The 57,671-nt window shown below is 36.3% G+C and carries 60 protein-coding genes (1 of these 60 only partly in view); all 60 read left to right on the forward strand.

The features are described from left to right. Positions 1-347, forward strand: the 3' portion of a protein-coding gene (locus MKY26_RS04165) for a YlqD family protein (RefSeq protein ID WP_095369552.1). Its footprint begins 40 nt before the window's first position; 347 of the gene's 387 nt are visible here — the last part of the coding sequence; its start codon lies beyond the left edge, outside the window; the stop codon is at positions 345-347. Positions 348-360: 13 nt separating this feature from the next. After that, positions 361-876 (forward strand): ribosome maturation factor RimM, encoded by a 516-nt coding sequence (gene rimM / locus MKY26_RS04170; RefSeq protein ID WP_095369551.1) that lies wholly within the window; start codon positions 361-363, stop codon positions 874-876. After that, the gene (gene trmD, locus MKY26_RS04175) at positions 876-1,613 is read left to right on the forward strand and encodes a tRNA (guanosine(37)-N1)-methyltransferase TrmD (protein ID WP_095369550.1); all 738 of its coding nucleotides are present in this window, start codon (positions 876-878) and stop codon (positions 1,611-1,613) included. The genes rimM and trmD overlap by 1 nt, the downstream gene beginning before the upstream one ends. 132 nt (positions 1,614-1,745) lie before the next feature. Beyond that, entirely contained in the window at positions 1,746-2,090 is a 345-nt protein-coding gene (gene rplS / locus MKY26_RS04180) for a 50S ribosomal protein L19 (RefSeq protein WP_095369549.1), read from the forward strand. Between the two features lie 320 nt (positions 2,091-2,410). Then, on the forward strand, positions 2,411-2,962 hold the full coding sequence (lepB, locus tag MKY26_RS04185) for a signal peptidase I (protein ID WP_095369548.1): 552 nt from the start codon (positions 2,411-2,413) through the stop codon (positions 2,960-2,962). 194 nt (positions 2,963-3,156) lie between these two features. Next, on the forward strand, positions 3,157-4,020 hold the full coding sequence (gene ylqF / locus MKY26_RS04190; RefSeq protein ID WP_251161464.1) for a ribosome biogenesis GTPase YlqF: 864 nt from the start codon (positions 3,157-3,159) through the stop codon (positions 4,018-4,020). A 143-nt stretch (positions 4,021-4,163) separates the two neighbouring features. Further along, the gene (locus tag MKY26_RS04195; protein WP_341092183.1) at positions 4,164-4,937 is read left to right on the forward strand and encodes a ribonuclease HII; all 774 of its coding nucleotides are present in this window, start codon (positions 4,164-4,166) and stop codon (positions 4,935-4,937) included. 8 nt (positions 4,938-4,945) lie between these two features. After that, positions 4,946-6,709 (forward strand): hypothetical protein, encoded by a 1,764-nt coding sequence (locus MKY26_RS04200; protein ID WP_341092184.1) that lies wholly within the window; start codon positions 4,946-4,948, stop codon positions 6,707-6,709. Beyond that, positions 6,706-7,017 (forward strand): EscU/YscU/HrcU family type III secretion system export apparatus switch protein, encoded by a 312-nt coding sequence (locus MKY26_RS04205; RefSeq protein ID WP_341092186.1) that lies wholly within the window; start codon positions 6,706-6,708, stop codon positions 7,015-7,017. The genes MKY26_RS04200 and MKY26_RS04205 overlap by 4 nt, the downstream gene beginning before the upstream one ends. Before the next feature lie 248 nt (positions 7,018-7,265). Continuing rightward, positions 7,266-8,426 (forward strand): ADP-forming succinate--CoA ligase subunit beta, encoded by a 1,161-nt coding sequence (gene sucC, locus MKY26_RS04210; RefSeq protein WP_095369543.1) that lies wholly within the window; start codon positions 7,266-7,268, stop codon positions 8,424-8,426. A gap of 91 nt (positions 8,427-8,517) precedes the next feature. Beyond that, positions 8,518-9,420 carry a succinate--CoA ligase subunit alpha gene (sucD, locus tag MKY26_RS04215; protein ID WP_095369542.1) on the forward strand — a complete coding sequence of 301 codons (903 nt, stop codon included), beginning with the start codon at positions 8,518-8,520 and terminating at the stop codon, positions 9,418-9,420. 86 nt (positions 9,421-9,506) lie between these two features. Beyond that, the gene (dprA, locus tag MKY26_RS04220) at positions 9,507-10,385 is read left to right on the forward strand and encodes a DNA-processing protein DprA (RefSeq protein ID WP_095369541.1); all 879 of its coding nucleotides are present in this window, start codon (positions 9,507-9,509) and stop codon (positions 10,383-10,385) included. Between the two features lie 297 nt (positions 10,386-10,682). After that, positions 10,683-12,758, forward strand: a complete 2,076-nt coding sequence (gene topA / locus MKY26_RS04225) for a type I DNA topoisomerase (RefSeq protein WP_328199097.1) — start codon at positions 10,683-10,685, stop codon at positions 12,756-12,758. A 640-nt stretch (positions 12,759-13,398) separates the two neighbouring features. Continuing rightward, positions 13,399-14,706 (forward strand): FADH(2)-oxidizing methylenetetrahydrofolate--tRNA-(uracil(54)-C(5))-methyltransferase TrmFO, encoded by a 1,308-nt coding sequence (gene trmFO, locus MKY26_RS04230; RefSeq protein WP_095369540.1) that lies wholly within the window; start codon positions 13,399-13,401, stop codon positions 14,704-14,706. Positions 14,707-14,771: 65 nt separating this feature from the next. After that, positions 14,772-15,668 carry a tyrosine recombinase XerC gene (xerC, locus tag MKY26_RS04235; protein WP_095369539.1) on the forward strand — a complete coding sequence of 299 codons (897 nt, stop codon included), beginning with the start codon at positions 14,772-14,774 and terminating at the stop codon, positions 15,666-15,668. 98 nt (positions 15,669-15,766) lie between these two features. Then, complete coding sequence (hslV, locus tag MKY26_RS04240; protein ID WP_095369538.1) at positions 15,767-16,309, forward strand: ATP-dependent protease subunit HslV; 543 nt, start codon at positions 15,767-15,769, stop codon at positions 16,307-16,309. A 26-nt stretch (positions 16,310-16,335) separates the two neighbouring features. Then, entirely contained in the window at positions 16,336-17,733 is a 1,398-nt protein-coding gene (gene hslU, locus MKY26_RS04245) for an HslU--HslV peptidase ATPase subunit (RefSeq protein WP_445293136.1), read from the forward strand. A 116-nt stretch (positions 17,734-17,849) separates the two neighbouring features. Beyond that, on the forward strand, positions 17,850-18,629 hold the full coding sequence (gene codY, locus MKY26_RS04250; RefSeq protein ID WP_095369536.1) for a GTP-sensing pleiotropic transcriptional regulator CodY: 780 nt from the start codon (positions 17,850-17,852) through the stop codon (positions 18,627-18,629). Between the two features lie 422 nt (positions 18,630-19,051). Then, positions 19,052-19,441, forward strand: a complete 390-nt coding sequence (gene flgB, locus MKY26_RS04255) for a flagellar basal body rod protein FlgB (RefSeq protein WP_095369535.1) — start codon at positions 19,052-19,054, stop codon at positions 19,439-19,441. Between the two features lie 3 nt (positions 19,442-19,444). Then, positions 19,445-19,888 carry a flagellar basal body rod protein FlgC gene (gene flgC / locus MKY26_RS04260; RefSeq protein WP_095373475.1) on the forward strand — a complete coding sequence of 148 codons (444 nt, stop codon included), beginning with the start codon at positions 19,445-19,447 and terminating at the stop codon, positions 19,886-19,888. Between the two features lie 15 nt (positions 19,889-19,903). Next, positions 19,904-20,212, forward strand: coding sequence for a flagellar hook-basal body complex protein FliE (fliE, locus tag MKY26_RS04265; RefSeq protein WP_095369534.1), 309 nt, complete (start codon positions 19,904-19,906; stop codon positions 20,210-20,212). Between the two features lie 51 nt (positions 20,213-20,263). Then, positions 20,264-21,862: a flagellar basal-body MS-ring/collar protein FliF gene (gene fliF / locus MKY26_RS04270; RefSeq protein WP_307314433.1), complete on the forward strand. Its 1,599-nt coding sequence runs from the start codon at positions 20,264-20,266 to the stop codon at positions 21,860-21,862. After that, positions 21,844-22,890 (forward strand): flagellar motor switch protein FliG, encoded by a 1,047-nt coding sequence (gene fliG / locus MKY26_RS04275; protein ID WP_095369532.1) that lies wholly within the window; start codon positions 21,844-21,846, stop codon positions 22,888-22,890. The genes fliF and fliG overlap by 19 nt, the downstream gene beginning before the upstream one ends. Beyond that, complete coding sequence (fliH, locus tag MKY26_RS04280; protein WP_341092193.1) at positions 22,883-23,650, forward strand: flagellar assembly protein FliH; 768 nt, start codon at positions 22,883-22,885, stop codon at positions 23,648-23,650. The genes fliG and fliH overlap by 8 nt, the downstream gene beginning before the upstream one ends. Then, on the forward strand, positions 23,637-24,956 hold the full coding sequence (fliI, locus tag MKY26_RS04285; RefSeq protein WP_095369530.1) for a flagellar protein export ATPase FliI: 1,320 nt from the start codon (positions 23,637-23,639) through the stop codon (positions 24,954-24,956). The genes fliH and fliI overlap by 14 nt, the downstream gene beginning before the upstream one ends. A gap of 3 nt (positions 24,957-24,959) precedes the next feature. Further along, the gene (fliJ, locus tag MKY26_RS04290; RefSeq protein ID WP_095369529.1) at positions 24,960-25,403 is read left to right on the forward strand and encodes a flagellar export protein FliJ; all 444 of its coding nucleotides are present in this window, start codon (positions 24,960-24,962) and stop codon (positions 25,401-25,403) included. 8 nt (positions 25,404-25,411) lie between these two features. After that, complete coding sequence (locus tag MKY26_RS04295) at positions 25,412-26,032, forward strand: MotE family protein (RefSeq protein WP_095369528.1); 621 nt, start codon at positions 25,412-25,414, stop codon at positions 26,030-26,032. A gap of 15 nt (positions 26,033-26,047) precedes the next feature. Further along, positions 26,048-27,361 (forward strand): flagellar hook-length control protein FliK, encoded by a 1,314-nt coding sequence (locus MKY26_RS04300; RefSeq protein WP_341092197.1) that lies wholly within the window; start codon positions 26,048-26,050, stop codon positions 27,359-27,361. 12 nt (positions 27,362-27,373) lie between these two features. Continuing rightward, on the forward strand, positions 27,374-28,003 hold the full coding sequence (gene flgD, locus MKY26_RS04305; protein WP_341092198.1) for a flagellar hook assembly protein FlgD: 630 nt from the start codon (positions 27,374-27,376) through the stop codon (positions 28,001-28,003). Between the two features lie 41 nt (positions 28,004-28,044). Beyond that, positions 28,045-29,532 (forward strand): flagellar hook protein FlgE, encoded by a 1,488-nt coding sequence (locus tag MKY26_RS04310; protein WP_416337081.1) that lies wholly within the window; start codon positions 28,045-28,047, stop codon positions 29,530-29,532. Between the two features lie 43 nt (positions 29,533-29,575). Further along, positions 29,576-29,800: a flagellar FlbD family protein gene (locus MKY26_RS04315; RefSeq protein WP_095369524.1), complete on the forward strand. Its 225-nt coding sequence runs from the start codon at positions 29,576-29,578 to the stop codon at positions 29,798-29,800. Then, positions 29,793-30,206: a flagellar basal body-associated protein FliL gene (gene fliL / locus MKY26_RS04320; protein WP_095369523.1), complete on the forward strand. Its 414-nt coding sequence runs from the start codon at positions 29,793-29,795 to the stop codon at positions 30,204-30,206. Before MKY26_RS04315 ends, fliL begins: the two co-directional genes overlap by 8 nt. 69 nt (positions 30,207-30,275) lie before the next feature. After that, the gene (gene fliM, locus MKY26_RS04325) at positions 30,276-31,271 is read left to right on the forward strand and encodes a flagellar motor switch protein FliM (RefSeq protein ID WP_095369522.1); all 996 of its coding nucleotides are present in this window, start codon (positions 30,276-30,278) and stop codon (positions 31,269-31,271) included. Beyond that, a complete protein-coding gene (gene fliY, locus MKY26_RS04330) occupies positions 31,264-32,478 on the forward strand; it encodes a flagellar motor switch phosphatase FliY (RefSeq protein WP_341092201.1) in 1,215 nt (404 codons plus the stop codon). Before fliM ends, fliY begins: the two co-directional genes overlap by 8 nt. A gap of 17 nt (positions 32,479-32,495) precedes the next feature. Beyond that, the gene (locus MKY26_RS04335) at positions 32,496-32,861 is read left to right on the forward strand and encodes a response regulator (RefSeq protein WP_095369520.1); all 366 of its coding nucleotides are present in this window, start codon (positions 32,496-32,498) and stop codon (positions 32,859-32,861) included. Between the two features lie 20 nt (positions 32,862-32,881). After that, positions 32,882-33,556, forward strand: coding sequence for a flagellar biosynthetic protein FliO (locus MKY26_RS04340; RefSeq protein ID WP_322909233.1), 675 nt, complete (start codon positions 32,882-32,884; stop codon positions 33,554-33,556). Beyond that, positions 33,549-34,214: a flagellar type III secretion system pore protein FliP gene (fliP, locus tag MKY26_RS04345; RefSeq protein ID WP_095369518.1), complete on the forward strand. Its 666-nt coding sequence runs from the start codon at positions 33,549-33,551 to the stop codon at positions 34,212-34,214. The genes MKY26_RS04340 and fliP overlap by 8 nt, the downstream gene beginning before the upstream one ends. Before the next feature lie 19 nt (positions 34,215-34,233). Next, positions 34,234-34,503 carry a flagellar biosynthesis protein FliQ gene (fliQ, locus tag MKY26_RS04350; RefSeq protein WP_095369517.1) on the forward strand — a complete coding sequence of 90 codons (270 nt, stop codon included), beginning with the start codon at positions 34,234-34,236 and terminating at the stop codon, positions 34,501-34,503. 7 nt (positions 34,504-34,510) lie between these two features. Further along, positions 34,511-35,287 carry a flagellar biosynthetic protein FliR gene (gene fliR, locus MKY26_RS04355; RefSeq protein WP_095369516.1) on the forward strand — a complete coding sequence of 259 codons (777 nt, stop codon included), beginning with the start codon at positions 34,511-34,513 and terminating at the stop codon, positions 35,285-35,287. A 4-nt stretch (positions 35,288-35,291) separates the two neighbouring features. Beyond that, positions 35,292-36,377 (forward strand): flagellar biosynthesis protein FlhB, encoded by a 1,086-nt coding sequence (gene flhB, locus MKY26_RS04360; protein WP_095369515.1) that lies wholly within the window; start codon positions 35,292-35,294, stop codon positions 36,375-36,377. Between the two features lie 73 nt (positions 36,378-36,450). Beyond that, the gene (gene flhA / locus MKY26_RS04365; protein ID WP_095369514.1) at positions 36,451-38,484 is read left to right on the forward strand and encodes a flagellar biosynthesis protein FlhA; all 2,034 of its coding nucleotides are present in this window, start codon (positions 36,451-36,453) and stop codon (positions 38,482-38,484) included. After that, positions 38,484-39,614, forward strand: a complete 1,131-nt coding sequence (flhF, locus tag MKY26_RS04370) for a flagellar biosynthesis protein FlhF (protein WP_341092203.1) — start codon at positions 38,484-38,486, stop codon at positions 39,612-39,614. Before flhA ends, flhF begins: the two co-directional genes overlap by 1 nt. After that, positions 39,607-40,479, forward strand: a complete 873-nt coding sequence (locus MKY26_RS04375) for a MinD/ParA family protein (RefSeq protein WP_341092205.1) — start codon at positions 39,607-39,609, stop codon at positions 40,477-40,479. The genes flhF and MKY26_RS04375 overlap by 8 nt, the downstream gene beginning before the upstream one ends. Further along, a complete protein-coding gene (locus tag MKY26_RS04380) occupies positions 40,479-41,564 on the forward strand; it encodes a protein-glutamate methylesterase/protein-glutamine glutaminase (RefSeq protein WP_341092208.1) in 1,086 nt (361 codons plus the stop codon). Before MKY26_RS04375 ends, MKY26_RS04380 begins: the two co-directional genes overlap by 1 nt. A gap of 15 nt (positions 41,565-41,579) precedes the next feature. Continuing rightward, entirely contained in the window at positions 41,580-43,583 is a 2,004-nt protein-coding gene (locus MKY26_RS04385) for a chemotaxis protein CheA (protein WP_095369511.1), read from the forward strand. A 21-nt stretch (positions 43,584-43,604) separates the two neighbouring features. Next, positions 43,605-44,057: a chemotaxis protein CheW gene (locus MKY26_RS04390; RefSeq protein ID WP_095369510.1), complete on the forward strand. Its 453-nt coding sequence runs from the start codon at positions 43,605-43,607 to the stop codon at positions 44,055-44,057. Then, positions 44,057-44,692, forward strand: coding sequence for a chemotaxis protein CheC (locus MKY26_RS04395; RefSeq protein ID WP_095369509.1), 636 nt, complete (start codon positions 44,057-44,059; stop codon positions 44,690-44,692). Before MKY26_RS04390 ends, MKY26_RS04395 begins: the two co-directional genes overlap by 1 nt. A 5-nt stretch (positions 44,693-44,697) precedes the next feature. Then, positions 44,698-45,192, forward strand: a complete 495-nt coding sequence (locus MKY26_RS04400; RefSeq protein ID WP_180316976.1) for a chemotaxis protein CheD — start codon at positions 44,698-44,700, stop codon at positions 45,190-45,192. Positions 45,193-45,251: 59 nt separating this feature from the next. Continuing rightward, a complete protein-coding gene (locus MKY26_RS04405) occupies positions 45,252-46,004 on the forward strand; it encodes a FliA/WhiG family RNA polymerase sigma factor (protein ID WP_289433539.1) in 753 nt (250 codons plus the stop codon). A gap of 24 nt (positions 46,005-46,028) precedes the next feature. Continuing rightward, positions 46,029-47,366: a DUF342 domain-containing protein gene (locus MKY26_RS04410; RefSeq protein ID WP_341092211.1), complete on the forward strand. Its 1,338-nt coding sequence runs from the start codon at positions 46,029-46,031 to the stop codon at positions 47,364-47,366. Between the two features lie 45 nt (positions 47,367-47,411). Beyond that, positions 47,412-47,912 carry a hypothetical protein gene (locus MKY26_RS04415; protein WP_095369505.1) on the forward strand — a complete coding sequence of 167 codons (501 nt, stop codon included), beginning with the start codon at positions 47,412-47,414 and terminating at the stop codon, positions 47,910-47,912. A gap of 154 nt (positions 47,913-48,066) precedes the next feature. Continuing rightward, a complete protein-coding gene (gene rpsB / locus MKY26_RS04420; RefSeq protein WP_095369504.1) occupies positions 48,067-48,768 on the forward strand; it encodes a 30S ribosomal protein S2 in 702 nt (233 codons plus the stop codon). A gap of 204 nt (positions 48,769-48,972) precedes the next feature. Further along, positions 48,973-49,854, forward strand: coding sequence for a translation elongation factor Ts (tsf, locus tag MKY26_RS04425; RefSeq protein ID WP_095369503.1), 882 nt, complete (start codon positions 48,973-48,975; stop codon positions 49,852-49,854). A gap of 122 nt (positions 49,855-49,976) precedes the next feature. Then, on the forward strand, positions 49,977-50,702 hold the full coding sequence (gene pyrH, locus MKY26_RS04430) for a UMP kinase (protein ID WP_095369502.1): 726 nt from the start codon (positions 49,977-49,979) through the stop codon (positions 50,700-50,702). Further along, positions 50,703-51,260 carry a ribosome recycling factor gene (gene frr, locus MKY26_RS04435; protein ID WP_341092213.1) on the forward strand — a complete coding sequence of 186 codons (558 nt, stop codon included), beginning with the start codon at positions 50,703-50,705 and terminating at the stop codon, positions 51,258-51,260. Between the two features lie 464 nt (positions 51,261-51,724). Beyond that, the gene (locus MKY26_RS04440; RefSeq protein ID WP_095369500.1) at positions 51,725-52,501 is read left to right on the forward strand and encodes an isoprenyl transferase; all 777 of its coding nucleotides are present in this window, start codon (positions 51,725-51,727) and stop codon (positions 52,499-52,501) included. 17 nt (positions 52,502-52,518) lie between these two features. Next, on the forward strand, positions 52,519-53,319 hold the full coding sequence (locus MKY26_RS04445) for a phosphatidate cytidylyltransferase (RefSeq protein ID WP_095369499.1): 801 nt from the start codon (positions 52,519-52,521) through the stop codon (positions 53,317-53,319). Between the two features lie 118 nt (positions 53,320-53,437). Beyond that, on the forward strand, positions 53,438-54,583 hold the full coding sequence (gene dxr, locus MKY26_RS04450; RefSeq protein ID WP_095369498.1) for a 1-deoxy-D-xylulose-5-phosphate reductoisomerase: 1,146 nt from the start codon (positions 53,438-53,440) through the stop codon (positions 54,581-54,583). A gap of 35 nt (positions 54,584-54,618) precedes the next feature. Continuing rightward, entirely contained in the window at positions 54,619-55,884 is a 1,266-nt protein-coding gene (gene rseP, locus MKY26_RS04455) for an RIP metalloprotease RseP (protein WP_095369497.1), read from the forward strand. 92 nt (positions 55,885-55,976) lie between these two features. Then, positions 55,977-57,671 (forward strand): proline--tRNA ligase, encoded by a 1,695-nt coding sequence (locus tag MKY26_RS04460; RefSeq protein WP_322909238.1) that lies wholly within the window; start codon positions 55,977-55,979, stop codon positions 57,669-57,671.

The raw sequence follows: 57,671 nt of genomic DNA on the forward strand, positions 1-57,671 counted from the left end.
CTGAAACGAGTAAACAGGAATTATTAAATAACTATGAATGGAAAAAACAGCAACTACAAAAAGAATGTGATCAATTTAAGTTTGAAATGAGAAAGTGGGAGAAGAACCAAAAGGCTCAAAATGGCCATCTTCGCTCCTTTTTTGATAAAGAAATAGAATCAAGAAATGAAAAAATGAAATTACTTGATTTTCAAATAGAGCAATTACATATGCTTCCACTTGGAAGTGAATTAAAAGAAAAAGAAGTTCAATCGTTAATAACCATCGAAAAGGGAGATAATTGGGAAGAGATCGAAAAAGGAAAAACGATTATCATTAAAGATGGATTGGTTGACGATATCCGCTAGAGGTGAGTATGAAATGGAAACATGGTTTAATGTTGGTAAAATTGTAAATACCCATGGTGTTCGTGGTGAAGTTCGCGTCATTTCTCGAACAGATTTTACAGAAGAACGCTATTCACCAGGAAATAAATTGACCTTATTTATGCCTGATAATAAACAAGGGAGAGAATTAACAGTTTCATCCCACCGCAAACATAAGTCTTTTGATTTACTTACTTTTGAAGAGGTTGTCGGTATGCAAGAAGCTGAAAAGCTTAAAGGTGGCATTTTAAAGGTAAATGAATCGCAATTGAGTGCATTAGAAGAAGATGAGTTTTATTATCACGAAATCATTGGGTGTAAAGTCTACACGATGGATGGTGAAGAGCTTGGTGAAATTAAAGAAATTCTTTCACCAGGTGCGAATGATGTTTGGGTGATTAAAGGTAAGCAGAAAAAAGAAATCCTCATTCCTTATATTGCTGATGTCGTTAAGGAAGTAAATATCGCTGATCAGAAGATTATGATCGATTTGTTAGAAGGCCTATTATAATGAAAATAGATGTACTATCTCTATTTCCAGAAATGTTTGCAGGTGTATTCGGTCATTCTATCTTAAAAAAAGCAAGTGAAGCAGGAGCTGCATCTTATAATGTAGTGAACTTTAGGGAATATGCGGATAATAAGCATCAAACAGTCGATGACTATCCCTATGGTGGCGGAGCGGGTATGGTGTTAAAACCACAGCCGATTTTTGATGCTGTCAGTGATATAAAGAGTAAAAGTGATGCAAATCCTCGTGTTATTCTTCTATGTCCTCAAGGAGAAAGGTTTACACAGAAAAAGGCTGAAGAGCTTGCCGAAAGTGAGCATCTAATTTTTATATGTGGACATTATGAAGGTTATGATGAACGGATTCGTGAACATATTGTAACTGATGAAATTTCCATTGGTGATTATGTGTTAACAGGTGGAGAATTAGGAGCTATGGTTGTCATTGACAGTGTGGTGAGATTATTGCCTAATGTTTTAGGAAATCAAGAGTCACATATGAAAGATTCTTTTAGTACTGGGATGCTTGAACACCCTCATTATACGAGACCAGCTGATTTTCGAGGATTGAAAGTCCCGGACGTATTAACCTCAGGAAACCACCTTCATATTGAACAATGGCGACAGAGGGAATCGTTAAAGAGAACGTATCAACGACGTCCTGATTTACTTGAACAAATAGATTTGACTGATGAAGAAAGAAATTGGTTAGAAGAAATTAAAAAAGAACAGATTTAACATTGATGTTCTGCGGATGATATGGTATTATAATCTTTGTGACTTGGGCTTGTTAAAAGTCTTTTGTCTGATAACGATGTTCCGCTGTAACACAAATGGTTTGCATGAGCGTCTTGGGAGGAGTTGAAAACGATGCATAAATTAATTCAAGAAATCACTCAAGAACAACTTCGTTCGGATCTACCTGAATTCCGTCCTGGTGATACTGTACGTGTACACGTTAGTATCGTAGAGGGAACTCGTGAGCGTATCCAAGTATACGAAGGAGTTGTGATTAAGCGTCGTGGTGGTGGAATTAGCGAAACTTTCACAGTTCGTAAGATTTCTTACGGTGTAGGCGTAGAGCGTACATTCCCTGTACACACACCTAAAATTGCGAAGCTTGAAGTAATTCGTCGCGGTAAAGTCCGTCGTGCGAAACTTTACTACCTACGTAACCTACGTGGTAAAAAAGCTCGTATTAAAGAAATTCGATAATCGGTTTAACAAAAGGGATGTAAGTTCAACTTATGTTACCTTAGTTAAAATGAAGAAAGGAGAGCTTGTATTTTTACAAGCTCTTTTTCTATACATATTTCTCATTTCTGATATGATAATAACATACTTATAGGCTGTTTTTTCAGCATTGGTAGTGTTAAGAAGCAGTTTGATTCTACTAAATCAAACAATAGTTCATTGTATAGTTGCATCGTCTACTTCTTTTATGTATAAAATAAGAGTATGTCAATAATTGAGAGAATAAAACGCAGCTGTATAAGTGGCTATGCTTTTAAAAGAGAAAGAATGGTGGGGAAACGATGGCTAAGAAGAAAAGTGAATTATGGGAATGGACAAAGGCATTAGTTGTCGCCGTCTTGCTAGCAGCAATTATTAGATATTTTCTTTTTGCACCGATAGTGGTAGACGGATTATCGATGATGCCAACACTGCATGATCAAGACCGAATGATTGTCAATAAATTCAGTTATAAAATTGGAGAGCCTGATCGGTTCGATATCATTGTTTTTCATGCACCAGAAAATAAAGATTATATTAAAAGGGTCATTGGTTTACCTGGAGACAAAATTGAATATAAGGATGATACATTATACGTAAATGGGGAACCTTATGAGGAGCCATATCTTGACGAGTATAAGCAACAAGTAGCTGACGGTCCATTAACAGAGCCATTTACGCTAGAAGAGAAAATCGGCCAAGAAACAGTGCCTGAGGGCCATTTGTTTGTAATGGGTGATAATCGCCGCTTTAGTAAAGATAGCCGTCATATTGGCCCAGTTCCTATGGAAGATGTATTAGGAACAGCTGGAATTATTTATTGGCCGATTGAGGATATTAGATTAATTAAGTAGATTTGAATGAATGATAACATCTAAAACACAATATGGCGCTTAAGGTGATTGCATGATTTCTCTTAACTTAAAGGATGAGTTTATCCTTTTCCTTAAACAAGCGCCATGATTGTGTTTTTTTAGTACGTAGTAGGTAATTTAAATGTTTAATAAAGCGTAAGTTTGAAATGTGAATTTAAAGGTGATGATACGTAATGACAATACAATGGTTTCCAGGACATATGGCGAAAGCTAGACGAGAAGTAACAGAGAAGTTAAAATTAGTCGATATTATTTTTGAATTGGTTGATGCAAGGATTCCTCTATCTTCACGCAATCCAATGATTGAACAGATTATTCAACAAAAGCCTAGATTAGTATTGCTTAATAAAGCAGATATGGCCGATCCTATCCTAACGAAACAGTGGATTGAATATTTTAAAAGCAAAGGATTAACCGCAATTAGTATTAATTCACAAGATGGTCAGGGTATGAAGGATATTACTCTAGCAGCCAAACAATTACTTCAAGAGAAATTCGACAAGCAAAAAGCAAAGGGAATAAGGCCGCGAGCCATTCGAGCGATGATAGTTGGCATACCTAATGCAGGTAAGTCAACCTTAATTAACCGCCTGGCGAAGAAGAATATCGCTAAAACAGGTAATAAGCCTGGTGTCACGAAGGCACAAAGTTGGATTAAAGTTGGCAAAGAGATGGAGCTGCTTGATACGCCAGGGATTTTATGGCCGAAATTCGAAGATCAAGAAATTGGTTTAAAGCTTGCATTAACTGGTGCGATTAAAGATACGATCTTAAATCTACAAGATATTGCTGTTTATGCTCTGAGATTTATGACAGAACACTACCCAGAGAAGTTAGTTGAGAGGTATCAATTAAATGAGCTTCCTGAAGAAATCGTAGAACTATTTGATGAAATTGGCCAAAAAAGAGGCTGCTTAGTGAGCGGTGGTACAGTTGATTATGATAAGGTGACAGAGTTAATCATTAGAGAGTTCCGCTCAGAAAAATTTGGTCGCTTAACATTAGAAAGTCCGAAAGATATAATAGAAGAAGAGTAATGTGTTCATTGAATGGAAAGAAGAATGGAGTAAGTACATTATCCGAGTATAAAGGTCTTAATCATAGGCCTTTATTTTTTCGTCCATAAATGCAAATGTTTAAGAATTTGACCAATCTGTCGATGAAATAGGAGAGTGCAGATATGAAATCGATTAAAGAAATAGAGCAATTATTAAAGAATAGTGATAGAGAAGAAGACTACATAAAAACATTAAGATTAGATGAAAGAAAAGGTGTGCAAAAAGCATTAGGACGCTGGGAAAAGCAAATAGAAAAACGAGAAGCCTTACTAGAGAAGTACGAGCTCATGCAAAAATACGAAAAGCTACTTAATAAGGAAGGTTATCGGTTGATCGCCGGTATAGATGAGGTGGGACGAGGACCGTTAGCTGGACCGGTTGTAGCAGCCGCCGTTATTTTACCTGAGAACATTCAGCTTCTAGGTATTGATGATTCAAAAAAACTCTCTGAAGAGAGACGTTTGTATTATTATGAAAGAATTATGGAGGAAGCAACTGCTGTTTCAACATGTATGATCGATCATCATGAAATTGATACAATGAATATTTTAGAGGCATCGAAAAAAGCGATGATACATGCGGTAAATAGTTTACATACTCAACCTGATTTTTTGCTTATTGATGCCGTTAAATTACCCACACCCTACCCGAGTGAATCAATTATAAAGGGCGATAGCAAAAGTATTAGTATTGCTGCTGCATCGGTTGTAGCAAAAGTAGAACGTGACAGGTTGATGAAAGATTATGATAAACAATTTCCTGACTATGGATTTGCAAAGAATATGGGCTACGGTACAAAGGAACATTTGCGTGCAATTGAAGAAAAAGGAATATCGCCCATTCATCGTCGTAGCTTTGCTCCAGTTAAAGACTATCTAATTGACAATAGAAGGTGATAAGGTTGGTGGAAGTGAATGAATTAACGCTGGTTTCAAAAGACCCAATAAAAAACCAGCCACTCATGTTACGGCCAGGGCAATTGTTAAAGGGCAAAGTTTTGAAGGTGAACGAGGAAAACATGGCTGAAATTCAAATAGGGGCTCAGAAGATTTATGCGAAAACCGCAATCAATCTAATTAACAATAGTGATATTTGGTTTGTGGTGCAAAAGAATGGTGAAGGAATTAACTTACAAATTATCGATGAAAATCAACTTTTAAAAGGCATATCGCCCCAAGCGATTTTACAAACGATGGGAATAAATGCTACACAAGAAAAGGTTGAGCTAGTTAAATGGTTTCAAAGTCGAGAGATTCCACTTACTCAATCACTTGTAAAATCATTTACTCATTGGATGACAGGAGATACAAAACAAGATATCGCTGTGTTTAAAACACTTTTAGATAGACGATTACCATTAACTAAAGAAGTTTTCAACGCCGTACATAGCATGAAAAATGAGCCAACAATCACGTTCGCAATAAACAATCTTCAACATAAGCTTACGCCCTATCTCAATAACGAAACAGCTCAAACACTTGATAACCTTTTAAATAAATTTAACCATCTTTTCAATGATAAAATGTTAACAAGTTTAATGGATGGCTGGCTGAAAAATAGCGTTCAAGCAAAAGAAAGTTTCTCCTTGTTACAAAAGTTAGGTGTATTTTCGTCGAAAAGCAGTGAAGAACAAATCATTCAGCAGCTGTTATATACCAGTTCAGATGAAAAAAATAAAGCAATATTATCTCTTTTACAAAATATACAAAGCGGGGGATTACAAAAACAAACGGCCCCTTTTTTGCTCACATTAACAAAATTGAATCATGCTTTTTCATTTACATGGGAGAGTGGGACTAACTTACAGGCTAGCATAAAAAATGGAGAAATTACATTGCCTTTAAATGCTAACCAGATAACAAGTTTAATAAAGGATGGTCTGGCGAAATTATATGACCATCCATCAATCCCCATCAAGCAAACCTCATTACCACTTGTAGATGTTTATTCTCGTATGCAAGAACAACTTCAAGTGCTAGAAAACATAAATAAAAACGCTTATTCAAAAACGCAACAACTTTTGTATAATATTGCGGAAGAAAACAGGCAGCAATTACATAACCCAGTGATGATAAAGGGTGAACTAAAGCAAATATTAGCTATATTCGGTTTAACTTATGAACAGCAACTTAATGAAAGACAGCCAATCAACATTCAGGCGATTAAACCACTCATTTTACAGTTGATCAAAGAAATCCAGCAACCTGCTCTGAGTGAAGCTGCTAAGGAGTTATTAAATAAAATCACTGGGATGCAGCTACTTTCACATGATACAAATGGACTCTCCCACTTTGCCCTACAGTTGCCATTTCCACTAAGCCCATTCAGTAAACTCCTTTCAATGCAGTGGTCAAGTAAAAGGAAAAAGAATGGGGAAATTGATCCAAGTTTCTGTCGGGTGCTATTTCATTTAAATATGGAAACATTGGGTGAAACCTATATAAAGTTGCAGATTCAAAACAGAGTAATCACGATGAATATTTCAACTGAAAACAAAAAACTGCTCCCAGATACCCATCCATATGAGGAGCTGATTAAACGTAAATTAAACGAAACGAATTATCAATTAACACAAATTAATTTTTCCGAAATAACAAGTAAAGTAGAAGAGGATAAGACGGATAAGACGGATACATTTCAAATTACAGGTGTTGATATGCGAATATGAATGGACAAAACGCTAAACAAGCAGTTGCCTTAACTTACTCAGAAAAGATGGATGCACCGGTCGTTTCTGCAAAGGGAAAAGGGCTTATTGCAGAAAATATAATAACTGTTGCACAACAGCATGAATTACCGATTCAAGAAGACCCTTCTTTAGTGGAGATACTAGGAAAATTAAATATGAATGAAAAGATACCTGAAGAGCTGTATCAAGTAGTCGCGGAAGTTTTCGCGTTTATTTATCAAGTAGACAGAAAAGCGAAAGACGAAGAAGTGCGAAATAATGGTGTCCGTTCACTGAATCAACAGTAATACTTTTTGACCCATTCAAGTGGAGTATGGTAATTATTCATCTTTTTGAAAAGGCAAAGTAGTTGAAACAATAATATTTTTTTGAAATAGAAAAAATGCGATGAGATAAAGGCTTAAAGCACTTTTTTTGAATAAGTATTGAATCAGCTGATTGAATATTTCAGCTAATACAGTAGACAACTTTTGTCACATTATATAAAATGTAAACGCAGTCTAATTTTTTGAAGAGTTAGTTAGGAGGATGGGAAATGAATATACATGAGTATCAAGGAAAAGAAGTCCTCAGACAATACGGGGTTGCAGTACCAAATGGTAAAGTAGCATTCACTGTTGAAGAAGCAGTAGAAGCCGCAAAAGAATTAGGTACTGACGTTTGTGTTGTAAAGGCGCAAATCCATGCAGGTGGACGTGGAAAAGCTGGCGGAGTAAAAGTAGCTAAAAACTTGGAAGAAGTGCGTACATATGCTGAAGAAATTCTAGGTAAAACGCTTGTTACTCACCAAACAGGACCAGAAGGAAAAGAAGTAAAACGTTTGCTTATTGAAGAAGGTTGCGACATTCAAAAAGAATATTATGTTGGACTAGTTTTAGACCGTGCAACTTCTCGCGTAACGCTAATGGCTTCTGAAGAAGGCGGAACAGAAATTGAAGAAGTAGCAGAAGCTACTCCAGAGAAAATCTTCAAAGAAGAAATTGATCCAGTTGTTGGATTAACAGCGTTCCAAGCACGTCGTATTGCTTTTAATATTAATATCCCTACAAAGCTTGTAAACCAAGCTGTTAAATTTATGATGGGTCTTTATCAAGCATATGTAGAAAAAGATTGTTCAATTGCTGAAATTAACCCATTAGTTGTAACAGGGGACGGTAAAGTAATGGCCCTTGATGCAAAATTAAACTTCGATAGCAACGCATTATATCGTCGTAAAGACATTTTAGAAATGCGTGATTTAGAAGAAGAAGATACAAAAGAAATTGAAGCTTCTAAATATGACTTAAGCTATATCGCACTTGATGGTAACATTGGTTGTATGGTTAACGGTGCGGGCCTTGCTATGTCTACAATGGACATTATCAAGCATTATGGCGGCGATCCGGCAAACTTCCTTGATGTTGGGGGCGGTGCGACTGCTGAGAAAGTAACTGAAGCATTCAAAATTATCCTTTCTGATGAAAATGTTAAAGGTATTTTCGTTAATATCTTTGGCGGAATTATGAAATGTGATGTTATTGCTACAGGTGTTGTTGAAGCGGCTAAACAAGTTGGATTAGAAGTTCCTCTAGTTGTACGTTTAGAAGGTACAAATGTGGACTTAGGTAAGAAAATTCTTGCTGAATCTGATGTTGAAATCGTTGCAGCAGACTCTATGGCTGACGGAGCGCAAAAAATCGTATCACTTGTAGGATAAGACCTATAGGTAGATGGCGAAAAAAGTGATAATGGGCATAGTGCCTTAGTTATTATTTTTGAGATACGGAAATCAGGAAGGAGAAAAAAACATGAGCGTATTTATTAATAAAGATACAAAAGTGATTGTACAAGGAATTACTGGTTCAACTGCGCTATTCCATACAAAACAAATGCTTGAATATGGTACTAAAATTGTCGGCGGTGTGACTCCTGGTAAAGGTGGCATGGAAGTCGAAGGTGTACCTGTTTTTAATACTGTGAAAGAAGCTGTTGAAGCAACTGGTGCGACTGCATCTGTTATTTATGTTCCAGCACCTTTTGCTGCAGATTCAATCATGGAAGCAACTGATGCTGAATTAGATCTTGCTATCTGTATCACAGAACACATTCCAGTACTTGATATGGTGAAAGTGAAACGTTACATGGAAGGTAAGAAAACGCGTCTAGTTGGACCAAACTGTCCTGGTGTTATTACAGCAGATGAATGTAAAATTGGTATTATGCCAGGATACATTCACAAAAAAGGTCATGTGGGTGTAGTTTCACGTTCTGGTACATTAACTTATGAAGCAGTGCACCAATTATCAGAAGCTGGAATTGGACAAACAACTGCTGTAGGTATTGGTGGAGATCCTGTTAACGGAACAAACTTCATCGATGTACTAAAAGAGTTTAATAATGACCCTGAAACTTATGCAGTTATCATGATTGGTGAAATCGGTGGTACTGCAGAAGAAGAAGCTGCTGAGTGGGTAAAAGCGAACATGACTAAGCCAGTTGTTGGCTTTATTGGTGGTCGTACAGCGCCTCCAGGAAAACGTATGGGCCATGCTGGTGCGATTATTTCTGGTGGTAAAGGAACAGCTGATGAAAAAATCCGTGTAATGAATGAGTGCGGAATACAAGTAGCTGATACACCTTCAGTAATGGGTGAAACACTTATTAAAGTGTTAAAAGAAACTGATCTTTATGATAAATGTAAAACGCATTAATTAATAGATAAAGTCCCCTTTTTAAAGAAGGGGACTTTATTAAATAAAATAATATTCTTAAAATTCAGAAAAAGGAGCGTGTTCTTATGAATGATTTGATGACAACTAAACTACTTACTCTCCATCATTGTCGATCTGTATCGTGGAAAACGCTATATCAAATTGTAAAAGCAGATCCCACCCTTTCCTCCATCTCTTTTCAGCGACCAAACCCTCTCCCTTATTTTCACTTCCTAAATGCAGATACGAGAAAGAAAATTAATGATGAAATTCTTACCTTAAACATGGAAGAGCTACTTTCACAGTACGTATACAACGACATAAAAATCATTTCTATTATGGATGAAAATTATCCTAAGCTTTTGAGAGAAACGTATCAGCCACCTTGGTTTCTCTATGCAAAAGGAGACTTGTCGTTACTCAATATGAAACCAATTCTTTCTGTTGTCGGAAGTCGAAATATGACTGAATACGGAGCGAGAGTCATCGAAGAAATTTTTCCCACACTCATAAAAAGAGGATTTATTATCGCAAGTGGTTTAGCAAAAGGAGTAGATGCCCATGCTCATAAGGTAGCTATGCACTTGAGTGGGCATACGATTGGTGTATTGGGAAGTGGATTTTTTAATATGTATCCAACTGGTAACCGTCATTTATTTCAGCAAATGTCTCATAATCATCTAGTGTTATCAGAGTACCCACCGCATACAAAAGCGGAAAGATGGCATTTTCCAATGAGAAATCGCATAATTAGTGGTATTAGCCGTGCGACTTTAGTCATTGAGGCAAAAAGGAAAAGTGGTTCTCTTATTACTGCTAACTTTGCTGTTCAAGAAGGTAGAGATGTGTTTGCGGTACCAGGAGGCATTCTTTCACCTTTTTTCTCAGGAACGAATGAACTGATTCAAAATGGTGCGAAATTAATACTTTCAGCGGAAGATATTATAGAAGAGCTGGTATATTAGGGGCAAAAATCATAAATTTTACAGGAATTTTTATGAAAAAGGTTGAAATTATTGAAAAACTGTTATACATTTTGCTTCAGAAGTTTGTTTGTATGACAGCAAATGGAGAGGCGATAGTAGCGGTTTAGATTTGACAAAGCTAAATAAATTGATTAATAATAGTGGATATTTCGAAGAACAAATACGATTGAGCATTTAAATAGGTAGAAAATGGTCAATAAATAAGAATAAACATTTATTTAAATGAAAGAAACAGCGGGTTTAGCAAATTTATTCCCTCTTGAGGAGGACAACTGGATGTCAGATTTTCTAGTAATCGTAGAATCCCCAGCTAAAGCAAAAACAATAGAAAGATACTTGGGGAAAAAATATAAAGTGAAAGCATCCATGGGGCATGTAAGGGATTTACCTAAGAGCCAGACGGGTGTAGATGTTGAAAATAATTATGAACCAAAATATATAACGATTCGCGGTAAGGGACCCGTATTAAAAGAGTTAAAAACAGCTGCAAAAAAAGCGAAGAAAATTTATCTCGCAGCTGACCCCGATCGCGAAGGGGAAGCAATTGCATGGCATTTGGCGCATAGCTTAGATATGGATATTGATTCAAAATGTCGTGTTGTATTTAATGAAATCACAAAAGATGCCATTAAAGAATCTTTTAAACATCCAAGAGCGATTAATATGGATTTAGTTGATGCCCAGCAAGCAAGAAGAATGCTAGATAGGTTAGTGGGCTATAATATTAGTCCACTACTATGGAAAAAGGTTAAAAAAGGGCTTAGCGCCGGTCGTGTACAATCAATTGCCGTTCGTTTAATCCTTGATAGAGAAAAGGAAATTAACAAATTCGAACCAGAAGAATATTGGAGCATAGATGGAGAGTTTGTCAAAGGTAAATCTACTTTTGATGCAAGCTTTTTTGCCCTAAATGGTAAGAAGTTTGAGTTGAAATCTGAAGAAGATGTGCAAGTTGTTTTAAAAGAGTTAAAGAATAATGAGTTTGAAGTAACAGATGTAACGAAAAAGGAGAGAAAGAGAAACCCTGCAGTTCCTTTTACTACATCTTCTCTTCAACAGGAAGCAGCAAGAAAATTAAATTTCCGAGCAAAGAAAACAATGATGCTTGCTCAGCAGCTTTACGAAGGTATTGATTTGGGAAAAGAAGGTACAATCGGATTAATTACTTATATGAGAACGGATTCTACGAGAGTATCTGAAGTTGCTCAAAGTGAAGCAGTGGATTATATTACAAACCAATATGGCAAAGAGTATTTGCCAGCATCAAAAAGAAAAGAAAAGAAAAACGCTAATGCTCAAGATGCACATGAAGCCATCCGACCTACCAGTATATTAAGGGAACCGAATTCGCTGAAAGAGCATCTTTCAAGAGATCAGCTTCGTTTATATCGTTTAATCTGGGAACGTTTTACTGCTAGTCAAATGGCTCCTGCCATAATGGATACAATGAGTGTTGATTTAATCAACGGTCAAGTGACCTTTAGAGCAAATGGTTCAAAGATTAAGTTCCCTGGGTTTATGAAAGTTTATGTCGAAGGAACAGATGATCAGACGGAAGAAAAATCTAATATGCTTCCTAATTTAAAAGAGGGAGATAAAGTCGTTAAGAAGGATATCGAACCGAAACAACACTTTACTCAACCACCTCCAAGATATACTGAAGCAAGGTTAGTCAAAACGCTTGAAGAACTAGGTATAGGTAGACCATCAACTTTTGCACCGACGCTAGATACAATTCAGAAGCGCGGCTATGTCACATTAGATAATAAACGTTTTGTGCCAACTGAATTAGGAGAAGTTGTTTCCGTACTATTAATGGAGTTTTTCCCTGAGATATTAGACGTGGAATTTACTGCAAAAATGGAACAAGATCTGGATTATATTGAAGAGGGAAAAGAAAATTGGGTTAAAATCATTGATGAATTTTATCAAGGTTTTGAAAAACGATTAGAAGTAGCAGAGAAAGAAATGCAGGAAATAGAAATTAAAGACGAACCTGCGGGAGAAGATTGTGAACAATGTGGAAGCCCGATGGTATACAAAATGGGACGCTATGGCAAGTTTATGGCTTGCAGTAACTTTCCAGAGTGTCGCAATACAAAGGCCATAGTGAAGGAAATCGGTGTGAAATGCCCTACTTGTAAAGAAGGTAATATCATTGAGAGAAAAAGCAAAAAGCGCCGTATCTTTTATGGTTGTGACCGCTACCCTGAGTGTGAGTTTATTTCATGGGATAAGCCGATAGCAAGAAGCTGTCCGAAATGTGAATCACTACTTGTTGAGAAAAAACTGAAAAAGGGTGTACAAGTACAGTGTGTTGAATGCGACTATAAAGAAGAGAAACAAGGATAAATTGAAGTGAGCAATGGTTTGCTCATTCCTAATAAAAAAGTATAGGTGGACATAGAAACGAACAATTATTAATTATTTATATTAATTGTTCGTTTTTTTATATTAAAAGCATATTTTTGTGTGTTCAAAAAAACGAATTGATTTTAAAGAAGATAGGGTTTTTTTCGAAGTCATATAAAGATCTTGTTTAATTGAATTTGAGAGATGTGAATATGAAAGTAAAGATAAATCGTCGTTCCTATTTAAAAAACAACTAACTATTTAATATCTTATAACTGTTCTATATCAGTAATAATGAATGATGGAATCAAAATACAATTTGAAGTTTTTGTGAAGTATTAGAATGAAATGTTATCAAATGAGATGATAAAAATGCGATGATTGTGGTAAAGATGGTTAAGAGACTGAAAGCAATAACATCATGTATTCTATGAAAAAACGGTAAAATCACACAGTGGATGGACAAATGATTTTTTGAGATAGACAACGGTTAAAAAAATACTTTATGCTTTCAAATTTTTTTGTAATATTGTACAATGCAATTTGGGATTAAAAGATTACACTCGTTTATGATTTAGTTAAAACGAACAATTAAATGAATGATATAAATTATTTTACAATAAGTAAGGAGAATTAATTAATGACTGAACAGGTAGTAAACGTAGTTGGGGCTGGGTTAGCTGGAAGTGAAGCCGCTTGGCAAATTGCTAAACGAGGCATTCAAGTACGCTTATATGAAATGAGACCAGTTAGACAAACAGCAGCTCATCATACAGATAAATTTGCTGAATTAGTTTGTAGTAATTCTTTAAGAGCCAACAATTTAACGAATGCTGTAGGTGTATTAAAAGAAGAAATGAGACAATTAAATTCTGTGATTATTTCTTCAGCAGATGAAAGTGCAGTTCCTGCAGGTGGTGCTTTAGCTGTTGACCGCCATGACTTCGCTGCGAGGGTAACTGAAGCAGTGAAGAATCACCCGAATGTGACAGTGATAAATGAGGAAGTAACGGATATTCCTGAAGGGATTACTGTTATTGCGACAGGCCCATTAACAAGTGAATTACTTTCTGAAAAACTACGTGAACTGTCTGGGGAAGATTATCTTTATTTTTATGATGCAGCGGCACCAATTATCGAAAAAGATTCCATTAATATGGATAAAGTCTATTTGAAATCTCGTTATGATAAAGGGGAAGCAGCTTATTTAAATTGTCCGATGAACGAGGAAGAGTTCAATGTATTTTACGAAGCGTTAATTAATGCTGAAACTGTGCCGTTAAAAGAATTCGAGAAGGAAATCTTTTTTGAAGGTTGTATGCCTATCGAAGTGATGGCATCTCGTGGAAAGAAAACAATGCTCTTTGGACCGATGAAACCTGTTGGTTTAGAGGATCCTAAAACAGGGAAGAGGCCATATGCTGTTGTTCAATTACGTCAAGATGATGCAGCAGGTACACTTTATAATATTGTTGGATTCCAAACGCATTTAAAATGGGGGCCACAAAAAGAGGTACTTCGTTTAATACCAGGTTTAGAAAATGCTGAAATTGTAAGATACGGTGTCATGCATAGAAATACTTTTATTAATTCTCCTAAAGTGCTTAAATCAACTTATCAATTCAAGAATAGAGAATCTTTATTCTTTGCTGGGCAAATGACTGGCGTAGAAGGATATGTTGAATCAGCTGCTAGTGGGTTAATTGCAGGGATTAATGCTGCCCGACTTGTGAAAGGGCAAGAAACAGTAGAGTTTCCGATTGAGACTGCTATTGGGAGTATGGCAAGATATATTGCTAATGCCAATCCGAAGAATTTCCAGCCTATGAATGCCAATTTTGGTTTATTCCCAGAGTTAGAAAAAAGAATTAAAGGTAAGCAGGAGAGAAATGAACAACATGCTAATCGAGCATTAGAGACAATTCAGAACTTTGTGAAAAATATGTAAATTTTCTTGCGTGGGTTGCTTAAATATGATAGTATGATGAAGCCCTTGTGAGGTGAGTACAAAAAATGAGCGAAAATGTGAACATTTCTTTAAAGTTATTTATCGAATATTTACAAATCGAAAAGAATTATTCACAATATACAATTGAGCATTATCAGACGGATATAAAAGGATTTTTTATGTTCATGGCTGAACAAGGTTTGAAAAAGTTAAATGATGTCGAATATATGGATGTTCGATTATTTCTAACAAAGCTTTATCAAGAAGGTTTAGCTCGAAAGACTATTGCTCGTAAAATTTCCTGCTTAAGAAGCTTTTTTAAGTTATTAGTACGAGAAGGTATGGTTAACGATAATCCTTTCCAATTAACATCCATCCCAAAAGGTGATAAAAGACTACCGCAGTTTTTTTATGAAGAAGAGATGGAACAACTCTTTAATAGTGTAGAGGTAGATACAGCACTTGGCCAAAGAAATATGGCGATTTTAGAAGTGATGTATGCAACAGGCATAAGGGTAGCTGAATGTGCTTCTATACAGCTGAGTGATATTGATTTGGATATTTCCGTTATTCTTATTCATGGAAAAGGGAAAAAAGATCGATACATACCATTCGGAAGTTTTGCTCACGATGCTCTTTTAAAATATTGTCATGATGGACGTCTAAAACTCCAAAAAGAGAAGAGCAACCATTTATTTTTAAACCACCGTGGTGGCGCATTAACTGACCGCGGTATAAGAGGTATATTAAATAAATTGATTGAAAAGTCGTCTCTAGAAGGTGGCATCCATCCCCATAAGATTAGGCATTCATTTGCTACACATTTAATGTCAAATGGGGCTGATATGAGAACAGTTCAAGAGCTTTTAGGTCATGCTTTTCTTTCATCAACGCAAATTTACACACATGTTACACCTGATTACTTGAAAAAGACATATAATCAGTATCATCCTAGAGCATAGATTTTAAAGAAGTTTAACTATATGATGGATAAACGAATAGTCATACTCATATATAGTCTATAGTGGATTATTAACATACTCCAAAAGGAGGAATAAACATGTCACAATTTCATGCAACAACAATTTTTGCAGTACAACACAATGGCGAATATGCAATGGCTGGAGATGGACAGGTTACATTTGGTGAATCGGTTGTCATGAAGCATACTGCAAGAAAGGTAAGAAAGCTTGCAAATGGCAAAGTGATTGCCGGATTTGCAGGGTCTGTTGCCGACGCATTTACTTTATTCGAGAAGTTCGAAGGAAAGCTTGAAGAATATAACGGTAACTTGCAGAGAGCGGCTGTAGAGCTTGCTAAAGAGTGGAGAAGCGATAAGGTTCTTCGGAAACTTGAAGCGCTTTTAATTGTTATGAATAAAGACGGTTTATTACTCGTATCAGGAACAGGTGAAGTCATTGAACCTGACGATGGTGTACTAGCAATCGGTTCAGGTGGTAATTATGCATTAGCAGCAGGTCGATCTTTAAAGAGATTTGCAGGTGAACATTTAACAGCTCGGGAAATTGCAAAAGCTTCGCTTGAAATGGCTGCAGAAATTTGTGTATATACTAACCACAATATTATTGTGGAAGAACTGTAAAACAAAGGAGTGCTAAAATGGTTAAAATGACAAGTTTAACACCCCGTCAAATTGTCGAAAGACTTGACCAGTTCATAATCGGTCAAAAAAATGCCAAGAAAGCTGTAGCAGTTGCATTAAGAAATAGATATCGTAGAAGCCTACTGCATAAAGAGCTTCGTGATGAAGTAAGTCCTAAGAATATTTTAATGATTGGACCAACAGGAGTTGGTAAAACTGAGATTGCTAGAAGGATTGCGAAATTAGTTGGTGCTCCATTTGTTAAGGTAGAGGCAACGAAATTCACTGAAGTGGGTTATGTAGGTAGAGATGTAGAATCTATGGTTAGAGATTTAGTTGAGACATCTGTACGACTTGTGAAAGAAGAAAAGGTAGCAAGTGTGCAAGAAATAGCAGAGAAAAATGCTAATCGCCGCATTGTCGAATTGCTCGTACCTAGTAATAAAAAGTCCGCCAATTATAAGAACCCATTAGAAATGTTTTTTGGTGGTGGGAATGATCAACAAGAGAGCGATCATGAGCAACAAGATGATCAGTCAATTCAGCAAAAGCGTAAAGTAGTGAAAACAAAGCTTGAAAATTTAGAGCTAGAAGATGAAATAATCACTGTTGAAATAGAAGAACAGCAACCGTCTATGTTTGATATGCTCCAAGGTTCGGGTATGGAACAAATGGGGATGAATATGCAAGATGCACTTGGTGGATTAATGCCAAAGAAAAAGAAGAAGCGAAAACTTACAGTAAGCGAAGCTAGAAAAGTTTTAACGAACGAAGAAGCACAAAAGCTTATTGATATGGATGAAGTAGGTTCTGAAGCCATCTATAGAGCAGAGCAATCTGGTATGATCTTTATCGATGAAATTGATAAAATCGCAAGTAAAAACTCAGGTGGCTCCTCAGCAGATGTTTCTCGCGAGGGTGTGCAAAGAGATATTCTTCCTGTCGTTGAAGGATCAACTGTTGTAACGAAATATGGTACAGTAAAAACCGATCACGTCTTATTCGTTGCAGCTGGGGCATTCCATACCGCTAAACCGTCTGATTTAATACCTGAATTGCAAGGACGTTTCCCAATTAGAGTCGAATTGACAAAATTAACTGTGGATGATTTTGTGAAAATATTAGTTGAGCCTGATAATGCCTTGATCAAACAATATCAAGCTTTATTAGAAACAGAAGGTATACAAATTGAATTTTCTGACGATGCTATACGTAGGATTGCAGAATTTGCTTATGATGTAAATCAAAATACCGATAATATTGGAGCAAGACGATTGCAAACGATTATGGAAAAAATGCTTGAAGACCTTTCGTTTGAAGCGCCTGAGGTAACATTAGAGAAGATTGTGATTACGCCACAATATGTAGAAGAGAAGCTCGGGGAAATTTCTAAGAATAAAGATTTAAGTCAATTTATATTATAATCCTTATTTGATGAAATTTCATTGTACTCCTAATCAAGCAAATCTTAGCAAAAAAAAAAGTAACGAAACATTCAAGGGATTGAAATAATGTTCCAAAGTTATAGGAGGAAAAATCAATGAATTTATTAAAAAAATCAAGAACAATTAATGCAATGCTACAAAAGGCTGCAGGTAAGCCAGTTAACTTCAAAGAAATGGCAGAAACTTTAAGTGTTGTTATCGAAGCAAATATCTACGTAGTAAGCCGTAGAGGTAAACTATTAGGATATGCTGCGAATCAACAAATCGAAAATGAGCGAATGAAGAAAATGCTTGAAGATCGTCAGTTCCCAGAAGAGTACACTAAAAACCTATTTAACATTCAAGAGACATCATCTAATTTAGATGTGAATAGTGAATATACTGCATTCCCTATCGAAAATAAGGAGTTATTTGGCGCTGGCTTAACGACAATTGTTCCTATTATCGGTGGAGGAGAACGTTTAGGTACCCTCATTCTTGCAAGAGTGGAAGATGCCTTTGAAGATGATGATTTAGTTTTAGCTGAATATGGTGCTACAGTAGTAGGTATGGAAATTCTTCGTGAAAAAGCAGAAGAAATTGAAGAAGAAGCTAGAAGTAAAGCAGTTGTACAAATGGCGATTAGCTCTTTATCATACAGTGAGTTAGAAGCAATTGAGCATATCTTTGAAGAGTTAGACGGAAAAGAAGGTCTATTAGTTGCTTCAAAGATTGCCGATAGAGTAGGAATCACACGTTCTGTTATCGTTAATGCACTAAGAAAATTAGAAAGTGCTGGCGTAATTGAATCAAGATCATTAGGGATGAAAGGTACTTATATTAAAGTATTGAACGATAAATTCCTTTTCGAATTAGAAAAATTAAAATCTAACTAAGAAGTAAAATAAAAAAAGTTTAAAAATAACACGGAGACGCAGTGATGCGTTACCGTGTTATTTTTATGGTGTCAAATTTTTCTGTGTTACAACTTTATTACGAACGAAATAATAAAGTAATAACGAATAAAGTAGAACTTTAAACCTATTTTTAATAAACATAATCATTATAGTTCTTTATACCTATTAAATAATATATTCGAACGCTTGATCCAACTGATAATGAATAGCGTTTTAAAAAAAACGGAAAAATGAAGCGTATTTTTACCTAGGAAGAAAAATGTCGAAAATAGGACAAAAGAATTACCAAAAAACCCTTCTAGGTCATAGACTTATTATTTCATATTCTTTACAATGATGATAGATGAATTTATTAGTAAGTGCTAATTGGGGAGAATTTTGGAAAAAACGAGGTGAAGTTTGTGAAAGTCTTCTCACAATCCATGTCGATTATTGAAAACGCAATTCAACAAACATCGACAAAACAAAAGGTGATCTCGCAAAATATCGCGAATGTTGACACCCCAGGATATAAAGCGAAGGATGTAAGCTTCAAATCTGCTTTTGATTCCGCATTATCTAACATGAATACATATAAAACGGATGAAAGGCATTTTGATTTGACGCCATCTAATTTAAATACCACAGTCTTAACAAAGAAAAATGTAACATATAACGAAAGTGGTAACAGCGTAGATATGGATCAAGAAATGTCAGAGCTTGCAGCAAACCAAATTCAATATAACGCATTGGTTGATCGCATGAGTAGTAAGTTTAATGGACTTGAAAACGTAATTAAGGGAGGTAGATAATTGATGACTATCTTTCATAGTTTGGATACAACAGCTTCCGCACTGACAGCGCAAAGGTTAAGGATGGATGTCATCTCTTCAAATATGGCGAATGCTGATTCTACTCGCAGCGTGACTGGGGAAGACCCTTATAGGAGAAAATCCGTCGTGCTTCAAGCGAAAGATAACGGCTTTTCATCATTTTTACAAACGGCAATAAATGAAAAAAGTCAAACAGGTAATGGTGTAAAGGTAACGAGAATTGTTGAAGATGAAACACCTTTTGAACTCGTCTATAATCCATCTCATGCTGATGCTAACGCAGAAGGGTATGTAGAAATGCCAAATGTGGATCCATTAAGAGAAATGGTAGATTTGATGAGTGCAACACGTTCATATGAAGCAAACGTCACTGTATTTAATGCGAATAAGAATATGCTATTGAAGGCATTGGAAATAGGTAAATAAGAAGGAGACTAAGAGATGAATATTAATAGCTTCTCTCCCGTCGTACATACAAATAGTCCGAATAATGCTCAAAATGTAAAAGAGATTACACCGAGTGATGCACATAATAGCTTTGCTTCGGCTTTGAAAAATGCAATTGGTAGTGTAAATGAAAGGCAAATAGCATCGGATGAAATGACGACAAAGCTTGCTACGGGGCAGGATGTTGATCTCCACGACGTAATGATCACCGCTCAAAAAGCGAGTGTATCCATGTCTTTAACACTAGAAGTGCGTAACAAGGCAGTCGAAGCATATCAAGAGATGATGAGAATGCAAGTGTAAATCATGCATTCTCGTCTAATGAATAACCAAGGACCATCGGGGGATTTTTAGATGAAAGATTCTTTGCAAGCATATGGTACAAAGGTGAGAACGTTCTGGGATGCGAAAACAAAGGGGCAAAAGGCTTTAATAATCGGTGCTCCGTTATTATTAATCATTGGTATTAGTATCATTGTTTTTCTTTCGACCAGAACCACCTTAGTCCCACTATATAGTAACCTGACACCCTCAGAAACAGGCAGTATAAAGGAAAATTTAGATGCTAAGGGGATTAAGTCAGAAATCGTTGAAGGTGGTACAGCTATTAAAGTACCAGAAGAACAAGTAGATAGCCTCATGGTAGAGCTAGCTGCAGAAGGAATCCCAGATAGCGGTAATATTGATTACTCATTTTTTAGTCAAAATGCTGGAATCGGGATGACGGAAAATGAATTTGACGTGATGAAACTAGATGCGATGCAGTCTGAATTAGCAGAGTTAATGAAAGGTATTGATGGTATTAACAACGCTAAAGTCATGATAAACATGCCTGAATCTGGTGTGTTTTTAAATGAAACAGAGGAACAAGCATCGGCGTCTATCGTTTTAAACACGGATCCAGGTTATAAATTTGAAAATCAACAAATCCAAGCACTCTATCATTTAGTGTCTAAAAGTGTACCTAATTTACCTACTGATAATATCGTCATAACTAATCAAAACTTTGAGTACTTTGATTTGAAAAACAGTGAAGAATTTTCGACAGGCAATCAATTTGCTGTACAACATGAAATAAAAAAAGAAATCGAAAAGGATATCCAACGTCAAGTGCAAACGATGCTAGCTACATTAATGGGTCAAGAAAAAGTAGTGGTGTCTGTTACAGCAGATGTCGATTTCACACAAGAGAATAGAGAAGAAAATCTTGTCGAACCAGTAGATGAAGAGAATATGGAAGGAATAGCCATTAGTGCACAAAAGCTAACAGAAACCTTTACAGGGAATGGAGATACAGAAGGAGGTATCCCACAAAGTGAAGATGGTGCGGATGCACTCGGCTCTTCTTATGTTGAAGGTTCAAATAGCAACGGCGATTATGAAAAAATAGAAGAAACAATTAATAATGAAGTAAACAGAATAAGAAAAGAAATTGTTGAAAGCCCATATAAAGTAAGGGATTTGGGCATTCAAGTAATGGTGGAACCACCTGATGCTAATAATCCAAATTCATTGCCACAAGATCGGATTAATGATATAACGCAAATCTTATCAACCATTATCCGTACATCCATCGATAAAGACACATTGGATGAAACGTTAACCGATGAAGAGCTACAAAATAAAATAGCTGTCTCCGTTCAAGAGTTCAATGGAAAAGTTGAGTTTCCAAATGAAGAAACAGGAACGATTCCTTGGTGGATATATTTGGTTGTAGGGTTACTATTATTGGTAATTATATTATTACTATGGTTATTCTTACGTAATAAAAAAGAGAAAGAAGAAGATATTGTAGAGTATGAAGTGGAAGAGCAATTAAATGATTCTATTCCTGATGTACATCAGGAAAAGGAAACAGAGGCAAGCATCCGAATCAAGCAATTAGAGAAGCTAGCTAAAGAGAAACCGGAAGACTTTGCCAAGCTCCTAAGAACATGGATTACGGAAGATTAGGAGGCCAGTCAAGCGTGAAAAGGGAGAAGAAAAATCTTTCAGGACGGCAAAAAGCAGCCATTTTATTAATATCTTTAGGTCCAGATATTGCTTCTAATGTGTATAAGCATTTAAGTGAAGAAGAAATTGAAAAGTTGACTTTAGAAATATCCGGTGTAAGAAAAGTAGACACTGAGGCAAAAGAAGAAGTGCTAGATGAATTTCATCAAATCGCTCTTGCTCAAGATTACATTGCGCAAGGGGGTATCGGATACGCGAAGACTGTGCTCGAAAAGGCATTAGGAAACGAGCAAGCAACAGCGATAATAAATCGTTTAACTTCCTCGCTTCAAGTGAGACCATTCGATTTTGCCAGAAAAGCTGACCCAACACAAATATTGAATTTTATTCAGAATGAACATCCGCAAACCATTGCGTTAATTCTTTCCTATTTAGAACCACAGCAGGCTGGTCAAATACTGTCGGAATTACCTCAAAATACGCAAGCAGATATTGCTAGAAGAATCGCAGTAATGGATGGCACTTCTCCTGAAATTATTAATGAGGTCGAACAAATTTTAGAAAGAAAGCTGTCCGCTACTGTTACACAAGATTATACGCAAACTGGTGGAGTCGAGTCTGTAGTAGAAGTGCTCAATGGCGTGGATCGCTCAACTGAACGTACGATTCTTGATGCATTAGAAATTCAAGATCCAGATTTAGCTGAAGAAATAAAGAAAAGAATGTTTGTGTTTGAGGATATTGTTACGCTTGATAATAAAGCGATTCAGAGAGTGATAAGAGATTGTGCAAGTGAAGATCTCATGCTTTCTTTGAAAGTGTCTAGTGAAGAAGTAAAAGAGATTATTTATAAAAATATGTCACAGCGTACTGTAGATACATTTAAAGAGGAAATGGAATTTTTAGGGCCAGTTCGACTTCGAGAAGTCGAAGAAGCACAATCAAGAATTGTCGCGATTGTACGCAGACTGGAAGAAGCTGGGGAGATCATCGTCGCTAGAGGCGGAGGAGATGATATTATTGTCTAGGTTATTTAAACATTCTTCTCACGATTATTTAAGCGAAGAGGAGCAAATAACAATCTCTATTCGGCCGATGTTTAAACAATCAGAGGATCATCCATCACAGCAGATGTCTGTCTATTATGACCAGGTGATTAATGAAGCAGAGAAGAGAGCGGAGGAAATTATCCAATCGGCAAATCAGCATGCTGATCGCATAAATCAAACAGTTCAAGAAGAAAAGGAAAAGGCAAAAGAAGAACAAGAATTGGTACGTAAAGAGGCATATGAGGAAGGTTACCTCACCGGGATGAGTAAAGGTAAAGAAGATGGATTTAACTCATATACCTCTAGATTAGCAGAAGTAAAAGAGATAATTAATGCAGCAAAAACTGATTATGAAGAAACTATTCAGTCAGCGGAACGAACGATATTAACGATTAGTATGAATGTAGCAGAAAAAATCATTGCAACGGAATTAACTCATCATTCGGAGCACTATCAATCTTATGTAAAAAACGCATTAAAAGAAGCAAAGCATTACAAAAACATTAAACTTATTGTTCATCCTGATAAATATCTAGAGTTATTAAGCTATAAGGATGAACTTAAGGCAATGTTACCTGTTGAAGCTGGCCTGTATATCCTTCCCGATGAAGAACTTTCTGTAGTAGATTGTGTAATTGATTCAGATAATGGTCGAATTGATGCCACATGTAAAAGCCAAATAGACGAGATCAAAGAAAGACTATCAGAATGGTTGGAGACCCATCATGAACTTGGATAAGTTATTAGAGGAAATTCATGATACAGATAGTTTCAAAAAATACGGGAGGGTCAAGAGAGTTGTTGGCCTAATGATTGAATCTCAAGGGCCGGTTAGTTCCATTGGTGATGTTTGCTATATTCATGTGCAAGGTAAGAAGAGTAGGAAGATACGTGCAGAAGTGGTCGGATTTAAAGATGAGAATATTATTCTTATGCCATATACAACAGTTACTGATATATCACCTGGTAGTTTAGTAGAAACAACAGGAAAACCGTTAGAAATTAAAGTTGGGACTTCTCTTGTAGGGAATGTCCTTGATTCCTTGGGGCAACCATTAGACGGGTCTCTACTTCCAAAAGGATTAAGAGAGGTGCCAACAGAACAAGAGCCACCTAATCCTCTCTTGCGACCACCCATTAGCGAACCAATTGAAGTAGGCGTTCGGTTGATTGATAGTTTACTAACAGTTGGTAACGGCCAAAGAGTGGGCATTTTTGCAGGTAGTGGTGTTGGTAAAAGCACTCTACTCGGCATGATTGCCAGAAATACAAAAGCAGACATTAATGTTATCGCTTTAATTGGTGAAAGAGGAAGAGAAGTCCGTGAGTTTATCGAGAGAGATCTTGGTCCTGAAGGATTAAAACGTTCAATTGTCATTGTAGCTACCTCGGATCAACCGCCATTAATGAGAATAAAAGGTGCCTATACAGCGACAGCCATTGCAGAGTATTTTCGTAGCAAAGGCATGAAGGTTATGATGCTAATGGATTCTGTTACTCGGGTAGCAATGGCACAACGGGAGATAGGTTTAGCAATTGGCGAACCTCCGACAACAAAAGGCTATACGCCATCAGTTTTTTCTGTTTTACCTAAGCTGTTAGAGAGAACTGGCACCTCCATAGAGGGCTCTATCACTGCCTTTTATACAGTGCTTGTTGATGGTGATGATATGAATGAACCAATTGCTGATACTGTAAGAGGTATATTGGATGGTCATTATGTGTTAGATAGAGAACTCGCTAATAAAGGACAATATCCTGCTGTAGATGTACTCAAAAGTATCAGTCGTGTAATGAATCAAATTAGTAGTAAGAGGCATATAAAAGCAGCTGAGAGCTTAAGAGAATCACTTAGTACTTATAGGCAATCAGAGGATTTAATTAATATCGGTGCATATAAGAAAGGGTCATCACAAGAAATAGATCGAGCGATTGCTTTATATCCACAAATTTTAAATTTTCTTAAACAACAAACGGATGAAAAAGTGACGATTGATGATGGAATTGAACAACTATTTGCGCTAGTTGGAGAAGGAGCACAGTAACAAATGTCTTTTAAATATAAGTTTGAGAAAATTATGCATGTAAAAGAACGTGAAAAAGATGAAGCTTTGGATATTTATAATCAAGCGACGAGACGTTTTGAAGAAGCTGCGACCAAACTATATGAATTGCTAAAGAAAAAAGAAGATCTAGATAGATTGCAATCTGAAAGACTAGTTAGTGGTTTACAAGTAGTGGAAATGCGTTATCAGCAACAGTTTATTTCGAATTTAGAAAAGACAATTAGTCATTATCAAAAAAGAGTAATGAATGCTCGTACACAAATGTATTATTATCAAGAAAAGCTTGCAGAAAAAATGACAGAGTACAAGAAATATGAAGTCATTAAAGATAAGAAGAAGATGCAATACGTATCAGAAATGAAGAGATTAGAAAATATTGAAATGGATGATATTTCAATCCAGCAATTTATCCATAAAGAACTTTAGGTGATAAGATGGAAAGTCACAAAGAGAAAAGGTCTAGACCGGTCATTAAGATATTTATGATCATTGCCACCACTTTAATTGGACTTATCGCAATTGGATTATTAATCCTAACTGTAAGTGGATATAACATCTTTGAAGTGGCGAAAAAGTATGGTCAAAATGTTCCTGTTCTATCTACCCTTTTTGAAGAAGATCAAACAGAAATGATGCAAACAATGGAAAATAGACTGATCGAACTAGAGGCAGAGGTCAATGACCGTGAGGCAAGAATTGAGCAACTGCAAAATCAAGTAGAAAGTAAAGACAATGAATTAAATAAAGCAAGCCAAGAAAAAACACGATTAGAAAATAGAGTAGACGAATTAGTTTTAATGAAAGAAGAGAATAAGCGGGCTTTTAGTGACATTATTAAAACTTATGAAGAAATGGCTGCTAAAAAAGCTGCGCCTATTTTATCTAATATGAATGAAGAAGAAGCGGTGCGAATCCTGGCAGAGGTAAAACCTGAAGTACTTGCTGATATACTGGCAAAAATGGAACCAACAAAAGCTGCTTCATTTACAAGCCTGGTAACAGCGTCTGTAGAAAATACTTCTACCACAGATGACGATGAGAAAGCCGCTGAATAAAGAGGGAGATGTTTCATGGAACTCATGTCACTGTTACCTATAAATAATAACCATCAATCTACTAAAGAAGTATCAGCTAATGAGAAGGTGGGTAAAGGCGATTTTGCTCAATTTTTAGGGAGTGTTCTGTCAACTGTGGAAACGGTCAGTTCGAATAGCGACGTCACGAAAGATGCAGTTACAAAGCAAGATGATTTGCTTTCTCTTCTCGGAGTATTAGAGTGGGAAGATTTGCCGGAAGAATGGCAATCGTTTATGTATATCGACTTACGAGATGAACCGCTAGTTGTAGAAAAGGCTAGTCAGTTATTAAACATTGAAGAAGAAGAGATGGAATTGATTTTTACTCAGATCCAGTCATTGTTGAAAAATCAAGATGATATTTCTATAGATCTTCAAACGGCAGAAGCTAGAGAGAATTTTCTTTCAAAGTTAGTTTCAGTAGTGGAAGGTGGGCGTGCGCAAACACAAACACAAACAACTGACCTTATCACTCAGAACAAAGCCGTCTTCCAAACAATAAAGCTTGTGCAAATGATGAATCAACAAACGGAACCATCACCATTTAATCAACAACAATTAGCTGGACTCGTAAAAGACATCGTGAAAATACTAGAAAACGAAGCAGTTGTACCGATACCTCAATCCATTTCTTTAAGAGCCCGAGAGACACAACTTCGAACACAACAGTTGGTCAATCATTCACCACTAAGCATGACGTTAATAAATAGTGAGCAGAAGCAAATGGAAACAGAAGTGGAAATACTTTCAACAATTAGTAAAGGAATAGAGGATCAAAATCCGGATATAAAGACTGTGCAAGTTCCTACAAATCCGGTTGCAATCTCTAAGAACGATACTTTGCAATTACATATTCTACAAAATGGTAAACCAATTCCGGCAGAACAATTAGTAAAACAGTTTGAGAATACCTTATCCCGTGCCAAATTTACGACTGTTAATGGGATACAAAAACTGAGCATACAACTCACACCAGAACATTTAGGCACATTGAAGATAGAAATTGTCCAAAAAGATCAAGTGATGATTGCTAGAATTATTGCAAGTACACAGGCAGCCAAAGATGCATTTGAATCTAGCGCACAAACTCTCAGACAAGCATTTCATTCACAAAATATCAATGTCGATAAGATCGAAATTTATCAAACCTCCTTAGAACAAAAGCATGCAGAGGAATCGTTCAGTCAAAGAGAGAAGAATCAACCAAATCAAGATGGTGATGGTCATAACCGAAGAGAAGAACAAGAGGATAAAGCAACCTCTTTCTTCGATGAATTAGAAGCAGAATTATTAAATCTAAAGGTTTAGGTGGTAAGTTATATGACAAACAGTATTGATTCTTCTTTATTGCTATCACAATCACAAGCAGCCAATACCAATAATAGCAATACATTAGGCAAAGATGACTTCTTAAAATTATTAATGGTTCAACTTCAAAATCAAGACCCAACAAGCCCGATGGATGATAAAGAATTTATATCACAAATGGCTCAGTTTTCTTCTTTAGAACAAATGACTAATTTGACAACAAGTATGGAAGAAATGATCAACATTCAAGAGCAGAACCAATTACTATCTTATTCTCAATTTGTAGGTAAAGAGATTACTTGGCATAAATTAAATACTAATGAGGCTAATGTGGAAGTTGAGCAAGGAACTGGAAAAGTTGCTTCCATACAGTTCAAAGATTCTACTGTCACATTTATTCTTGAAGATGGAACCGAGTTATCACCAAGTAATATTTCTGAACTAAATCAGCCAACGATTGATGAGAATACATTAGTTCAATCTAGTTTATTAATCGGAAAAGAAGTTACTTATCAGGATGATCAAGGGGAAAATCAAATAGCTAAAGTGGAGTCAGTGTCCTTTAAAGATGGACAAACATATTTTCATATTTCAGGTTCTGAAAAATTAATTACCCCACAGCAAATTATGAAAATTGAATAAAAGCGAAATGATATATTTGATGATTTAAAGGAGGAAATGCAATGCTACGCTCAATGTATTCAGGGATCAGTGGAATGAAGAATTTTCAAACAAAATTAGATGTAATTGGTAATAATATCGCCAATGTTAATACAGCCGGTTTTAAGAAGAGTAGAGTCACATTTAAAGATGCAATGAATCAAATGGTGGCTGGTCCATCCTCACCGACAGAATTACGTGGTGGGCGAAATGCAACACAAGTTGGCCTAGGGTCTACTTTGGCTACGATCGATGTTATTCACTCTGGATCGAGTATGCAAACGACCGGTAGAGCATTGGATTTGGGCATTGAAGGAGATGGTTACTTTATCGTTCAGCAAGGTGGGGCCCAGTATTATACGCGTGCAGGTAATTTTTATTTGGATGATGATGGCAGTCTAGTGAATAGTGAGGGGTTAAAAGTACAGGCATATAATAGCAACGGTGTATTAGGTGATGTGGTTGTAAATGTGAATGCCACCCTTCCTGCAGTGACAACAGAATCAATCACAGTCCAAGGAAATCTAGCAAAAGATGCGAATATTGGAACGGTATTTAATCAACAAATAAAAACAATTGATAGCAACGGTAATGCCCATGCGTCAACTGTTTACTTTAAAAAGATGGGCGACAATAGCTGGGGTGTCTTTTTTAATGAAGAGCCAAAACCATCTTCTGTTGGTACGATCACAAATCCAGATGAAGACGCTGGAAATATTAGTGTGAAAAATCCAGAAGGTTACAAGGGGACACAAACAGGAGATTGGGAAGTTGAGTTAAAAGATGATGTATATACGATTTCAACACCTGATGGTGATGTAACTGTAAATGCGTCTCAAGTTAAGAATGGCGTCTTATCCGCCCATGGCTTACAAATTGATGTATCAAATGTGAAAGAAGATGGTACTTGGACGTTTAATGTTACGGCACCAACCCAACCTGAGGATAATCTTACATTAAGCTTTGATGCCAATGGACAAATCGTAGGTGCTGATGCGTTAAAAGAAGGTATTAGAATACCAGTTCCTTCAGGTGTAACAGATAATATGGCAACGGATGAAGATGAAAGTCAATTATTAGTTAATCTTGATTTTTCTGCACTTACACAAGTAGAAGGAGCATCGAATGCCAATGTATTTCCTGATGGTTATACGGAAGGGAAACTGGAAAGCTTCAATATTGGTGCATCTGGTGAAATTAATGGTGTCTATTCAAATGGTCTTATCGATATTCTTGGAACGATCGCTTTAGCCAAATTTAGCAATAGCTCAGGGTTAACAAAAGCTGGTAATAACCTTTATCAAGCTTCTGCCAACTCAGGTGTGGCTAATATTGGTATGGCAGGTGACGGAAGAGGGAGCTTAGCAGCAGGATCACTTGAAATGTCTAATGTTGATTTATCAGAAGAATTTACTGAAATGATTACTGCCCAAAGAGGCTTCCAAGCAAATACAAGAATTATTACGACGTCTGATGAGATTCTTCAAGAACTAGTTAACTTGAAACGTTAAAAAGGGAGGTTTAGGCAAGCTTTGGTTTGCCTATTACAATAAATTGATAAAATTATCGAGATTAAATGGTCAATCGTTTAGGTTAAATGCGTTTTATATCGAAACAGTCGAATCATTTCCTGATACAACAATCACACTTACCAATGGTAAAAAGTATGTTGTGAAGGAAAATGAATTAGAAGTAGTGGAAAGTATTCAGCAGTTCTACCAGGCTGTTGGTATGATTAAAGCTCATTCTATGTGGGAGGAGAACGGTGAAGATGAATAAAAAATGGCTCATCGTTGGAATTCTGTCATTGTTACTAGTAATTAGTGGTTCGTTATTTTACTTTACGGATGTATTTGCGAAGGATGCAAACGAGTCTTCTATTGATGATATTCTTGAACGCACTGTCTCTATTGACCAGATTACGACAAATCTAGCAAGTGACGATTATATACGGATATCTTTTACTATCCAAGTGGAGAGTAAAAAGGCGAAAGAAGAGTTAGAGAAAAGAGATTTCCAAGTGAAGAACTTAATGATCCAAGAGTTATCAGAAATGCAAGCAGATGATTTAAGAGGTAAAGATGGTCAACTATTATTACAGAAAAATTTAACAAAAAAAATAAATGACCTGATGGAATCGGGCAAAATTGAAAAAATCTATATAACTGAATCAATCCTCCAATAACATAATTGCTGACAGATTACTCATCTTTTAAAAATAAGAGTTTAATTCAAAGATATGGAGGTGACTTTTTTGCCAGGAGAAGTTTTATCGCAAAGTGAAATAGATGCGCTTCTATCAGCCCTTTCAACTGGAGAGATGGACGCTGATCAACTGAAAAAGGAACAGAGTGAGCGCAAAATTAAAACATATGATTTTAAACGTGCTCTTAGGTTCTCTAAAGATCAAATTAGAAGCATAACAAGGATTCATGAAAATTTTGCTCGGTTATTAACAACGTACTTTTCAGCACAATTAAGAACTTATGCGCAAATATCGGTGACATCTACTGATCAAATTCCGTATGAAGAGTTTATTAGTTCAGTTCCTAAAATGACAATCCTTAATGTTTTCGATGTTCCACCACTTGATGGAAAAATATTGATCGAAGTAAATCCCAATATCGCATACGCATTAATGGATCGCATGATGGGTGGCAAAGGATCTAGCTTAAATAAAGTAGAAAACCTAACAGAGATAGAAACAAAGATTATGTCTAATACGTTTTCGAAAGCTTTTCTTCTCTTGAAAGAGGCTTGGAGCAATGTAATAGACATCGAGCCAAGTTATGCAGATTTTGAAGTCAATCCCCAATTCTTGCAGATGGTTTCACCTAATGAAACAGTTGTCGTAATATCTCTCACTGCCACAATAGGCGAGGCAAGTGGAATGATCAACATTTGTATCCCGCATGTGGCATTAGAAGCCATTATGCCAAAGTTATCAGTAAGATATTGGATTGAATCAGATGTAAAGAACAGAGAGCCTGAAGAGATAGAACGATTAACAAAAAATATTGAGATGGCCAGTATTCCCGTTGTATGTGAATTAGGATCGACGGATATTAGTATTGAAGATTTCTTAGATTTAACAATTGGTGATGTGATTGAATTGGATCAAGGCATTCACGAACCGATGCAGATTAAAGTTGGCGAAATTCAAAAATTCACAGGACAACCTGGGAAAGTCCATAAAAAAATGGCTGTACAAATTTTGGATTTTGTGAAAGGAGAAGAAGAAAATGAGTAATGATATGCTTTCACAAGATGAAATTGATGCATTGTTAAAAGGAACGGGAGACGAGAACGAAACATTTTTTCGTTCTGCTCCAGAAGAGCAAGACAAAGGGCAAGAACTAACGCTTATTGAACAAGATGCTCTTGGAGAAATAGGTAATATTTCATTTGGTAGTTCGACGACAGCTTTGTCTACATTATTAAATCAGAAGGTAGAAATAACGACTCCTTCTGTTTCTGTTATCGAATATGATAAATTAATTGAAGAATTCCCCCATCCTTATGTTGCCATTAAGGTGAATTATACAGAAGGGTTCAAGGGAACGAATATTCTTGTTATTAATCAACATGATGCATCGATCATTGCCGATTTGATGCTTGGTGGCGATGGAAGTCAACCATCACCAGACATGGGAGATATTCATTTAAGTGCGGTGCAAGAAGCAATGAATCAAATGATGGGCTCAGCTGCTACTTCAATGTCCACTATTTTTGCGAAAAGGGTGGATATATCTCCTCCGACAATTGATATACTGAATTTATCGACAGGTGAAGGGACAGAAACGATTCCTAGGGAAGATCCTCTAGTGAAAATCTCTTTTCGCATCATCATTGGTCAATTAATTGATTCTCATATTATGCAAGTATTACCTTATCACTTTGCCAAAAGCTTAGTGAAAGAGTTATTACAAACAACAGCTGAAGAACAAAGTGACAAGGAAATGGAACAACAAAAAGTAAGTGATGTACAACCGCAAGAGATTGCACAGATGGAAGAGACAAGCTCATCTTTATCAATGAGTGATACGCCTCATAGCTCTACTGAAAATGTTGATACATATAGTCAGCCTAATTATTATCAACCACCAACTGAGCCAATGCAAAAACAAGCGGTACAGGCGCAGATTCAGCCGGCCAACTTTTTAGAGTTTGGTTCGCAACAACCAGCTGAAAAGCAAACGAATAATTTGGATATGCTCTTAGATATACCATTGCAGCTAACAGTCGAATTAGGACGTACCAAAAGATCTGTAAGAGAAATTTTAGATATGACGCAAGGGTCAATTATTGAATTAGATAAATTGGCAGGCGAACCAGTAGATATTTTAATAAATAGTAGATTAATAGCAAAAGGTGAAGTGGTTGTAATAGATGAAAACTTCGGTGTAAGGGTCACTTCAATAATCAGTCAACAAGATCGTCTTAAAAAGTTAAGGTAACCAAGGAGGAATAGAAAATGTCTCAAAAAATATTAATTGTCGATGATGCAGCTTTTATGAGAATGATGATTAAAGATATATTGGTGAAAAATGGTTTTGAGGTTGTAGGAGAGGCAGCAGATGGTTTACAAGCAGTTGAAAAGTACAAAGAAACAATGCCTGATTTAGTTACAATGGATATTACCATGCCAGAAATGGACGGAATCACAGCATTAAAGGAAATCAAAAAAATTAATAGTCAAGCTAAGATTATTATGTGTTCTGCTATGGGACAGCAGGCGATGGTGATCGATGCCATTCAAGCAGGTGCTAAAGATTTTATTGTTAAACCATTTCAAGCAGATAGGGTTATCGAGGCGATTTCAAAAACATTGAATCAATAAGCCGTAAGAAGTGAGATGTAATGAACATGTATAAACAAGTAATAGGAAGAATATGTATACTAGCCATTTCCTGCTTATTTTTGACGCAGTTACTTCATGTGACTGCGTCAGCTGAATCTAGAAGTGTTGAGGAAATGGTGAAGGATGAGGAAAAATCCACAGAGAAAAATGAGGTTGAACCAAATATACACTCAGAAGAAATAACAGCAGACACTACGGAAGTCGGGTTAAATGCTTGGGATTTTATTCAGATGATTTTTGCTACAGTGTTTGTGGTTGGCTTGTTATATGGCTTGTTAAAGTTTGTTAATAAAAAGAGCCGCTCTTATAAATCAACCAATGTCGTTAATCACCTTGGTGGGACTGCCTTAGGTCAAAATCGCTCGGTGCAAGTCGTCAAAATAGGTGAAAAAGTGTATATACTAGGCGTTGGTGAAAATGTACAACTCATCAGTGAGGTCGCTGATAAAGAAGAGCGGGATACTTTATTAAAAAATTATGAAGAACAAGGCGACCAGTCATTGCAAGCAAAACAGTTTCTTACTCAACCTTTCAAGATAATGAAGAAGTCGGAAAGTGAACAAGTTAAGAACCAATCTTTTCAAGATATTCTTAGTAAACAACTGGCAGATATGAAAAAAAAACGTTCCGACCAACTTGAAAATTTGAAGAAGGGTAAACACGAACATGAATGAAGTAATGGAGATATTTAATAACAGTTCACCCGATAATATTTCAACATCTATTAAACTGTTACTAATGTTAACAGTACTTTCTTTAGCGCCAAGTATTTTAATATTAATGACATGCTTTACGCGTATCGTGATTGTTCTCTCTTTCGTAAGGACGGCATTAGCTACTCAATCTATGCCTCCCAATCAAGTGATAATTGGACTTGCCTTATTTTTAACTTTTTTTGTGATGGCGCCTACTTTTCATGAGGTTAACGAACAAGCATTATCACCCCTATTCAATGAAGAAATTGATCTAGAGGAAGCATATGATAGAGCTTCCCTTCCCTTTAAAGAGTTTATGAGTGCTCATACGAGAGAAAAGGATCTACAGCTATTTCTAGATTATTCAGGAGCTGAAAAGCCTACTTCTATCGAGGAGATTCCATTAACAGCACTAGTGCCAGCATTTGCTATTAGTGAAATTAAAACAGCCTTCCAGATTGGTTTTATGATTTTTATTCCTTTTCTAGTCATTGATATGGTCGTAGCCAGTGTATTAATGTCGATGGGAATGATGATGCTTCCACCTGTAATGATCTCATTACCTTTTAAGATTTTATTGTTCGTGTTAGTTGACGGTTGGTATTTAGTAGTGAAATCACTACTACAAAGTTTTTAAGTAAGGGAATGTTAGAGAAATGACTTCGGAAACCGTAATTTCAATCGCCGAGCAGGGGATAATGGCAGTACTAATTGTATGCGGACCATTATTATTACTAGCTTTAGTGGTCGGCTTAATTGTGAGTATCTTTCAAGCAACAACACAAATTCAAGAACAGACGCTAGCATTTGTGCCAAAGATTGTCGCTGTGTTAGTTGGTATAGTCGTCTTTGGACCATGGATGTTAAATTATATGGTTAGCTATACGAGTGATATTCTTTCTAATTTAACAAGGTATATAGGTTAAAGTTATTATGCAAGAATTATTCAACTATTTTCCAAGTTTCCTATTAGTATTTGTAAGAATTACCTCATTTTTTGTGATGATGCCGATTTTTTCATATAGGAATGTTCCTAATACAATGAAAATAGGGCTTGGCTTTTTTATTGCATGGATTATGGTATTTACACTCGATTTACCATTACTTGAAATAGACAATATGTATATTTTTCTCATTCTTAAAGAAGCATTGGTTGGTTTGTTTATCGGCTTTCTTGCTTATTTATTATTATCGGCGATTCAAACTGCAGGTGGTTTTATCGACTTTCAAATGGGTTTTGCTCTAGCGAATGTCATTGATCCACAAACTGGTGCACAAAGTCCGCTAACGGGTCAATTTTTATACATTATCTCACTCCTATTTCTATTATCGGTCAATGGTCATCATTTATTATTAGACGGAATCTTCTATAGTTATCAATATGTCCCACTTGATCAACCGTGGATTGCGTTTGGAAATGCTAATATGGCTGAATATATGGTGAAAGCTTTTAGTAGAATGTTTGTTATTGCCTTTCAAATGGCTATTCCCGTTGTCAGCTGTTTATTTCTTGTTGATGTGGCATTAGGGATTCTCGCTCGAACGTTCCCTCAGCTAAATGTTTTTGTAGTCGGGTTACCGTTGAAAATTGGTGTAAGCTTCATCATCTTATTTATTATGATGGGTGTGATGATGTTAGTTGTTTCAAAACTGTTTGAAGAAATGTTGTATTTCTTACGAGGCTTGATGAACTTGATGGGAGGGGCATAAAAAAATGTTTCTCACACTCGATTTACAGCTTTTTGCTGGAGAAAAGACAGAGAAAGCAACACCGAAAAAGAAACAAGATAATCGTAAGAAGGGGCAAGTTGCAAAAAGCCAAGATGTAAATACTGCTATTATGTTACTAGCTGTTTTTACGTTCTTTTTCTTTGCCGCAGATTTTCTGCAAACTTCCATCATCACAATGCTTGAGCATTCTTTTAATGAATATTTATTACTTGATGTAACGGAAGCATCTGTTTTTAAGATTTTATTGGACATCTTAAAAGAACTAATTATGATTGTAGGTCCAATTATGGTAGTGGCCCTTATCGCAGGAATCATTGCTAATTATATACAAGTTGGCGTGTTATTTACGACAAAACCAGTTGAACCGAAGCTTGAGAAGTTAGACCCGATTAAAGGCTTTAAGAGAATTTTTTCTCTCCGTGCTATCGTTGAAATGTTAAAATCGATTCTTAAAATTAGTATCATTGGCGTCGTTGTGTTTTCGATTTTGTGGTTAAGAATTGACGAGATTCTCATTCTCTCACAAAAAACAATTGGGGCTGCAATGAAAACAGTCATTGATTTAACCATCCAAATGGGGATATTTGCTTCCTTAGCGTTATTGGTTCTAGCAATATTAGATTATTTATACCAAAAATATGATTATGAAAAGAATTTACGAATGTCAAAGCAAGATATAAAAGATGAACATAAAAGTTCGGAGGGAGACCCTTTAATTAAATCTAAAATTAAGCAAAGGCAGAGGGAGATGGCGACAAGAAGAATGATGCAAGAAGTGCCAAAAGCAGATGTCATCATTACCAACCCCACTCACTATGCTATCTGTTTGAAATATGATGAGTCGAAAGCAGACGCACCAATTCTTACAGCTAAAGGGGTAGACCATGTCGCACAGAAAATAAAATTAATCGCTAATGAACATAAAGTAATCATGGTAGAGAATAGACCGCTTGCTAGAGGTCTTTATGATCAAGTTGATATTGGCGAGAGTATACCTGAAGAGTTTTTTAAAGCGGTTGCTGAAGTTTTAGCTTATGTATATAAAGTGAAAAACCAATTGGAGAAATGATAACTATTAAAAATAACCATCTATCAAAAGATGGAGAGATAGATTGTTTTATATATCGTTAGGAGAGAATCAGATGGCTGTAAAAGATTTATCGGTGTTGTTGAGCGTTATTCTAATTGTTGCTATGCTCATCATTCCTTTTCCCCATTGGCTATTAAGTATTTTAATTATCATTAATATGGCGCTCGCACTTATGGTTTTACTCATGGCCATGAGTATGAAGGAAGCACTGGAATTTTCTATATTTCCATCGCTTGTTCTTTTAATGACTTTATTTCGCATCGGGTTGAATGTCTCTACGATGCGTGCCATCCTTTCCGAAGGTGATGCGGGAAAAGTTGTTGAAACGTTTGGTTCCTTTGTTACTGGAGGTAACGTAATCGTCGGTTTAGTTGTGTTCATCATTCTCGTAATCGTTCAGTTTATTGTTATTACAAAAGGGACTGAGCGTGTATCTGAGGTTGCAGCAAGATTTACTTTGGATGCAATGCCTGGAAAGCAAATGAGTATTGATGCAGATTTAAATGCTGGGATGATCTCTGAACAAGATGCTAGAAATCGTCGTGAAAAAATCGGGCGGGAAGCAGATTTCTATGGAGCGATGGATGGTGCGAGTAAATTTGTAAAAGGCGATGCCATTGCGTCTATTATTATTACATTAATTAATCTAATCGTTGGAATAATCATTGGTGTCACGCAATTAGGTTTACCAATAGGAGAAGCTGCCACTCATTTTTCTATGTTAACAATTGGTGATGGGTTAGTGAGCCAAATACCAGCTCTTCTAATGTCTACTGCTACTGGTTTAGTTGTCACTAGATCAGCTTCAGAGGGGAATATTGGATCAGATATAACTGGGCAATTATTTTCATATCCTAAAATGCTCTATATTGCCGGCGCGACTATTCTTTTCTTAGGTGTGTTTACACCGATTGGCTTGTTATTAACACTTCCTATCGCAGGTTTGTTAATAGCAGGCGGGTATTTTATTTCTAAAACACCAGCACCTGACAAAGAGCAATTACAAGAAATTGAAGAAGAAGTGCAAACAGATGAAATGAAAAGCCCTGAGAGTGTGATTAATCTATTAAATGTGGATCCGATAGAATTTGAATTTGGCTACGGGCTTATCCCATTAGCAGATGGGAATCAAGGTGGCGATTTACTTGATCGAATCGTTATGATTAGAAGGCAATTAGCCATAGAGTTAGGAATTATCATCCCTGTCGTTCGCATTAGAGATAATATTCAATTACAACCTAATGAGTATCGACTCAAAATAAAAGGGAATGTTATGGCCAAAGGGGAGCTTTTGTTAGATCATTATCTAGCCATGAGTCCAGGTGTCGAGGAAGATTCTATTGAAGGAATTGATACAATCGAACCCTCATTTGGTTTACCAGCTAAATGGATTAATGAAGACACGAAAGAGCAAGCTGAAATTTACGGTTATACCGTTGTTGATCCCCCCTCAGTTGTGTCCACTCATTTAACTGAAGTGATCAAAAATAATGCTCATGAGTTAATAGGTCGTCAAGAAACGAAGCAATTAATCGATCATTTACAATCAAGTTATCCTATTTTGGTGGAAGAAGTCACACCGACGCCTTTAACAACGGGAGATATTCAAAAAGTGCTGGCGAAATTACTTAGAGAAAACATCTCTATTAAGAATCTACCAGTGATATTTGAAAGTTTAGCAGATACTGTTAGATCGACAACTGATACAGATTTATTAACGGAGTATGTTCGTCAAGCACTTGCTAGACAAATCACTGATCAATTTCATGATGAAGGTGAATCGTTAAAAGTGATTACTTTATCTGGAAAAGTAGAAAAGATTATTGCTGATGGGATTCAACAAACAGAACAGGGGCGTTTTTTATCGGTAGATCCGACACAAACACAAACGATTTTAGAGTCTCTGGCAAACCAAATCGAACAAAGCTCTATGTTGAATCATACACCAGTGGTCTTATGTTCACCTGCTGTTCGTTTATATGTAAGACAATTGACGGAAAGGTATTTTCCTCAAGTGCCTATTCTCTCTTACAATGAGATAGAAGCTAATGCAGAAGTACAAAGCGTTGGAGTGGTGAATCTATAATGAAAGTGAAAAAATTTACTGTTAATACAATGGCAGAAGGATTAGAGAAAATACGTAAAGATTTAGGACCAGATGCCATGATTTTACAAACGAAAAAAACTAAAAAAGCAACGGGATTTCTCGGTCTCTTTAAAAAGGAGCAACTAGAGATTATGGCAGGTGTCGACCCTGAGGCAAAGCAGCAGAAATCTGATCAACCACCAGCCTTTCAAACGCAGACTTCTTCAAGTGAGTTAGAGAATATGCAACAAATTATTACGCAGTTGAATGAAGTGAAAGGGCTAATGAAAGAAAAGCGAAACAATTTACATAGGCAAACTGAAACCGTGCCAACAGATGTTAAAACAATGATTGAACGATTACACAATATGGAATTGCCAGCATTTCTTATCAATGAGATGACAGACCATCTATTATCGAGATGGTATAAAGAATCAGAGCAATTACGTGATAGCAAGGTGACAGAATGGATAGAAGAATATCTGACTAGTAAACTAGAAGGTATTTCATTTGGCGGTATTACTTTTAACAATAAATTAATTAAACTGGTAGGTCCAACAGGGGTTGGGAAAACAACTACCATTGCTAAACTGGCTGCTGAAGCGGTATTAAAACATAAGAAACAGGTAGCATTTATTACAACTGATACGTATCGTATTGCTGCTATTGAGCAATTAAGGACATATGCTGATATTTTCCATGCACCTCTAGAGGTTTGCTTTTCTGCCGAAGATTATCAGCAGGCAGTAGAAAAGTTTGCTCATTACGATGTGATATTTATAGATACAGCAGGAAGGAATTATCGTCTCGAGGAAAATATAAAGGAGCTTTCCTCTGTAACAAAAGCCACTGATTTTCCGACTGAGACGTTCCTGGTGCTGTCACTTACTGCAAAAGTAGAAGATATGAAAGAGATATATGAGCAATTTACCAGAATGGACATTGACCGTTTCCTATTTACTAAAATAGATGAAACGAGCAACCTTAATGCAGTAGGAGAAATGGTGCTTCGTTTTCAAAAAGGGATTGCTTATATGACAAATGGACAAGAAGTACCCGAAGACTTGAAAGAGATGACAAAGGAAAAATTTTTGAATATCGTTCTCAAAAAGGATTCGGCTTATGTATGATCAAGCAGCTAAACTACGTGATCATTTAAGGAATAATCAACCCTTTAACGATCAAGAAGGTCGTGTCATCTCTGTGATTAGTGGTAAAGGGGGCGTGGGGAAGTCAAATATATCCTTGAATCTTTCCATTTTATTGAAAGAGCAACAGAAGAAAGTCTTGTTAATTGACATGGATATAGGTATGGGGAATCAAGATATTCTAATCGGTCGTTCTTTTCCATTTACTTTAGCTGATTATTTTCATGAAAAGCGCTCATTTAATGAGTTAATAGAAAAGGGGCCATTAGGTATTGATATGATTGCCGGTGGTTCAGGACTCTCAAATATATTGCAACTGGATAAACAAAAGGTGGATAACTTCCTTGATGATTTAAGTGTCGTTTTAAGGACATATGATTTCATCATTTTAGATATGGGAGCAGGGATGAGTTTGGAAGCTGTTTCATTTATTTCATCTTCTAAAGAAGTGATTGTTGTTACAACACCAGAGCCTCCAGCTATAATGGATGCTTATGGTGCGATAAAACAAATTGCCCGAAATCAGTCGGATATTCAATTTTCAATGATTATGAATCGCGTCGATGACATACAGCAAGCTGGTGAAGCATACGAGCGTATTTCGGCAGTAGTAAAGAAGTTCTTACAATTGGAAATTGTATATTTAGGATGTGTGTTTGAAGATAAAAAAGTGAAAAAAGCCGTTCAACACCAAGTCCCTTTTGTCCAATTGGATCGACAGGGACAAGCTGCTAAACAATTAGCACTCATTACTTCTCAATTATTAAATGAAATAGAAAGAATGGAACAAGGAAGCGGTACTTCTTTTATCCAGCGTTTAAAACATTTGCTTTTAAGTAGGAGGTGATGGGTGTGAATAAGATAAAGGTAGTTGTAATTGATGACTCAGCATTTATGAGAAAGCTAATTACCGATTTTTTATCTGGAGATCCACTAATAGAAGTAATAGGTGTAGCGAGAAATGGTGAAGAGGGCGTACGTGAAGTGATTCAAAAACAGCCTGATGTCGTTACACTAGATATTGAAATGCCAATTATGAATGGACTTGAGGCGCTGAAAAAAATAATGGCAAATAAACCTCTACCAGTTATCATGTTATCTAGTGCCGCGAAAGTAAGTACAGATCATACGATACTAGCATTTAAATATGGCGCATTTGATTTTATAGAAAAGCCATCGGGTCCGATTTCCTTAGATTTATATAAAATCAAACATGATTTAATAGAAAAAGTGAAAATAGCACGACAAACAAACATGAAATCGTTAATTAGTCCTATAAAACAACCTCACAAAAACATAAAAACATCTGCCGATTATAGTAATATAGAACTAAAGGGTGAGCATTTAGTATTAAAAGAGAAAAAACCTTTACTCGTTACAATTGCTGCATCAACAGGAGGGCCACGAGCCATTCAATCTATTTTACAAAGTTTTCCGCAGGATATAAATGCAACAATGCTGATTGTCCAACATATGCCACCGTATTTCACCCATTCTTTAGCAAACCGATTGAATCAAATGACTCATATTACGGTGAAAGAAGTAGAAGATGGAGAAAAGTTGGAGAAAGGTGTTGCTTATATTGCTAAAGGCGGCTTACATTTTACTATAAATCAAAAAGGCAGTTTTCTTTTCGCTCATTTATTACCACCGGAGAAAAAAGTGGGGCATTGTCCATCTGCTGATATGCTGTTTGCTTCATTTAGTGAATTGCAGGGCTATAGACAAGTAGCTGTCGTATTGACCGGAATGGGCGTAGATGGAAAAAAGGGAGCACAAAAGTTAAAAGAGAAAACGAAAACAACCATTATTGCCGAATCGAAAGAAACAGCCATCGTTTACGGGATGCCAAAAGCGATAGTTGATAATGGATTAGCTGATGAAGTAGTAGAGTTACAAAATGTCTCATCTACAATCTTGAAGTATGTTTAATGGAGGTGTCCTTAGATGGAAATGAACCAATATTTAGATCTTTTTATTGAAGAAAGTAAAGAACATCTACAAAATTGTAATGATTTGCTGCTTAAATTAGAGCAAAGTCCAGAGGATTTATTCATTGTTAATGAAATTTTTCGCTCTGCTCATACTTTAAAAGGCATGTCAGCTACGATGGAGTTTAATGATTTAGCCCAATTAACTCACCAAATGGAGAACGTGTTAGATCTTATTCGTAATGAGAAACTAGCTGTATCTTCACAAGTACTTGATGTATTATTTTTAGCAGCTGATTACTTAGAAGAAATGGTAGAATCTATTGCCAGTGGAGGCAATGGACAATTGAATGTAGAGACTGTAGTGAAACAATTGCAGAGCTTGGATGGCAAAGAACAGCTTGAGAATGTAAATGCACCGGAAACTATGCAATTTGGGAAGCTGACCTACGATGATTATGAATGGACTGTATTAAGTCAATCAAAAGGTACCGATTATCACCCCTATGAAGTGACGGTGCAATTACATAAAGATTGTTTATTAAAAGCAGTTCGAGTATTTATGGTTTTTGAAACACTAGAGAAAAATGGAGAAATCATTAAATCGCACCCTCAGGCAACTGCTCTTGAAGAGGAACAATTTGACTTTGAGTTTACAGTAACTATTCTCTCCTCTAACACAAAAGAAGAGATTGAAATGGAGCTGTTGAAAATATCTGAAATCGACGCTGTCGAAATCATAGCGATAGATTTGTCTCAGGCAAGTGAAGAAGCGGCGGTAGCTGTAGAACAAGTGGTATTGCCTACAGAAAAAGAGGTTGAAGTAGCACAGCAACAGACTTCATCATTCAAACAGCAGAGCAAACATGCAACGAAAACGATTAGGGTAAACATAGAACGACTAGATATCTTGATGAATTTATTTGAGGAATTGGTGATAGATAGAGGACGTCTACTACAAATTTCTCAAGATTTAGACCATCAAGGGTTACAAGAAACCGTTGAACATATGTCTCGTATTTCCGGAGATTTGCAAAATATAATTCTCAATATGAGGATGGTTCCAATTGATACAGTCTTCAATCGTTTTCCTAAAATGGTAAGACAACTAGCGAAAGATTTACATAAGTCTGTCAACCTAGAGATTATTGGTGCCCAAACGGAATTAGATCGAACAGTCATTGATGAGATTGGTGATCCACTCGTTCATTTGATTAGAAATGCAATGGACCATGGAATTGAAAAGCCCGAAGAGCGTTTAGCGAAAGGTAAGTCACAACAAGGAACAATTATCTTGAAGGCTTATCATAGTGGAAATCATATTTTCATAGAAATAACGGATGATGGGGCAGGAATAAATAAGGACAATGTGTGTCGAAAAGCCATTTCCAAAGGGATTATTAAAGAAGAAGAGATCGCTTCTATGGAAGATCAAGATATTTATCAGCTTATTTTTTCATCAGGCTTTTCTACAGCTAAGGAAATTTCCGATGTTTCGGGCAGAGGCGTCGGTTTAGATGTTGTTAAAAGTACAATTGAATCATTAGGTGGATATGTTACGATTCAGTCTAATGAAGGAAACGGCTCAACCTTCTCCATTCAATTACCTTTAACCCTTTCAATTATTTCCGCTATGTTAGTAGAAGTAGAAAATGAAAAGTATGCTATTCCTTTATCCTCCATTATTGAAACAGCAATTATAAAAAAAGCTGACATTATGAAAACACATAATCAGCAAGTAATCGATTTTAGAGGTAAAGTCGTTCCGCTCGTTTCTTTACAATCTATTTTTGAAGTGAATGATGAAAGTGAAGAAACACCAGAGACGCTTTCAGTTGTTATCGTTCGAAAAGGAGAAAAGCTGGCTGCATTAATCGTGAGTTCTTTTATCGGGCAACAAGAGATTGTACTAAAATCATTAGGTGATTATTTAACGAATGTTTTTGCCATATCGGGTGCGACAATATTAGGCGATGGACAAGTAGCGCTAATTATTGATTGTAATGAGTTGATAAAATAATAGGAAGATGGTGATTGGACTGTGGAAAATAACCAACATACTGTTCAATTAATTGTATTTCAGCTTGGTGATAAAGAATATGGGGTACCTGTTGCAGATGTACTCTCAATAGAAAAAATAGAACATATTACGAGAGTGCCAGGAACAGAGAAGTATATTAAAGGTGTCATTAATCTGCGTGGTGTTATATTGCCAATTGTCGATTTACGCACGAGATTTAATTTACCCGAACACCCCTATTCCGAACATACTAGAATTATTATTACGAAAAAGGGTGAAAAGGAAGTGGGGTTAATTGTCGATGCAGCTAATGATGTGATAGATGTTGCAACATCACAATTAGAGCCCCCGCCTGAAGTGGTAGGAACAGAGTCGTTTGATTATATAAAAGCTGTCGCCAAAATGAATCAACAAATTCTTATTTTGATTGACTTAGCTAAAGTATTAAATATAGAGGAGAATGTAGAAGTTTAATGGCTGATTCTTATTCTATTAATAATCGACACCATCTCCCAAAATTTATAGATATGTTAAAAGAAGTAGCAAATATTGGTGCAGGTAATGCAGCAACAGCACTTTCTTCTTTGCTGGATAAAAAAGTAAATATGCGTGTTCCCTCGGTTCACATCTATACCTATCAAGAGGTAGTCGAGGCGAACGGTAATGACGAGAATGTAACGGTTGGGGGTTTGTCGCAAGTATCAGGCTCTCTTTCAAGCCAACTATTATTATTAATGTCTTATCAAAATGTAGAACGGTGGATAGCAAACTTGCTACAAAGCCAAAATGAAATGTTTAGTAGTCTATACGATCACATGGAACAATCAGCATTAGCGGAATTAATGAATATGTTAACAGGCGCCTACGCTTCAGCACTTGGGGATTTTTTTGAAGAACCACTCTTTTGTTCACTTCCTGCTATAAGTATCGATATGTCAGCTGCATTAATCAGTGATGCTTGTATTACACAATCATACGACTATGATGAGTTATTAGTTATTCAAACGAGTATGGAGATTGTTGAAGAATCGAAAGAAGAGCTTTGTCACTTATTGATCTTCCTCGATAATCACTCGTTATCTGAAATCTTAAAGAAATGTGACGGATAAATAAAATGAATACAAGTGAAGTCGTGAAAGTTGGGATAGCTGACTGTCATATTGTTCAGGCACCTCAGTTAATTAGGACGTCAGGTTTAGGTTCTTGCGTAGGTGTCGTACTTTATGATCAAAAAAAGAAAATAGCAGGATTGGTTCATATAATGCTCCCTGACTCATCCTTAGCAAAATCAAAGGTATTTAACCCCGCTAAGTTTGCTGATTCAGGAATTAAGCATTTGTATGATGAGTTAATTAAAAGTGGTGCGCATCGTATTTCCATCATGGCTAAGTATGCAGGTGGGGCACATATGTTTAAATTTTCATCCGGTCAAGATGTGATCCGTATTGGCGAAAGAAATATAGCCACTACAGAACGAATATTAAAAAACTTGCAAGTTGAAGTGACAGGTAAGGATGTAGGTGGTCACTGTGGACGAACGATAGAGTTCAATCCAGAGAATGGCAAGATGATGGTTAAGACGGTTAATCAAGGAGTGACATATATATAAATATTTGTTAGAGGAGGTGAGTATCTGGTTTAAATCATGTATTTAACCAGATTCAATCAATGCTACAAGTTTCAGAAGAGAAAGCTTGGGATGAGTGGGTATGTTCACGAAATCAAGACGCGGGTAATTTTCTCGTTAAAAGATATATGCCACTTGTGAGTTATCATGTTCAAAGGATTGCAGCAGGTCTCCCTAAAAACGTGTCAAGGGATGAATTAAAAAGTTTAGGCATGATGGGTTTATTTGATGCACTAGAAAAATACGACCCCAATCGTGACCTTAAATTTGATACGTATGCATCCTTCAGAGTTAGGGGCGCCATCTTAGATGGTTTAAGAAAAGAAGACTGGCTATCTAGAAGCACGAGAGAAAGAACAAAAAAAGTGGAAGCGGCGATTGAAAGATTAGAGCAGGCCTATATGCGTAATGTCACAGTTGAAGAAATTGCTCTTGAGGTACAATTATCAACTAAGGAAGTATATGCTACTCTAAATGAACAATACATGGCCAACTTATTATCTATTGATGAAAAACCGAGTGACTATGATTATGATGATTATTCATTTGTTCTTCAAGATGAGAGAGCTATTTTACCAGAAAAACAGCTTGTTAAAAATGAATTAATTGAAGAATTAACATCACAAATTAAGCAATTAAACGAAAAGGAACAATTAGTGGTTAGTTTATTTTATAAAGAAGAACTGACATTAACCGAAATTGGTGAAGTTTTACAGCTTTCTACATCTAGGATTTCACAAATTCATTCAAAGGCAATTCAAAAGTTAAAGAAAACATTAGAAAAAATCGTCTAATGTTCTTTGAAGGAGGGTTTTTCTATGGTAGGAGGGCATATCATTTCTGTATCACCTGATAGGTTAACTGCTTTGTTACATCTACAGGCAAGTGAGATACAAGATGATAATATTAAACAAGTAATAGAAAAAAGTATTCGTAAAGCGAATATTACATACGGACTTGACCATGCGCTAATCGCGAAAATAGTTGAAGACCCTCTAGCCTACACTTCCCCAATCGAAATTGCAAAAGGTGAGAAACCAATCGCTGGAAGAGATGCTTATTTAGTAAAGGAAAAGTTAAATATGCATAGTGAGAAGCGAGAGAAGCTTAATGACATACATGAGTATATGGTCACAGTAGCAAATGGAGAGGTGATCGCAACTATTTTTCCAGCTACACCTGGAACGGACGGAATCGATGTTCATGGACAAAGGGTTAACAGCATGAATGGAAAAGAATTACACATCACTCCAGGGGAAAATGTGATCTTACATCATGAGCAATATTATTCTTTAATTGATGGTGAAGTCTTACTGTCAAAAAACAGCTTGTCTGTGTTGCCGATACAACTGATAGATGGTGATTATCATCCAGGAAAAGGTATAATGAAATTTGATGGTAACGTGGTTGTGAAAGGGAATGTCTTAACAGGAAGCCATATAGTGGCAACAGGTAATATAAGGGTAGAAGGAACAGTTGAAAACGCAAATTTAGAGGCACAAGGCTATATTTATATTGAAGGTGGAGTCCTCGGAAATCAATATGGTAAAATTCAGGCTCAAGGTAGTATAAGAGCCCATTTTTTAAATCAAGCAGTAGTAGAATCTGAAAGTAATATATATATAGAGCGTTCAATCCTTCATAGTGTAGTGTTTGCCAAGGAACATATTTATGCTAATAATGCATCTGTCATCGGGGGGCATTTATCAACATATGGTGAAATGATTGTCAAAGATATTGGCAATCACCATTTTACATATACTGAAATTGAATTAAAAGATGAGGATTATTCACTACAAGAAAAGTTAGGGGAAATCTCGAACAAACTTGCTGATTTAAATATCGTAAAACAAAAGTTAGTTTCTATTGAGTCTAAATTGCAGGAGGATCAACAGGGACATCCGTTGGCATTAAAACATAAAAAGACTAAGAAGCATATCGAGCAAGAAATCTTAAATCTAACGAAAAAGAAACAAGAGATAGAAAGTCACCACACTTTTCAAAAGGATAAGCTAGCTATCAAAATTCTTGGAGATCTATACCCTCAAACAAAGATAAAAAAAGGTAAGTACGCCAAGCTTTTTAAAAAGCCGAATGCGCATATTACCATTCATTTTGATAAATCAGAATTTATTGTATTACCTATTGAAAATTAAAAAGTAGAGAGTCACTAATAGTTGACAAAAAAGAAGGGATAAATAATGATTGTTTTCTTCCTTATCATTAGTCTCATATTGAATATACTCGCAATCACTGCGATTCTTCTCCTTTATTTACGGCAAAATCGTTTTGTTTCTTTAGAAAAAGAACAAAAAAATAATATAGAACAAATGGATCAATTATTAGCGATATACATAACGGAAATGCGTGAAGAGAACGAAGCTTTTTTGAAGCAGGTCCAGCAAAGAAATATATTATCTCCAGTAAATGACGAATCTAACGTACAAAATGAGCCAAATCCACAAGAGTTGAATAAACGCTATCGGACAACAACAGCTAAAAAGAAGGCTGCATCTATTTATCAAGCTAATCAAGCCAATAAGGATACTCATATTGACCGTCAAAAAGAAAAGAATGAAGCGACTACCCATTCTTCTATTCAGGACCTTTATCATCAAGGGCACTCCGTCGATGAAATTGCAAAACGCATGAATAAAGGAAAAAAAGAGGTAGAACTTTTATTGAAATTTTCTAAGGAATGATGATAAGTCTTGCTTACTTACTGGAGTTATGCTATATTATAAAACGGTGTTAATACACACGCTTATTGATTTAACTAGTTGGTGCTGTCAATACAGTTTCTAGTTAAAGATGATATGAGCGGAGGAAAATAAAAACCATTAGGAGGAAACATCCATGTCAGTAATTTCTATGAAGCAATTGCTTGAAGCTGGTGTACATTTCGGACACCAAACTCGCCGTTGGAACCCAAAAATGAAAAAATACATTTTCACTGAGCGTAACGGCATCTACATTATCGACCTTCAAAAAACAGTTAAGAAGGTAGAAGAAGCTTATAATTTCGTTAAAGAACTAGCTGGTGAAGGCGGAACAGTTCTTTTCGTTGGTACTAAAAAACAAGCGCAAGATTCTGTTAAAGAAGAAGCAATTCGTTCTGGTATGTACTATGTAAACCAACGTTGGTTAGGTGGTACATTAACAAACTTTGAAACAATCCAAAAGCGTATTGCACGTCTTAAAGATATCGAAAGAATGTCTGAAGATGGCACTTTTGAAGTACTTCCTAAAAAAGAAGTTGTTCAATTAAGAAAAGAGCAAGAACGTTTAGAAAAATTCTTGGGCGGAATCAAAGATATGAAAGCTCTTCCTGATGCTTTATTCATCATTGATCCTCGTAAAGAGCGCATTGCAGTTGCAGAAGCGCATAAATTAAACATTCCAATCGTTGGTATTGTTGATACGAACTGTGATCCAGATGAAATCGATGTAGTAATCCCTGCAAACGACGATGCAATTCGTGCCGTTAAACTTTTAACTGGTAAAATGGCGGATGCAATTTTAGAAGCTAAACAAGGTGAAGAAGTAACGACTGCATAATTGCTATGAAATGCGTTATTTTTGAAAAGGTGATAATAGGGAGCACCCTTTATCACCTTTTTTTAAAAAGAATGACGTATTTGTTGCCTGCAAATCAAAAGAACGATTGGCATACGCAATATTTGGAAAAGATAATGTAATAATAAAAAATCATGCTGAATGTTCATATACGACATTTACATATTCAATAAGGAGGATTCCATAATGGCAATCACTGCACAAATGGTAAAAGAATTACGTGAAAAAACAGGTGCTGGAATGATGGATTGTAAAAAAGCACTTCAAGAAGTAGACGGAGATATGGAAAAAGCAATTGACTTTCTTCGTGAGAAAGGTATTGCAAAAGCTGCGAAGAAAGGCGATCGTATCGCTGCTGAAGGCTTAACTTCTATTAAAGTAGAAGGAAATGAAGCTGTTATTCTTGAAGTAAATGCTGAAACAGACTTCGTTGCTAAAAACGAAGGTTTCCAAACACTTGTAAAAGAATTAGGAGAGCACTTGTTAAGTGTAAAACCTGCGTCAGTTGAAGAAGCACTTCAAGGATCTATGACAAATGGTAACACAGTTGAGTCTCATATCAATACAGCTATTTCTAAAATTGGAGAAAAACTATCATTACGCCGTTTTGAAGTTAAAACAAAAACAGATAACGATGCTTTTGGCGCATACCTACACATGGGTGGACGTATTGGTGTACTTACAGTACTTGAAGGTACAACTGATGAAGAAGCAGCAAAAGACGTATCTATGCATATTGCAGCATTAAACCCTAAATATATCTCTCGTGATGAAGTTTCACAAGAAGAAGTTGAACATGAGCGTCAAGTTCTTACTCAACAAGCGCTTAACGAAGGTAAACCAGAAAAAATCGTTGAGAAAATGGTTGAAGGTCGCTTAGGTAAATATTTCGAAGAAGTTTGTGTAAACGATCAATCATTTGTTAAAAACCCAGATGAAAAAGTTGGGAAATTTGTTGCTTCTAAAGGCGGTAAAATTAGCGAATTCGTACGTTATGAAGTAGGAGAAGGTATCGAAAAACGCGAAGATAACTTTGCAGAAGAAGTAATGAGCCAAGTGAAAAAATAATAAATCTACCATAGTAGATGAATTTGTGGGGAACACTGTGTGTTCCCTGTTTGTTAGAATAAATGTAATTTGAAATTTTAAGCAAAAGCTTTTTTTGCTTACTATTCATTATGGAGGTTCTTATGAGCGACCCTAAATATAAAAGAGTTGTTTTAAAATTAAGTGGTGAAGCATTGGCTGGAGAACAAGGTTTCGGCATTAATCCATCAGTAATTAAGTCAGTCGCACAGCAAGTGAAAGACTTAGCTGAGCTAGATGTTGAAGTAGCTGTCGTTGTTGGTGGCGGAAATATTTGGCGTGGTAAGATTGGTGAAGAGATGGGTATGGAACGTGCTAATGCAGATTATATGGGAATGCTTGCAACGGTAATGAACTCCTTAGCACTTCAAGATAGTTTAGAACAACTTGGGATTGAAACAAGAGTACAAACTTCAATTGAAATGAGACAAGTTGCTGAGCCATATATCCGTAGAAAAGCCATTCGTCACTTGGAAAAGAAAAGGGTCGTTATTTTCGCTGCAGGCACAGGAAACCCTTATTTCTCTACAGATACAACAGCTGCACTAAGAGCGGCAGAAATTGATGCTGAAGTTATCTTAATGGCAAAAAATAATGTTGACGGTGTATACTCTGCTGATCCACGAATCGATAAAAATGCAAAAAAATACGATGAATTATCCTATTTAGATGTCATTAAAGAGGGATTAGCAGTCATGGATTCAACGGCATCATCACTTTGCATGGATAATAATATTCCACTGATTGTCTTTTCTATTATGGAAAAAGGAAATATCAATCGCGCTGTATTAGGCGAGCCAATCGGTACAATCGTAAGGGGGAAAAACTAAATGCCAAAAAATATCATAGCTAATGTAAAAGAACGTATGACAAAAGCAACACAATCTTACACACGCGAATTAGCCGGTATCAGAGCTGGGAAAGCTAACTCTTCTATATTAGATAGAATAACAGTAGATTACTATGGTGCACCAACACCTATTAACCAATTAGCTGGTGTTTCTGTACCAGAAGCACGTTTATTAGTCATTCAACCCTATGATAAATCTATATTAGGTGACATTGAAAAGGCAATCTTGAAATCAGATTTAGGACTTACTCCAACAAGCGATGGAAACCTTATTCGTTTATCCATTCCACAACTAACTGAAGAGCGCCGTAAGGAACTTGTAAAAGTTGTGAAAAAAGAGGCGGAAGAAGCAAAAGTAGGCATCCGTAATATTAGAAGAGACGGTAATGATGATCTGAAAAAACTAGAAAAAAATGGAGAAATCACTGAGGATGATCAACGTGGTTACTCAGATGATATCCAAAAAGCAACAGATGAGTTCATTAAGAAAATTGATGAGCTTACAAAAGATAAAGAAAAAGAAATTTTAGAAGTATAATCTTATTTACATTATATAGGACATACTTTTTCGATTGTAGGCGAAGCCCTCTATGATAAATAGGGGGCTTTTTCTATAATGGACCGATTCTAAAACTTCGTGTTTTATGAATGAAGTGAAAAAGGCAGTAGCGTAGAAGAAAATGGAACTATTTTCTTTACTGATAGAATTTGTTGGCAGATAAACCAAAACGGCAATCCTTGAAATCGAACTCTTAATTTTAATTAATATCTTAAAAAAATATCTTATTGCATCGTTTTGTGGTAATCTTTAAAATGAGGAGCACAATTGGAGGAAAGTTATTGATGTGCTTACTTATTCTGCCTATAATGAATATATCTGAAATGGCAAAAGCGTCACTCGTTTAATCATCGAAGTAGTATGAACGGAAAAGGGTGCTTATCCATTAAATACATGGCATTACTTATTTAATGGTAAATCAGCCGATTAAAAGGAGTATTCAAATGTTCGATAAAATGAAACTTTGGAAAAATAATAATGACTCAATAGATCTTCAAGATAGAATAGATAATATTAAAGCACAGCCAATTCCAGAGCATGTAGCTATCATCATGGATGGTAATGGTCGCTGGGCTAAAAAAAGAACGTTGCCACGTGTTGCAGGTCATCATGAAGGGGCAAAAGTCGTTAGAAAAATCACACGATTCGCCAATCAACTGGGTGTTAAAACGTTAACATTATACGCCTTCTCTACTGAGAATTGGAAAAGGCCGAAAATGGAAGTCGATTTCCTTATGAAGTTGCCATCTGAATTTCTGCAAACGTTTTTACCCGAATTAATTGAAGAGAATGTTCAAGTGAAAATGATAGGAAATAAATCTATTTTACCGGCAGCGACATTAAAAGCGATTGACGAAGCGATCCAATCTACTGCTCATAATGATGGGTTAGTGTTAAATTTCGCTATGAACTACGGGAGTCGAGCGGAAATTATTGAGGCAGTTAAAAACGTCTTAATTGATGCGCAAAGTGGTATAATAGATGATGAAAAGTTAACAGAAGAAGTTTTTTCATCATACTTAATGACAAATGAGTTGACCGATCCAGACCTACTGATACGAACGAGTGGGGAAATTCGTTTAAGTAATTTTATGCTATGGCAACTAGCTTATGCTGAGTTTTGGTTTACAGATGTTTTATGGCCAGACTTTGGGGAAGAACATTTTGTTGAAGCAGTTGAAGTATTCCAAAAGCGTCAAAGGCGTTTTGGAGGAGTTTAATAAAGGTGTTGAAATGAATGAAAGAAAGAGTAATCACAGCAATCATTTTTGGAGCAGTTCTCTTGCCACTAGTATTTATTGGTGGGTGGCCATTGATGCTCCTTGCCTATTTTTTTGCAACAGTAGGCTTATACGAACTATTAAGAATGAAAGGGTTTAATCTATTTTCCCTTCCAGGACTCATATCTACGTTTATATTATGGATGATCATGATTCCTACAGAATTTTATTTTGCTTGGTTAATACGAGCAGGAGTTGGAAAGACAGATATTTTAGTACTTGGTGTACTTCTTTTGCTTACATATACAGTATTAACAAAGAATCGTGTTACATATGATGATATTGCCTTTATGCTCATTTCTACTATCTATATAGGTTTTGGTTTTCATTACTTTCTAGAAACGAGAGCGATGGAGAATGGTCTTATTTGGATCTTTTTTAGCCTATTTATTATATGGGCTTCTGATTCAGGTGCGTATTTCTTTGGAAAGGCATTTGGAAAAAGAAAGCTATGGCCAGATATTAGTCCTAATAAAACAATAGAGGGTAGTGTTGGCGGTGTTATTTCATCTGTTGTTGTTGCTTGTTTGTTTTTGATTTTTACAGATATTAGTGAACCCGCTATTCTCATTATTCTTATGACCTGTCTATTAGCTGTCTTTGGACAAGTTGGCGACTTGGCAGAATCAGCATTTAAAAGACATTACGGGGTAAAAGATTCGGGTAGAATATTACCTGGTCATGGTGGGATCCTTGACCGTTTCGATAGCTTGTTATTTGTTTGGCCATTTATGTATATTATCTTATCTATCATGTAATAAAAGACAGGGTAGAGAAACGATTATATAGAGACGCCGTTTTTAGCGGGGAAAGTGTAATCATACCATATGATATGTGGCTTAGTAGACACTTTTCTTAATAGGAGATGTTTTAGAAATGAAAAAAATTAGTTTAATGGGTGCTTCAGGTTCTATCGGTACACAAACGTTAGATATCATTAGACAGCATCCTGATGAATTCCAATTAGTAGCTTTTTCAGTAGGAAAAAATATTCATTTTGCCCGTCAAGTAATCAATGAATTCCATCCAGAGCTTGTTTCCGTCTTAGAAAAAAGTTCGATGGAGATGCTTAAAGCTGAGTTTCCAAGCATATCATTTACATATGGACAACTCGGTTTAACAGAAGTGGCTGTATACAATAAAGCAAATATATTGGTAAATGCTGTTTTAGGTCGTGTCGGACTAGAACCAACATTACAAGCAATTGAGGAAAGAAAAACGATTGCTATTGCAAATAAGGAAACATTGGTAACAGCGGGGCATTTAGTCATGGAAGCAGCAAAAAACTATGGTGTTGACCTTTTACCTGTTGATAGTGAGCATTCAGCGATTTTTCAAGCATTACAAGGTGAGAATGCGAAGAATATCGATAGATTGATTTTAACCGCTTCTGGAGGATCTTTTCGTGATTATAGCAGAGCGGATTTAGAAGCAGTAACAGTTGAACAAGCGTTAAATCATCCTAACTGGTCAATGGGAGCTAAAATCACAATTGACTCGGCAACAATGATGAATAAGGGCTTAGAAGTAATCGAAGCTCATTGGTTATTCTCATTACCATATGATAAGATTGACTGTCTTCTTCATAATGAAAGTATCATTCATTCAATGGTTGAATTCCATGATAGTAGTGTCATCGCACAATTAGGTACACCGGATATGAGGGTACCTATCCAGTACGCACTTTCATACCCAGACCGTTTGCCATTAAAGAATAAGCGATTAGATCTAGCCAAAATTGGCCAGCTCCATTTTAAAGAGATGGATTATGATCGCTTTCGTTGTTTAGCGCTTGCTTACCAAGCAGGAAAAGAAGGTGGATCGATGCCTGCGGTTTTAAATGCAGCAAATGAAGCAGCGGTTGCAGCATTTTTAGAAGGAAAAATAAGCTTTTTAAAGATTGAAGAGTTAATTGAAAAAGCTTTAACAAGACATTCCTGTATAAAAGCACCGACATTATCAGAAATACAAGAAGTAGATGAGGAAACAAGAGCCTATATCTATTCGCTTTTATCAAGCTGATTCGTTTTTGATTCAGAAAAAAAGGTGGTTAAAAATTGAGTACAGTCATAGCCTTTATTATCATTTTTGGGGCACTAGTATTTTTCCATGAACTTGGACATTTAATCTTTGCGAAGCGAGCAGGTATCCTATGTCGTGAGTTCGCGATTGGTATGGGACCAAAAGTTTTTTCATTTACAAAAAATGATACACTTTATACGATCCGGTTGTTACCGATAGGTGGCTATGTTCGGATGGCTGGTGAAGATGTTGAAATGGTCGAATTGAAAGCAGGTTACCGTGTAGGATTAGTCTTCAATGACCAAAATGAAGTTCAGAAGATTATTTTAAATAACAAAGATAAATATCCGGATGCAAGGATTCTCGAAATCGAACATGCAGATATTGAACATGAATTGATATTAAAAGGGTATGTCGAAGGTGAGGAAGAAGAAAAATTAGAAACTTTTAAGGTGAATCGCCGAGCAGTATTGGTGGAAGATGGAACAGAAACACTGATTGCTCCTTATGATCGCCAATTTTCTTCTAAAACTTTAGGACAAAGAACAATGGCTATTTTCGCTGGACCGATGATGAACTTTGTTTTAGCTTTTGTTATTTTTGTCATCATCGCTTTATTACAGGGGATGCCATCAAATGCGCCGATGCTTGGGGAATTAACAGAAGATGGTGCAGCGATTGATGCAGGATTCAAACAAGGTGACATTGTTCATTCAGTCGATGGTGCAGAAATTTCAAGCTGGCAAGATGTTGTAGAAATCATTCAGAAAAACCCTAATAATGAGCTTGAATTTCAAATTGATCGCGGTGGGGAAGAAATGACGATCCCGGTTACACCTAAGTCACAAGAAATAGAAGATGGTCCGACAATCGGTGTGATCGGTGTATATAGTCCGATGGAAAAAAATCCATTAAAATCAGTTGTATACGGTGCTGAGGAGACCTTATTATGGACAAAAGAAATTTTTGTTATTTTAGGGAAGTTAATCTCTGGGGAATTTACGATTGATGCCCTTTCAGGTCCTGTTGGTATCTATGTTTCAGTTGACACAGTTGCTCAATCAGGTATATTTTATTTAATGAAGTGGGCAGGCGTCTTAAGCATCAATTTAGGTATCATGAACCTATTGCCTATCCCTGCTCTCGATGGTGGAAGATTAATGTTCTTTGCTATTGAAGGAGTTAGAGGAAAACCGATAGACAAACAAAAAGAAGGTATGGTTCACTTTGTAGGCTTTGCGCTATTAATGCTGCTTATGTTAGTTGTAACATGGAATGACATTCAGCGATTCTTTTTATAAGAAGATGAAACCTGAGGCTCAGAGATCCGTTTTCACTAAATGGTTTCTGAGCCTTGATAATGAAAATAAATAATAGAGGTGTATAAATTAAGATGAAACAAAGTCAGGTATTAATTCCAACTTTAAGGGAAAACCCTGCTGATGCAGAAATTAAAAGTCATCAACTTTTATTAAGAGCAGGATTTATTCGTCAAAATGCTAGTGGTATTTATAGTTATTTACCAATGGCAAGAAAAGTGTTACAAAATATTGAAACGATTATTAGAGAAGAGCTTGAAGCCATTAATGCCGTAGAGATGCTTATGCCTGCACTTCAGCAAGCAGAGTTGTGGCAAGAGTCTGGTCGCTGGTATACATATGGTTCAGAGTTAATGAGAATGAAAGACCGTCATGAGCGAGAATTTGCTCTTGGGCCAACACATGAAGAGGTTGTGACGAGTCTTGTACGTGATGAAGTGAAATCATATAAAAGGTTACCCCTTGCTCTGTATCAAATTCAAACGAAGTTTCGTGATGAAAAGCGTCCGCGTTTTGGTGTGCTAAGAGGTCGAGAATTTATTATGAAAGATGGTTATTCTTTCCATTCAAGCCAAGAAAGTTTAGATGAGATGTACGACCTTTTTTATCAAGCTTATTCCAATATTTTTTCTCGCGCAGGTTTGAATTTTAGAGCTGTTATTGCGGATTCTGGAGCAATGGGTGGTAAAGATACTCATGAATTTATGGTTCTGTCCGAAATTGGAGAAGATACGATTGCTTATTCTGATACATCTCAATATGCAGCAAATATTGAAATGGCAGAGGTAGTTTCAACATATGAAAAATCTAATGAAGAGTTAAGAGAAATTGAAAAAGTTAGTACTACGAATCAAAAAAGTATTGCAGAAATTGTGGATTATTTAAATGTCTCAGCAGAAAAATGCATAAAATCATTACTGTTTAAAGTAGATGAAGATTATGTATTGATACTTGTTCGTGGTGATCATGAAGTCAATGATATTAAAGTAAAGAATCTGCTCGCTGCCAATGATGTGGAATTAGCTGATGCTGAGGAGACAAAATCCGTTATTGGCTGTGAAATTGGTTCCATTGGTCCGGTTCATACAAATGTACGGATCATTGCCGACCATGCTGTCAGTGCAATTGTAAATGGTGTCTGCGGTGCAAATGAAGCTGGTTACCACTATGTCAATGTAAATGTGGATCGCGACTTTACCGTAGAACAATATGCAGATGTTCGCTTTATTCAAGAAGGAGACCCATCACCTGATGGAGAAGGTAGTATTCTTTTTGCAAAAGGAATTGAAGTTGGTCATATATTCAAGCTTGGTACGAGATATAGTGAAGCTATGGACGCGACTATTCTTGATGAAAATGGCCGTTCACAACCAATGATTATGGGTTGTTATGGCATCGGGGTTTCTCGTGTAATGGCAGCTATTGCTGAACAACATAGTGATGAAAATGGACTTGTTTGGCCGGAGAATATCGCACCTTATCAGCTTCATCTTGTTTCTTTAAATATGAAAAAAGAAGACCAAGTGCAATTAAGTGAAAGAGTATACGATTCTTTGAAAGATTTAGGGTATCGTATTTTATGGGATGATCGCGCTGAACGAGCTGGCGTAAAATTCGCTGATAGTGATTTAATCGGTTTACCTTTACGAATTACTGTTGGTAAAAAGGCAAATGAAGGCATCGTAGAAGTTAAATTAAGAAGTACAGGCGAGCAATTTGAAGTATCGGTGGATGAATTACCACAATTCATTCATAATCAGTTAGCATAA

The organism is Cytobacillus sp. FSL R7-0680 (assembly GCF_038009245.1).
GTDB classification, from domain to species: Bacteria; Bacillota; Bacilli; order Bacillales; family Cytobacillaceae; genus Cytobacillus; species Cytobacillus kochii.

Excerpts from the sequence above, each read along its gene's own strand:
- fliG (WP_095369532.1), top strand. The coding sequence starts at position 21,844 with ATGGATTACGGAAGATTAGGAGGCCAGTCAAGCGTGAAAAGGGAGAAG.
- fliY (WP_341092201.1), top strand. The coding sequence starts at position 31,264 with ATGAGTAATGATATGCTTTCACAAGATGAAATTGATGCATTGTTAAAA.
- fliP (WP_095369518.1), top strand. The coding sequence starts at position 33,549 with ATGAATGAAGTAATGGAGATATTTAATAACAGTTCACCCGATAATATT.
- MKY26_RS04400 (WP_180316976.1), top strand. The coding sequence starts at position 44,698 with ATGAATACAAGTGAAGTCGTGAAAGTTGGGATAGCTGACTGTCATATT.
- frr (WP_341092213.1), top strand. The coding sequence starts at position 50,703 with ATGCCAAAAAATATCATAGCTAATGTAAAAGAACGTATGACAAAAGCA.
- MKY26_RS04460 (WP_322909238.1), top strand. The coding sequence starts at position 55,977 with ATGAAACAAAGTCAGGTATTAATTCCAACTTTAAGGGAAAACCCTGCT.
- MKY26_RS04440 (WP_095369500.1), top strand. The coding sequence starts at position 51,725 with ATGTTCGATAAAATGAAACTTTGGAAAAATAATAATGACTCAATAGAT.
- fliF (WP_307314433.1), top strand. The coding sequence starts at position 20,264 with ATGAAAGATTCTTTGCAAGCATATGGTACAAAGGTGAGAACGTTCTGG.
- hslU (WP_445293136.1), top strand. The coding sequence starts at position 16,336 with ATGACAAGTTTAACACCCCGTCAAATTGTCGAAAGACTTGACCAGTTC.
- fliR (WP_095369516.1), top strand. The coding sequence starts at position 34,511 with ATGCAAGAATTATTCAACTATTTTCCAAGTTTCCTATTAGTATTTGTA.
- dxr (WP_095369498.1), top strand. The coding sequence starts at position 53,438 with ATGAAAAAAATTAGTTTAATGGGTGCTTCAGGTTCTATCGGTACACAA.
- hslV (WP_095369538.1), top strand. The coding sequence starts at position 15,767 with ATGTCACAATTTCATGCAACAACAATTTTTGCAGTACAACACAATGGC.
- trmFO (WP_095369540.1), top strand. The coding sequence starts at position 13,399 with ATGACTGAACAGGTAGTAAACGTAGTTGGGGCTGGGTTAGCTGGAAGT.
- MKY26_RS04300 (WP_341092197.1), top strand. The coding sequence starts at position 26,048 with ATGGAACTCATGTCACTGTTACCTATAAATAATAACCATCAATCTACT.
- flhF (WP_341092203.1), top strand. The coding sequence starts at position 38,484 with ATGAAAGTGAAAAAATTTACTGTTAATACAATGGCAGAAGGATTAGAG.
- flhA (WP_095369514.1), top strand. The coding sequence starts at position 36,451 with ATGGCTGTAAAAGATTTATCGGTGTTGTTGAGCGTTATTCTAATTGTT.
- rimM (WP_095369551.1), top strand. The coding sequence starts at position 361 with ATGGAAACATGGTTTAATGTTGGTAAAATTGTAAATACCCATGGTGTT.
- MKY26_RS04380 (WP_341092208.1), top strand. The coding sequence starts at position 40,479 with ATGGGTGTGAATAAGATAAAGGTAGTTGTAATTGATGACTCAGCATTT.
- fliJ (WP_095369529.1), top strand. The coding sequence starts at position 24,960 with ATGTCTTTTAAATATAAGTTTGAGAAAATTATGCATGTAAAAGAACGT.
- ylqF (WP_251161464.1), top strand. The coding sequence starts at position 3,157 with ATGACAATACAATGGTTTCCAGGACATATGGCGAAAGCTAGACGAGAA.
- rplS (WP_095369549.1), top strand. The coding sequence starts at position 1,746 with ATGCATAAATTAATTCAAGAAATCACTCAAGAACAACTTCGTTCGGAT.
- MKY26_RS04395 (WP_095369509.1), top strand. The coding sequence starts at position 44,057 with ATGGCTGATTCTTATTCTATTAATAATCGACACCATCTCCCAAAATTT.
- rpsB (WP_095369504.1), top strand. The coding sequence starts at position 48,067 with ATGTCAGTAATTTCTATGAAGCAATTGCTTGAAGCTGGTGTACATTTC.
- MKY26_RS04405 (WP_289433539.1), top strand. The coding sequence starts at position 45,252 with ATGCTACAAGTTTCAGAAGAGAAAGCTTGGGATGAGTGGGTATGTTCA.
- MKY26_RS04415 (WP_095369505.1), top strand. The coding sequence starts at position 47,412 with ATGATTGTTTTCTTCCTTATCATTAGTCTCATATTGAATATACTCGCA.
- MKY26_RS04310 (WP_416337081.1), top strand. The coding sequence starts at position 28,045 with ATGCTACGCTCAATGTATTCAGGGATCAGTGGAATGAAGAATTTTCAA.
- flgD (WP_341092198.1), top strand. The coding sequence starts at position 27,374 with ATGACAAACAGTATTGATTCTTCTTTATTGCTATCACAATCACAAGCA.
- MKY26_RS04335 (WP_095369520.1), top strand. The coding sequence starts at position 32,496 with ATGTCTCAAAAAATATTAATTGTCGATGATGCAGCTTTTATGAGAATG.
- fliL (WP_095369523.1), top strand. The coding sequence starts at position 29,793 with ATGAATAAAAAATGGCTCATCGTTGGAATTCTGTCATTGTTACTAGTA.
- lepB (WP_095369548.1), top strand. The coding sequence starts at position 2,411 with ATGGCTAAGAAGAAAAGTGAATTATGGGAATGGACAAAGGCATTAGTT.
- MKY26_RS04385 (WP_095369511.1), top strand. The coding sequence starts at position 41,580 with ATGGAAATGAACCAATATTTAGATCTTTTTATTGAAGAAAGTAAAGAA.
- trmD (WP_095369550.1), top strand. The coding sequence starts at position 876 with ATGAAAATAGATGTACTATCTCTATTTCCAGAAATGTTTGCAGGTGTA.
- fliQ (WP_095369517.1), top strand. The coding sequence starts at position 34,234 with ATGACTTCGGAAACCGTAATTTCAATCGCCGAGCAGGGGATAATGGCA.
- xerC (WP_095369539.1), top strand. The coding sequence starts at position 14,772 with ATGAGCGAAAATGTGAACATTTCTTTAAAGTTATTTATCGAATATTTA.
- MKY26_RS04195 (WP_341092183.1), top strand. The coding sequence starts at position 4,164 with ATGAAATCGATTAAAGAAATAGAGCAATTATTAAAGAATAGTGATAGA.
- MKY26_RS04340 (WP_322909233.1), top strand. The coding sequence starts at position 32,882 with ATGAACATGTATAAACAAGTAATAGGAAGAATATGTATACTAGCCATT.
- MKY26_RS04410 (WP_341092211.1), top strand. The coding sequence starts at position 46,029 with ATGGTAGGAGGGCATATCATTTCTGTATCACCTGATAGGTTAACTGCT.
- sucC (WP_095369543.1), top strand. The coding sequence starts at position 7,266 with ATGAATATACATGAGTATCAAGGAAAAGAAGTCCTCAGACAATACGGG.
- MKY26_RS04205 (WP_341092186.1), top strand. The coding sequence starts at position 6,706 with ATGAATGGACAAAACGCTAAACAAGCAGTTGCCTTAACTTACTCAGAA.
- codY (WP_095369536.1), top strand. The coding sequence starts at position 17,850 with ATGAATTTATTAAAAAAATCAAGAACAATTAATGCAATGCTACAAAAG.
- MKY26_RS04375 (WP_341092205.1), top strand. The coding sequence starts at position 39,607 with ATGTATGATCAAGCAGCTAAACTACGTGATCATTTAAGGAATAATCAA.
- MKY26_RS04295 (WP_095369528.1), top strand. The coding sequence starts at position 25,412 with ATGGAAAGTCACAAAGAGAAAAGGTCTAGACCGGTCATTAAGATATTT.
- fliE (WP_095369534.1), top strand. The coding sequence starts at position 19,904 with ATGAATATTAATAGCTTCTCTCCCGTCGTACATACAAATAGTCCGAAT.
- dprA (WP_095369541.1), top strand. The coding sequence starts at position 9,507 with ATGAATGATTTGATGACAACTAAACTACTTACTCTCCATCATTGTCGA.
- sucD (WP_095369542.1), top strand. The coding sequence starts at position 8,518 with ATGAGCGTATTTATTAATAAAGATACAAAAGTGATTGTACAAGGAATT.
- flhB (WP_095369515.1), top strand. The coding sequence starts at position 35,292 with ATGTTTCTCACACTCGATTTACAGCTTTTTGCTGGAGAAAAGACAGAG.
- flgC (WP_095373475.1), top strand. The coding sequence starts at position 19,445 with ATGACTATCTTTCATAGTTTGGATACAACAGCTTCCGCACTGACAGCG.
- fliI (WP_095369530.1), top strand. The coding sequence starts at position 23,637 with ATGAACTTGGATAAGTTATTAGAGGAAATTCATGATACAGATAGTTTC.
- MKY26_RS04445 (WP_095369499.1), top strand. The coding sequence starts at position 52,519 with ATGAAAGAAAGAGTAATCACAGCAATCATTTTTGGAGCAGTTCTCTTG.
- tsf (WP_095369503.1), top strand. The coding sequence starts at position 48,973 with ATGGCAATCACTGCACAAATGGTAAAAGAATTACGTGAAAAAACAGGT.
- pyrH (WP_095369502.1), top strand. The coding sequence starts at position 49,977 with ATGAGCGACCCTAAATATAAAAGAGTTGTTTTAAAATTAAGTGGTGAA.
- topA (WP_328199097.1), top strand. The coding sequence starts at position 10,683 with ATGTCAGATTTTCTAGTAATCGTAGAATCCCCAGCTAAAGCAAAAACA.